The sequence below is a fragment of the Albibacterium profundi genome (assembly GCF_042159835.1).
Lineage (GTDB): Bacteria > Bacteroidota > Bacteroidia > Sphingobacteriales > Sphingobacteriaceae > Albibacterium > Albibacterium profundi.
Window position 1 is genome coordinate 230687 of record NZ_JBBVGT010000001.1, and the last position, 57671, is coordinate 288357.

Sequence of the window (57671 nt, forward strand, 5' to 3'; positions counted from 1 at the left end):
CCAATTCGGTGCACGTAGTCTTCAATTACAATCGGCACTTCAAAGTTGATCACATGACTAACGTCGCTCACATCCAAGCCTCTCGCTGCTACATCAGTCGCAACCAAAATACGAATTCCACCCTCTTTAAAGGCTCTAATTGAATTAATACGAGTATTCTGTCCTTTATTAGCGTGTATTACTCTCACATCCTCCTCATCATATTTTCGAACCAAGAAGGAATAAACATTATCGGCTATTTTTTTTGTTTTACAGAATACAATGATCCTATTAAACGTGTCTAAATCCTTAAAGAGCTCTTGAAGAAGATTGAGTTTGGTCTTTAGATTGGGAACATAATAAAGCGACTGCGCAACCGTTTCTGCTGGGGTAGCTTGGACATCTACTTCGACCTTCGTTGGGAAAGCTAGAAAATCGCCAGCAATTTTATGAACTAAATCGCTCATCGTTGCTGAAAATAGCAGATTTTGTCGCTTTCTGGGTACAATCTCCAAAATACGATGAATCTTGGAAATAAAGCCCATATCCATCATCTTATCGGCCTCGTCCAGCACCAAAAACTTTAGAAGTTTTGTGGAAATATGTTCCACTAAATATAAATCCAAGAAGCGTCCGGGTGTGGCTACAATAATATCAACTCCCTTTGCAAGCTTTTCAATCTGTGTTTTTGGGCCCAATCCCCCATAGAGCACAACCGTTCGCAAATCTGTATATTTCCCCAAAGCGACTATATCTTCTTCAATTTGCATAGCAAGCTCACGTGTCGGAGATAGTATCAGTGCGCGCGGATCATCTCCTTGTGCATACTTTAACTTCATGAGGATCGGCAAAACAAAAGCTGCTGTTTTCCCCGTACCAGTCTGGGCAACCCCCATTAGGTCCTGTCCAGCCAATATCGGAGTAATTGCTTTTTGCTGAATAGGCGTTGGTTTTGTATATCCGGCCTCTTCAATTGCATTGAGCAATTGCCTATTTAATTTAAAATCCTCAAATGAGTCCACCATAGCAGCAAAGATAGATAAAAGCATTAAATAGCTCTCGAAATCAGAAATTTTAACGATTAAATGATGAACTTTGCCCAAAACACGTCGAAATACCTATTTTTGATATAAGATTAAAATTGCACACTATGTCCAGAATACTAATTAAGAACGCCACGATTATCAATGAGGGAACACAATTTCAATCCGATCTCTTGGTTAATAAAGGGGTGATTGAGAAAATCGACCGCCAAATCGACTCCACATCTGATCGTGAAATCAATGCCGAAGGATTGCACCTACTGCCTGGATTGATAGATGATCAAGTTCATTTTCGCGAACCTGGACTCACTCATAAAGCAGATATCTGGCACGAAAGTCGAGCTGCAGTAGCAGGTGGCTGTACGAGTTTCATGGAAATGCCCAATACAATTCCCAATACGCTTACTCAAGAACTTTTAGAGGAAAAATATCAAACAGCGGCGACATCGTCACTAGCCAACTATTCCTTTTTTATGGGCGCAGCAAATGATAATATCGAAGAGGTATTACGCACCAATGCAAAAAATGTATGTGGGGTTAAAGTTTTCATGGGTTCATCAACGGGTAACATGTTGGTCGATAACCAAGAAACACTTGAAAATATTTTCTCGAAAGTTCCTTTACTGATTGCAACCCACTGCGAAGATGAAGCAACAATACGCCAGAACTTAAAGCAATATCAAGAACAGTATGAAACCTTGACGATCGACATGCACCCTAAAATACGCTCTGCTGAAGCATGTTACCTCTCGTCATCTGAAGCCGTTCGTTTAGCAAAAAAGTATGGAACCCGTTTGCATATCCTACATATCTCGACCGCAAAAGAGACCAAGCTATTTAGAAACGACATCCCGTTAAAAGAAAAAAAGATAACGGCAGAGGCTTGTATTCATCATCTGTGGTTTTCTGATCAGGATTATGCAGAAAAAGGCAACCTGATCAAATGGAACCCAGCTGTAAAGACTGCGGACGATCGTGAAGCAATTTTTAAAGCAGTGCTCGATGGCAGGATCGACGTCATCGCAACCGACCACGCCCCACATACGCTTGAAGAGAAATCAAGACCCTATGCGGAAGCTCCTTCCGGCGGGCCATTAGTACAATTTGCGCTACAGGCTTTACTCGACTTCTATCACCAAGGAAAGCTATCGCTTGAAGATCTTGTACAGAAGACAGCACATAATACCGCTACCTGTTTCCAGGTAGAAAACAGAGGGTATATACGTGAGGGTTATTGGGCTGATTTGGTCTTAGTCGACTTAAACAAAGACTACACAGTCACCAAAGATAAAATTCTCTCCAAATGTGGCTGGTCTCCTTTCGAGGGTCATACATTTAAATCAAGCATTGAATATACGCTCGTATCCGGTAATATCGTTTATGAAGATAACAGGATTGTCGAAGGTGTTAGTGGCAGAAGGCTACTCTTCGACAGAGATTAATCACCATTCATCAAAAACCAACACAAGTATAATGAAGAGCCTTTACCTTTTTATAGTAATTACCATCTTAACGACCTGTATGTCTTGCCAAAACTCTAACCCATCTAACCAAAGCAATAATCAGAACGATTCGTCGAATGCTATGCCTGCCGATACTGCGATGTTGGCAGCCGCATACGATCAGTATAAAGAAGAGTCCATCACCAAGAAGCGATTTAAACATGCCGATCTTGAGCCCCTGCTTCACAAGTTAACGGCCAACCCACAATTCAAATTACACCGATTAGGGCAATCCGTGCAAAAAAGAAACATCTATCAATTGGAATATGGTAGCGGCCCTAAGAAAGTAATGCTATGGTCGCAAATGCATGGAGATGAAAGCACAGCAACAATGGCTTTACTTGACATCTTTAACTTCTTGGCGGGTCAAGATGACGGATTTGACACGGTGCGAAACCTAATACGTGAAAACACTCATCTTTACTTTATCCCCATGCTCAATCCCGACGGTGCAGAGATCTTCAACCGTCGCAATGCGATGGCTATCGATATCAATCGCGATGCTCGCAGTGGCACTACACCAGAGGGAAAAATACTGATCGAGGCCGCAAAGACAGTTCAACCTGAATATGGATTTAATTTACACGACCAGCAGCCGTACTACTCAGCTGGGTATAGCAAAACACCGGCAACAATTTCCTTTCTGGCACCCGCTTATAATTATGAGCGTGACACCAATGAGGTTCGTGCGGACGCGATGCGATTAATCGTAGGAATGAACCAGCTATTGCAACATTACATTCCAAATGGCGTTGCGAAATACGATGACACCCATGAGCCACGTGGCTTCGGGGATAACTTCCAAAAATGGGGCGCACGAACAGTATTGATTGAATCGGGTGGATATCCGAACGATCCTGAAAAGCAATTCATCAGAAAGCTCAACTTCTTTATTATATTAAATGGCCTAATTGACATCGCAACAGATAATTATAAGAATTATTCAGCTGAGGATTACATGTCCATACCAGAAAACACGAGCAAGCACCACGACCTCTTGATCCGGAACCTGACTTATCAATCTGACACCTTACAGTATAAAACTGATTTGGGCATCAATCAAAATCAATACACCTTAGACAAAGGAAATTATTATGTACGCGGCATCGTTGCAGATGTCGGCGATCTACTGGAGAGCGCCGGTTATGAAGAGCTCGATGCAGACGGTTTGACAATGACACCAGGCAAAGTATATGAAGAAACATTTGAGACTATTCAAGATATAAGTGCAGATCATGCGTGGGATCTGATTCAGCAAGGATATTATGCCGTTCGTCTTGAAAACATGCCGGAAGAACGAGCACACAACCTGCCCTTGTTGGTATTGAACGAAGCAAACCCACCCGGCGGAGGCATGCACCTGGGGATGGCAGCAAATTTTTTCCTATCAAAAGGTAGCCGCTTGCAATACGCTGTAATCAACGGTTATTTGATCGATTTAAATAACAAAACCGAACGGGAATTTAAACAATACGTGCGCTAATATGGAAAGTAAGTTTGAAAATCCACAAATAGATCTAGCCGACGTTCCTAAACATGAAGATGTGATGTTTGAAGCTATTGCCACAAGGTATTGGAGTATCATCGTCATTCGCTTATTAATACGCTTTTTAATTTTCGGAGCAGCTATTTTCACGTTGGCTTATACCATTGAGTCGCTCAATAAGTTCTTGTGGCTTTTTGGAATTGCTTATTTACTAATTGTAGGATGTAGCCTTTACTGGCACCGAATAGCATTTCCTAAACGCGGATTTGCAATTCGGAAGCATGACATCCTCTACCGACGTGGTGTGCTGTCCACCATCAAGACCATCGTCCCATTCCAACGAGTGCAACATGTGGCTGTAAACGAAAGCTTTCTATCAAGAAAGTACGGTTTGGCACAGCTCCAGATATTCACAGCTGGCGGCTCGTCAAGCGACATTAAGATATCCGGGCTCGAAAAAGAGCAAGCTGAACAGATGAAATCACAGATTATGCTTCATATAACCGACCTTGAACATGATGATTACGGGACCTAATCCTTTTTCATTCGACGAAGCTCAGCGGCAAGCGATTTCGGGCATAATAATTGAATCCGTCTTACTCATTCGGAAGATTGTCAAAGTCTTTTGGGGCGCTGTGTTGGTATTAGCGCTTAAAGCCGACGAAATTGCCTGGCCCTACTTCGTGTTAGTATTCACAGCTGTGCTGCTGATCGTCCTGCTCGGTGGTTATCTGAATTACCGAAACACGAACTTCCGTATCGATAAACTACATCAGGAGTTTATTCTTCAAAAAGGCATCTTAAATAAAAAACAAGTGGTATTGCAGCTTGCAAAAATCCAACAAGTCAATATCAATCAGAACTTTATTCAGAAGCTAATCAATGTCTACGGAGTAGAAATCGAGACTGCAGGCACATCGAAAAGCGAAGTAAACATAGGAGCAGTCTCAAAGCCGGTAGCTATCGCGTTAAAATCGCAATTAACAAGCGACAGCTCAAATCCCGCTCCCGCTATAAATCCGGAAGAAGATCAAAATGTATCATCATACACAGCACAATCGTTCGTTAAAATCGGTCTCCCCAGTCTCGTAAAAATGGGGCTAACCTCTCGTTATATCGAAAGTTTTTTCCTCCTTCTGGCTTTTCTGAGTGCCATCTATAATAATGTCAAGGACATTTGGTGGAACGACGATGAGAGCGAGAGCCAACTTCAGCAGTTGATTGGATCTCTACTAGGCTTTCAGGCGATCATTTTCCTGATCATCACCCTTTTTGTCATCACAGTAATTTATAATTTAATACGTACTCTCCTATCCTTTTATGACCTCACCATTACGAAAAGTGGCTCGTCGCTTAACATCTCCTATGGTTTGTTTAACAGCAAAAGCACCATCATCCATCCTCAGAAAGTACAGAAGATATCTTTCTTGCAAAACTACCTTCAGAAAAAAATGGACCTATATGAACTTTGTATCCAACAACCAAGCAGCGATGTCCACACGGATAAGAAAGCGAAAATACAAATGCCGGGCTGTAATAGTCATGAACTGCAGGGCATTATCAAGTTCGTCCTAAACAAAGATATCGTCAAGGGAAAAATATTAAGGCCTAATATCCGTAAGGTCATGGGTTCTATTGCCTTTCTCGTATTGATACCACTCGCCGTTATTGCCATTATAATGATCAATACTTCGATACCCATGATGGTTTTTTACATTGCTCCCTTTTACCTTTTCTTAGTTGGCGTCATCATTTACTTCAGCTACCGTCATTACCGACTCTATATAAATGACGACTTCATAATCAAACAGAGTGGCATCTGGGATATTAAGACGGAGATCATCGAACCCTATAAAATACAGGCAGTCAGTTTAAAACAAAAAATATGGCACAAAAGAAGCAACATTGCCCATATCACCCTCCATACGGCGGGCGGCGACCTTTCTTTCCGCTTTGCTGACTATACGGAACTTAAGAAATATACAGATGTTCTGACCTATCAAATTGAAACGAGCAGAAAGAACTGGATGTAAGTCTATTCTAACTATTTCCGATCGTCACGCCAAATAAGTGTCTTCGTAAGCTGCGTCGAATCCAATGAGCTGAAGTCGACCGGACATTTTCCATCTCCCCGACCGGTAAAACCACCATCCGGATGACAGAGCAATTCACCACTAGCTGTATACAATTCATTGAACTGATCACAACAGTCTGCTGTTACATAAAAGTATGTTGAATCCTGGTATTCCCATCTCCAGATGGACGCGGGCGGATTATAGACCGCTTTCGCTTCCAATTCAGCTATCTTCTTTTTAAGAAAACCAGTTGAACTGGGCTCTACACCAGTCGTCTTACACGCTTCCGCATTCAACAGGATGCCAAACAAAACAATGAATATATATTTGATCATTTTGAACCTTTGTATTACATCGTACGCAATTCGTTATCTATTAACTCCCAATTCCTCTCGTATAATCGACTGAAAACAGAGAACCGATAGAAAATATTTTGCCAATAACCGTTAGGTCATCTAAACGATGTGTCAACTTAGTAACCTACCTTTTAATCTACGTTACGTTTGAATACGAGCTTGGTTTCCGTTGCACCCTCGTTATTAATCAACGTTAAGGTATTAATCTTACCAACGATGTTTTCTTGGATAACATAGGTAACTCCGTCGAACTCCATTTCCTTAGTTGCTATTACGCGGTAAGAAACAGAAGTTGCAGACGCGTTATCACCAGCCTCGTAGATCCAAGCTTTCCCGTCACTCTTAAACTCAAGACGGCCGCCTTCGGGGATAAGTTCCGTTGGAATCCCGTTCTCGCCATCTCCAGATATCGTTTTTGTTAACGACCGCCAATTCCCCGTACGGAGTACATTATTTACAATGTCTTTTTCGGCGCTGGTAATCGTCTCTTCACTACATGCAGTAAATCCAATCATTACAACAGCAATCAACCCAAATATTTTTAAATAATTTTTCATTTTAATATGTTTAGTTTTTTTAAATTACAAACACTAGAAGACAAGTTTAATGCCATTTTTCAATAATTTGCTTATCCAAATTCTCCATGAACATGAAATCGTTTTATATATTCATCCTCGCAACCTTCCTGTCATTTAGCGTTCAAGCACAAAGGGGCGACCGCGAAAAACTTATTAAAAAAATACAAGACAGACCATATCCACAATGGTTCAAAGATGCAAAGCTTGGCATTTTTGTCCACTGGGGGCTCTATTCCGTTCCTTCGTACGGAAGCAAGGAATCCTATTCGGAATGGTTTTTAAAAGGCCTGATGGATGGAGATAGTACACGTATTAATTTTATGCGTGACACCTACGGGCAGAATTTCACATACAACGATTTTACTAGCTATTTCAAAGCAGAGCTTTTTGATCCGCAGGAATGGGCAAGTTTATTCCATGAAGCTGGGGCGAAATATGTGGTTCTTGTTTCCAAACACCATGACGGCTATACATTATGGCCAAGCAAATTCAACAAAAACTGGAATAGTGTCGACACGGGGCCCAAAAGGGATATCGTAGGTGAATTAAGTGAGGCTGTACGAGATGAGGGTCTAAAAATGGGTCTTTACTATTCTTTAGCAGAATGGAACCATCCGCTCCATCGCTGGTACACGGATCCAAACGACAGCATCGCCCGATACGTCGATGAGTATATGATTCCACAATTCAAGGAATTAGTCAGCACCTACAAGCCGTCAGTTATTTTTGCCGATGGTGAATGGTTCAATACGGCAGGCCAATGGCATGCGGCGGAGTTAATCGACTGGTACTATACTACAGTGGGAAGTGATGCGATCGTCAACAATCGCTGGGGTCATGGTATCGACGTTGGTTTTTTGACACCTGAATATAGCTCGGGGATTGCGGTGACTGATCGGCCTTGGGCAGAGGTCCGCGGAATAGGGCGATCGTTCGGCTTAAATCGGAACGAAGATCTGGCTGCTTATGGAACTTCGAAAGAGTTGATCCAACGTTTCATTATGACCGTAGCCAACGGAGGTGGGATGATCCTGAATGTCGGACCGAAGGCCGACGGACAAATTCCTCTGATCCAACAAGAAAGACTTTTACAATTAGGTGAATGGCTGAACGTTAATGGATCAGCAATATATGGCGCCAAACCTTACACCATAACGCATGAGGAAGAACCCATATCCATCCAACGTATCGATTCAAACATCCACTTTAATTGGGTACGAAATTCTCCTGCACGAGGGATTCGTGAAGATGATTTCTCGGCAGAATGGAATGGTTATATTGTTGCACCCGAAAGCGCTGAATATGTTTTTGAAATAAAAGCAGATGATGGTGCTGCCATTTACATCGACAACGAGCTAGTCATTAATCAGAATTACACTGCCGAGAGTAACGAAGCGGAAGTTATGGGGGCCAACACCAGCGCTTCTACAACTGGAAAGGTTCGTTTGGAAAAGGGACAGGCTTACCCGATTAGAGTTCAGTATAACGAGAAAAAACAAAATGCTGAAATAACGCTATTCTGGACTGGGAAGACATTCGATAAAGAAGTGGTACCCTCAAGCGCATTGTTTACCAACAAAGCGTTGACAGAACCAGGACTTAAGGTTACTTATAAATCCATGCGTACACATATATGCTATACACGAAATCATGGTAAACTCTATGCAATAAGTTTTGATTGGCCTGAAGATGAACTCGTGCTATCAATTCCGAAGCCAGCTCCCTCTGTCAAAGTTAGCCTGCTCGGAGTTGATAGGGATCTGCCCTGGAAATACGAAAATGGTAAATTGTATATAAACACCAGTGAAGTAACTTATGAGGAACTTCCTTCACATGATGCCTGGACGTTCGAGATTTCTATGTAATTTATTTTACCTTTTTGACCTTAACCGCATTCAGGCCTTTTAGACCTTTTTCGACTTCGAAGGTAACTTTATTATTCTCTGTAACTTCTTCTTCTAAACCATTGACATGGAAGAAAATGCTTTCTTGAGTTTCTTGGTCTTTGATAAAACCATAACCTTTTGATTCATTAAAGAACGTTACGGTTCCGTTTCTAATAAGATCGTCTGCGGTTAGCTCAGGCTGCTTCGCAACGCCAATCTCAATATCCTCGCTTTTAATGACTTTTTTCTTTGTTGGATCAGGTGGTGTATCTGTGATATTCCCATTCTCATCCACATACGCAAACATTTCCTCTAGATCCTTACCTTTATCGGAATTTGCTTTGCGTTCTTCCCGCTTTTGCTCTTTGTCTTGTCTTTTTTTTCTTCTTTTCTTTTCTTTTTCTTTTTTGTTGAACGTTTCTTGTGATCTCGCCATATTATCTGTTAAAAGTTTTAAGCACGATTTAGTCAAGGAATTGACCCTGAAGGGATTAAGTGTGCTATTTTTAATCGGTATACAAAGGTACGATAAATTAATGGAAAATCATGAGAAGCACCCGCCTTCAAGTGCCCCCACTCGTTCATTTGGCAGAAATTTTGCAATATTTGTTATATGAAAAAAGTAGAATTAAGCTTAAAAGAGCTTTATCGAAGATTTGGTAAGTCTGAGACTCGTGCTTCCCAACTTGTAAAAGACAAAGAAAAGACCCAGAGAACAATTGAGAAAGCATTAATGAAAGCAAACGCCAACAGGAATGATCTTACGGGTGTTTGGGATCAGCTGCAGAGTCTTTTTTCGCTCGTTCGCGATTATACGAACGGTAGTTATAAAAGTATACCTAAAAAGTCACTGATTGCCATTTTGGCGGGAATCGTATATTTTCTCTCACCGGTTGATATGTTTCCCGATTTTGTGCTTGGTTTTGGTCTGGTCGATGATATGTTTATTATTGGACTCGTGATAAAACAGGTATCAAAAGACCTTGAAAAATACCAACTGTGGAAAGCAGAACAGGAAGTTTCTGTGGAAATCACCAATCAATATTCCCAATAAGATTGTATCTTTAAGATATGAAGAAAACGATCATATTCGGATTTGTCCTAGCCTATTGTTTTATGGTGCCGTACTCGTTGCTCATTCAACACGTCTCCGCACAAAAAAAGGACAGTAAATCAAACTACCCAACTATTGGCTCAATCAAGGTTCTGAAACCAGAACTCAACAAGGTTATAAAAGCCGATGCTAAGATTGAAGTTTTAGCTGAGGGATTTAAATGGACCGAAGGAGCGCTATGGGTTGACAAGGAGGATATGTTACTCTTCTCAGATATCCCAAACAATAAAATACACAAGTGGACCGAAAAAAGCGGCATTGAGGACTATCTGTTTCCGTCAGGTTACACAGGTAAACAAGATCGTCCGGGGGAACCGGGGTCAAATGGTCTGATCGTCAATAAACAGGGTGAATTAATCCTAACTCAACACGGCGATCGTCGAGTAGCAAAGATGGCAGCACCTATAACCAGCCCAAGTGCTGATTTTATTCCGTTGGTTGATGGATATCAGGGCAAAAAGCTAAACAGCCCGAACGATCTTGTTCAACATAGCAATGGAGACATTTACTTTACCGACCCTCCATATGGCTTAAAGGAACAGACGATCGACAAGAGGGAACTTGACTTTTGTGGCGTCTATAAAGTTGACAAAAATGGAAATGTTACGCTACTGGTTGATTCCATTTCGTATCCAAATGGAATCGGCTTAACTCCGGACCATAAACAGCTCATTGTAGGCAATTCGGATGGAGCTGCCCCCTATCTATACCTGTATAACATATTAAACGACGGCTCACTTGAGGCTGCTGGTATTGCATTCGACTTCTCTCCTTATGGCGGCGGACCGGATGGCTTCACGATTGATAAAAAAGGAAACATTTATACGAGCGGACCTGGCGGCTTATGGATTCTAAACAAGAATTTTGAAGCTATTGGTCGAATCCGAATTCCACATCCAGTTTCTAATTGTGATCTTTCTGAAGATGAGAAAACCTTGTACGTGACGGCTAATCACCAACTACTGAGAATTAGGATGCGGTAATGGTATACTGTCTCATTAATGGCCTCAAAAGATCAACATTAATTGTATATTTGCTTCCATAAGTTCTTTTATTTCTTCAATCAAACCGAATAGGTCTTGCTTAGCTGCAAATTAAAAGGGAATCGTGTGTAAATCACGAACTGTCGCGCAACTGTAAGTAACGACCAGTCTTTATCCATTGAAAATCCACTGTCTTGAGAACCAGACGGGAAGGATGATAAAGATGTTACAAGTCAGGAGACCTGCCTATATCGAATTGACGATGCTTTCGCGAATTGAAGCAGAAGTCAGGTATGATACCTCCTATTCGTCCCTCTTGGTTGGATATTTAGCAACAGTGTCTCCCCTTACTCCTCTATTTTAATTTAAAAAAAGCATTACGAAGTTTAGCAAAGAGCTTTTAACTGATCTATTTATCTTTTAAAAAGCAACGAAACATGCTAACAAACAATCTTGGCTATCCGCGTATTGGTAGCCATCGGGAACTCAAAAAAGCCTGCGAGCAATATTGGTCAGGCAAGACGACTCAGCGAGAACTATTGCAGGTTGGGAAACAAATCCGCCTGCATAACTGGCAGCTGCAAAAAAGCGCGGGTATCGATCTCATCCCGTCTAACGACTTTTCCTTTTACGATCAGGTTTTGGATATGTCCTTAACCGTGGGAGCAATTCCTTCAGTCTACAACCAAATTATTTTAGATCGGGAAAATACAGAACTCGACCTTTACTTTGGAATGGCACGTGGCTACCAGCAAAAGGGATTGGACATCACAGCCATGGAAATGACCAAATGGTTCGATACCAACTATCATTACATCGTACCAGAATTCTACAAAAACCAACAATTTACGTTTTTCTCAAGAAAAGTAGTCGATGAATTCTACGAAGCTAAACAGGCTGGAATGCTTACAAAGCCCGTCCTGATTGGACCTATCTCCTACCTTCTCTTAGGAAAGGAAAAAGAAGCAGGTTTTCATCGTATTGAATTGTTAGAAAATCTTCTCCCTGTTTATTTCGAGATTTTAAACGAATTGAAAAACAATGGCGTCGAGTGGGTGCAGTTTGATGAACCATTTCTGGCTTTGGATCTTAGTGATAAAGAAAAAAAGTACTTTAAGTCGGTATACAAACAGATACGGTCAAAATTTCCCGGCATTCAAATCTTAGTGGCCAGCTATTTTGAAGGACTCAGAGATAATATCGACTTAGCATGCTCATTACCAGTTGACGCTCTGCATATCGATTTGGTAAAAGATCCAGCACAACTTAACGATGTGCTTGTTTCCTTACCTGATACGACAAAACTTTCTTTAGGAGTTGTTGATGGACGGAATATCTGGAAAAATGATTATGCAAGCTCATTGGCACAGATTCAACAGGTTGTCGATAAAATCGGCGATGAGCGGGTTCTGGTAGCAGCATCCTGTTCGCTACTACATTCTCCTTGCGATTTAGAGCTTGAAACAAATGACAGCATACTGGTTCCGGAAATCAAACAATGGTTAGCATTCGCCAAACAGAAGGTTTATGAAATCGTCAGCTTAAAGAAGCTGGCAACCGAAACTGCTGATGAAGGTTTAAAAAAAGAATTCATGAATAACCAGCACGCGACGAATAGCAGGAAAACGTCGTCCCTGATCCACGATCGTGCTGTAAAAGAACGTGAGAAAAGAGTTGAAAGTACTGAATTCCAAAGAGCAAGTCGATTTGATATTCGAAAGGAAAAACAAAGAGAGGTATTAAATCTCCCGCTTTTTCCGACTACAACAATAGGCTCCTTTCCTCAAACACGTGATATTAGAGCACAACGGGCACTCTTCAAAAAAGGACATATTAATTTGGAAGAGTATGAGCGGGCTTTGAAACTTGAAACCGAGAAAGCAATCCGCTGGCAAGATGAAATCGACTTGGATGTTTTAGTTCACGGTGAATTTGAACGAAATGATATGGTTGAATATTTCGGTGAACAATTGAACGGTTTCGTTTTCACTAAAAACGGGTGGGTGCAAAGTTATGGTTCTCGTTGTGTTAAACCGCCTATCATATATGGTGATATATCAAGACAAAAACCCATGACCATTGCGTGGACGCAATACGCACAGAATTTAACCAATAAATTAGTTAAAGGGATGCTTACAGGACCAGTTACCATTTTACAATGGTCCTTTGTCCGCGACGATCAGCCCAGATCGGCTACCTGCAACCAGATTGCCTTAGCAATTCGCGATGAAGTTGAAGACCTTGAAGCTGCCGGAATAAAAGTCATCCAAATTGACGAGCCTGCTATTCGGGAAGGTCTTCCGCTTCGAAAAAGCAAATGGCAAGCCTACCTTCATTGGGCTATTAAAGCTTTCCGCATTGCTTCCACCGGGGTGAAAGACGAAACGCAAATTCATACGCATATGTGCTATTCGGAGTTTAACGATATTATTCAACATATCGCGGAAATGGACGCGGATGTGATTACAATTGAGTGTTCGCGTTCTAAAATGGAACTATTGGATGCCTTTATCAGTTTTGCATATCCCCAACAGATCGGGCCAGGTGTTTACGATATTCACTCACCTCGTATACCTCTTAAAGAAGAAATGGTCGGCTTGCTCACGCGAGCTAGCGAAGTTATTCCGTCAGATCAGATATGGGTAAATCCAGATTGCGGTTTAAAAACGCGCAATTGGGAAGAAACGCAAAAGGCGCTTGTTGAGATGGTGGGCGCAGCCAAAAGTATGCGACTCGCAAAGGCTGAACCAATGAGCGTCTAACATGTGAACATCGTGTCTGCTAACAGACACGATGTTTTTATTTTTGTCCGAACTTTGCCGAGCAACTTAACGGGTTTTTAAAAAATTTATATATTTTTGATATGTAAAAGCTAAGCCTTTTCCTGTTTCAAATTAAAATATAAGATGAAAAAATTATTACTATCTACATTCCTCGTATTTGCATTTTTTGTATCAGAAGCACAAATTCTTAATAGAATAAAAAATAAAGTTGAAGAAAAAGTGGCTAATAAGGCCGTAGAAGCTTTGGAAGGAAAGACTGAAAAAGAAGCAAAATCGGCCTCGACTAACGAAGATGCTACCGTAGAGCCGACTGCAGCTGCCGGAAGGGCATTGCCTGTATTTGATTTCAAAGCCGGCGCTAACGTTATCTTTGAAGATAGCTTTGTAAATGACTCCGTGGGACCCATGCCTCATTACTGGAAATCAAGCGGCAGCGGTGCAGTGGTAAATTTTCCGGGGGTGGATGGCAAGTGGTTGCTCTTAAATGAATTCACAACTTATAAATTAGATACATTAATCTCACTGCCTGAAAACTTCACGATTGAGTTTGACATTCTTACTCGTTCCGATCAAGCGAAAGACTTGCATGCTTTTGTCTTTGGATTGGCGAAGGATAATAGCGTTGCTGGTTATGAGGATAACATCTCCACAAAGACGACGATTCATTATTGGAATGAAGAAATTATTAATTACAGTACAGATACAAAAGTCTACAATACAATCGACTTCGATTTAAAAAGTCATGGGAATCGGGTCATGCATGTTTCTATCAATGTGCAGGGAAAACTAATGCAAGTCTATCTAGACAAAGTAAAAGTATTAGATACTGAAATGTTGAGCCCGTCCGCTGCTAGGTATTTTTACTTCAATCCATCAACAAGAATTGATAATGATGCGCAATTGGCAGTTGGCAACTTCCGGATAGCTCAATAGCTTTCTTCAAATCTCAAATTTATTTTCATAATACTGAGTTTTTCGTATATTTACGATAGTATCGTAAACAACATTGTACAATGGAAAAACTTACACAACAGGAAGAAGATGCCATGCTTCTGCTCTGGAGGCAGAATGGTGGCTTTGTCAAAGATATTTTAGAGCTATATCCGGAACCGAAGATCCCCTACACTACTTTAGCATCCACCTTTAAGAATCTAGAGAAGAAAAAATACGTCAGAGCGAAAAAGCTTGGGAATTCTTGGTTTTATCGCCCAATAATTCGGGAGAATGAATACAAAAAGGTCTTTATGGGCAATTTTGTAAGCGACTATTTTCGTGACTCTTATAAGGAGCTTGTAAGTTTTTTCGCCAAAGAGGAAAAAATATCGCCAGAAGAGCTTAAAGAGATCATAGAAATGATTCAACAGGGTAAATCAAAATAATATGACCGAGCTTTTTACATATCTTCTAAAGGTAAATATTGCGCTATCGCTATTTTATCTGATTTACTACTTTTGGCTCAGAAAACTGACCTTTTATACCATAAACCGTTACTTTTTAATTTTTGCTCTAACATTTTCTACGCTCTATCCCCTCATTCATATTCATGTGAATCAATCGAGTGCAGAGAAACCAACACCCGTTGCTTCGAATGTAATGCCGGTTTGGGAATATGAATACTCTGCTAATCAGCAGATGACAATTAACGAGCATATCGACACGTTATTCTATCTGACCTTGCTTGTCTTCACACTCAGATTTTGCATCAGTTTATTTGGTATTTTGAAAATCCATTTGTCGTCGACCGCTTCTATCTGGAACGCGTATCACTATCGTAAGTCAAAGGAGGACATCCTACCCTTTTCATTCTGGAAAAATGTGTATTTAAATCCCAAAAAACATAGTGATAACGAGCTTGAAGGAATCTTTAGGCACGAATACGTTCACGTTCGTCAATTGCATAGTTTGGATATATTATTAGCGGAGTTGATTTTGATTTTCTGCTGGTATAACCCATTTTCCTGGCTTTTTAGACGCGTTATCCGAGAGAACATTGAATTTATTACCGACAGTAATGTGTTGGCTAGTGGAATTAATAAAAAAGCATACCAGTATAGCCTACTTACGGTGTTAACAGCAAACAGGCAATCCACGATCGCAAATTATTTCAACATGAAAGACCTAAAAAAAAGAATTAGTATGATGAACAGAAAACAAACTGCGAACATGCATCTGTTTAAGTATGTGTTACTGATACCGCTTGTTATTGGATGTTTACCGATATTTACAATATCCGTAGCAAAACAACACACATTGACTCCAGAGTCACTCAGCCTTACCACGGTTATGGGTACGGACGACAAGCCGACTGAAAACGAAATTCCGAAAGGCAAGCCTTTTGTTCTCATTGATACGATTTCAAACATTGATACAGTTAAAGATAAAGAGGAGAATACACTAGCCAATAATCTGCAGATCCGATTTGTCAAAGCTGATTCTTTGACACCTCTTTACGTGATTGACAGCGAGCTAGTCGAGAAAACAGAACTTGCCCAGATTGACCCTAACGATATTGAATCAATCAGTGTCCTCAAGAGCAAAGGCGCAGTGGCAATGTATGGTGAACAAGCACAAGATGGAGTCATCTTGATAACCACTAAAAATAGTGCTTCGACGATAAAGGCAGATACTGTAAGAATCAATGAAAGTAAGCTCAATTCTCCTCTAATTTACATAGACGGTGACAAGAAAACGAGAAAGGACCTTGATGTATTAGATCCGGAGGACATCGATTCAGTAGAGGTGTATAAAGACAAGGCTGCTACGGATAAGTACGGCGATGACGGAAAGAATGGCGTGATTAATATCACCACAAAGCAAACGCAAAGTGATAAAAACTAACAATCCTTTTATTTTTTTTAAATATTATTTTTAAATATTAACAGTGTTAAGTAATTTTGAAAAAAATTATTTGACACATGGGGATTAAGGAAAGAAAAGAACGTCATAAAGAAGACCTCAAGCAAAAAATACTGGATGCTGCCAAAAGCTTGTTTATGAAGCACGGATATGAAGCCACGTCTATCCGGAAAATCGCAGCGGAAATTGAGTTCAGTCCCACAACCATTTACCTATATTACAAAGATAAAAACGATGTCCTCTACGCACTTCATAGAGAAGGCTTCAAGATGCTATCGGCTCGTTTTTCAGCCCTAACTACGGTGGACGATCCTTTCGAACGCTTGAAAGCTATGGGTCGAACCTACATTAAATTTGCATTAGAACATCGTGATTTCTACGAACTTATGTTTGTAATGAAGGAACCTTTACAATTTTTGAACAACCAGTGTGTGTCGGTCGACTGGGAAGAAGGCAAACAATCGTTCGAGTACCTGATGGACACCATTACCGACTGTCAAAAATACGGCTATTTTGCAGATCAAAATCCGGAACTATTCTCCATGTTCGTATGGTCGACAGTACACGGATTTTGCACGCTTTCACTTCACGGGCATTTTGATCATATAGTCGAAAACAATCATATTGAATATGAAAGCAACGATCTTTTGACCTTATCAATCAATAACTTTTTTGGCCTAATGGATAAATTAAAATAATTTTTTGCCATATTAATAACAGTGTTAATTATGAGAACACCATTAATAAAATACATTGTAAGCCTGATTTTATTTTCTTGTTTTATGCTTAACAACCACCTGTCTGCACAAGACAGGTTGAAGGCTTATGTCGACGAAGGCTTAGAGAATAACATCGTACTCAATCAAAAAAATATTTCTTGGGAAAAGGCGATGATTGGTTTGCAGTCGGCGAAAAGTTTGTACCTGCCTACAGTAGCCTTTCAGACAACCTATAGCACAGCAGATGGAGGGAGAAACATTCCCCTACCATTGGGTGATCTGCTGAATGGAGTATATGCAACATTAAATCAACTCACGGAAACACAAGCTTTTCCCCAGCTGGAAAACGAGGAGATTAATTTCTTCCCGAAAAATTATTATGATGCTAAGATCAGAACAACCGTTCCGATCATTAATTCGGATATACATTATGCTGTAAAAGTCAATGAACAGCAGATAGTATTAAAAGAGTATGAATTGGAAATATACCGGAGAGAGCTGACAAAGAACATCAAGACGGCTTATTACAATTACTTGTCAACACTGAATGCAGTTGATATTTTTAAATCTTCACAGCTCTTAGCAGAAGAAGGTAAGCGTGTCAATCAGAAGTTGTATGATGCCGGAAAAGGTTTACCTGTATACGTCATGCGTTCTGAAAGCGAAATTGCACAGGTACGGGCAGAGCTATCACAAGCCAAGCAACAAGCCGAAAACGCTCGCCTTTACTTCAATTCACTACTCAATCGTGACGCCGACTTGCCGATAGATACAAGCTTTAACACAGAAAAAAAACTGCTTGAAGCCCAACAACTTCTATCAATCGAAGTAGAAACCGGACAAAGGGAAGAACTAAAAAGCTTAAAGCAGGTCATGTCGATCAACGAATCGCTGTTAGAAAAAGATGAACGATATTTCCTGCCTAAACTCAGTGGCTTCTTGGACTTGGGATCACAAGCAGAGGGCCTGAAGTTCAATGATCAAAGTCGCTACTACATGGTGGGTCTCCAACTGGATGTCCCCATTTTTTCCGGACTGCGAAACAAATACAAAATAAAAGAAGCTAAACTAGAACTCCAAAACAGTCAGCTGCAAATGGATGACGCCAAGAGGCAGTTAGAACTTAGTGCTAATGTGGCCCAAAACAAACTTCAATCCGCTTTTGAAACCTATGAGGCTTCCCAAGAGCAATTAAAAGCTGCTAGTGCTTATCAACGATTGATCGATCGTGGTTTCAAAGCGGGTGTCAACTCATTTATCGAGAGTATAGACGCTCGAAATCAACTAACAAGTGCACAACTAGCAGTACAAATCAATCTATATAAAGTCCTATCCGCCGCCGCCGAACTGGAACGGGAACTTAACAGCCGAAAATATTAACCCATAGCCATGAAAAGTATTAGTCAAATCATCACAGCAATTTTAATTTCATCTTTCACGCTGGCTTCTTGCCAACGGTCAGAGCAGCAGAATAATCTCAATCAGGATGAGCTTATTCCGGTTCAATTAATGTCGCTTCAGGAAGATGAAAGCAGTACCCAGATCATCGCCTCAGGTGTTTTTACTACCGAAGACGAAACGATATTGTCTTTTAAGAATGGAGGGATTATTCAGAGTATTACGGTAAAGGAAGGCGACCGTGTCAAGAAGGGTCAGGTTTTGGCAAGTTTAAACATGGGTGAGATTGATGCTTCCGTGCAGCAGGCATCCCTTGCGCTAGAGAAAGCCGAACGAGATTATCAGCGTATCCGTCAATTGTATACGGATTCTGTGGCCACCAAGGAACAGCTAGAAAACATGAAAACAGCCCGAGACGTTGCCGTGCAACAGAACCGAGTTGCTCAGTTCAACAAGAATTATTCTCAAATCCGAGCGACCGATAACGGCTATGTTCTTAGAAAGTTCGTTAATGCAGGACAGACCGTCGGACCGGGCACACCGGTTATCCAACTGAATGGTGCCGGCAGTTCAGCATGGAAATTAAAAGTTGGGGTTAGCGATGAACAATGGGCAGTCTTAGCGGTCGGTGATAAGGCTGTCATTGAATCCGACCTCAGTAGCGAAGGCCTGAGAGCTTCGGTAGTCCGGAAATCAGAAGGCGTTGATCCTACATCTGGAACCTTCACCGTGGTATTAGAAGTTGACGACGGACACGCCGACCAAATAGCTAGCGGAGCCTTTGCTCGTGCGGTGATTACACCGAGTGCCAATATACAAGGATGGAATGTGCCCTACTCTGCTGTATTGGATGGTAATAAAGGTGAAGGCTATGTCTTTGTGAGCAATGATAAAGAGACGGTAAAACGCGTGCAGGTGAAAATTGGCTCCATCAATAAAGATCAAATCACCATCGTAGGCGGACTCGAATCGTATGAATATCTAGTTATCTCCGGTAGTGCGTATTTGAAAGATGGATCTGCGATACAGGAACAAACGACAGAACAATAAAATTCCCTAGTTATGAGTACTGCAAAATTCGCTATCAAAAACAGTCAGTTCACACTGATTATGGTAATTATGGTATTGGTACTAGGGGTTAGTACCGTATTGACAATGCCGCGATCAGAGGATCCCGAGATGAAAACAACGGTGTTCCCGGTTGTTGTTATCTATCCCGGAACCAGTCCTCAAGATATGGAGGAGCTTATTGTAAACCCCATAGAGAGCAAGCTCTATGACCTGAGTGATATTAAGCAAATCAAAACATCCATCGTTGACGGAGTTGCAGTTCTTTTCGTCGAATATACATTTGAATCGGATGTGGACGATAAATATCAAGAGCTTGTACGTGAGGTTTCAGCCCTGAGACCATCCTTGCCGGAGAATATTTACTCGATCGACATCAACCGTATCGACCCGTCAAATGTAAACGTCATCCAATTGGCATTAATTTCTGAGAATGCCCCGAGAGCTTTGTTAAAAAAACAAGCAGACGATTTAAAAGAGAACCTAGAAGCCATCAAAGCATTAAAAGATGTAGAGATCAGCGGACTTTCTGATCAAATCATCCGTGTCGACGTACAAACGGATGAGCTTTCCAGAATGAATATCCCCCTTACACAGGTGATGGACCTCATTCAAAGCGGCTCACAAAACATCCCCGGTGGAAATATTCTTGCTGGAGGGAAAACCTTTAGCATCAAAACAACTGGCAACTATCAAGCGATTGACGAAATCGAAAACACCATTGTTAGCAGTAGCGAAGGGAAAAATATCCTGTTAAAGGACATTGCAGACGTCTACCCCAGTTTCGCGCCCGAGACGCACATCACTAGACTCAACGGTTACCGCAGTCTGTTCATCAATGCCGCGATGAAAAAAGGGGGAAATATTACCGACGTACAAGAAGAATATCTTTCGGTGATTGATAAATTCAAAGAAAACCTACCGGCTAATATGGACTTGGTGACGAGTTTTGATCAAGCTAACAATGTTAACAAGCGGCTAAGCGGACTGGGCATCGATTTCCTAATAGCGGTCACCTTGGTGCTATTCACACTCTTACCTTTAGGTCTTCGTGCATCAGGAATTGTCATGATTGCCATACCTCTATCGCTGTCGATCGGAATCGTCTTCTTACACCTTTTTGGATACAGCCTGAACCAGCTGAGTATTGTAGGCTTTGTTGTTGCCTTAGGTCTTTTAGTCGACGATAGCATTGTGGTGGTCGAAAATATAGAACGATGGATGCGGGAAGGATATTCAAAACTGGAAGCGGCAATTAAAGGAACCGAACAAATAACCCTCGCTGTCATTGGTTGCACGGCTACACTTGTAATTGCTTTTATGCCATTGATGTTTATGCCGGAAGCTGCTGGGTCATTTATTCGGAGCTTACCCGTGGCGGTGATTTTATCCGTTTTAGCTTCTATGGTTATCGCTTTAACCGTTGTCCCATTTTTGGCTACCAAAATGCTAAAGCCACACGAGCACCCTGAAGGTAACAAGGTATTACGTGTATTCCAAAAGATTATTCATAGCACATATGCTGTAGTGCTGGACAAAGCCTTGAAAAAACCCTGGAAAGCTGTAGCGATAGCGGGTGTTATTTTTATAGGCTCTCTTTTACTTATTCCTATTATAGGCTTTAGTTTGTTTCCAGCCTCGGAGAAACCCCAGTTTTTAATTAATATTACGACACCCGATCAGTCGAATATTTATTATACGGACTCGATAACACGGAAGATTGAAGCAGAGCTAGATGAGATCTCCGAAATAAAATATTATTCCTCGAATGTCGGAAAAGGGAATCCTCAGATCTATTATAATGTAGTACAAGCAAACGAGAAAAGCGATTTCGCTGAAATCTTCGTGCAACTAGAAGCCGATATAAAAGCTAAAGATAAAGTTGCGTTAATTAATCGTTTAAGAGAAAAATGGTCTCCATATCCTGGAGCGAAAGTGGAGGTAAAAGATTTCGAGCAAGGAGTGCCGGTAATTTCGCCCGTTGAAGTCAAACTCTTAGGAAACGATCTAGACACCCTGCAAAACGTAGCTGCTAAGGTTGAGCAGCTCCTAGCTTCTACAGAGGGAGCCATCTATATAAATAATCCTGTACAAAACAAAAAAACAGATATTCGCGTTCATGTCGATAAAGCCAAGGCCTTAGCTTTGGGTGTGCCGACCGCCTATATTGACCAAACGATCCGGATGGCTTTGGCGGGAATTGATATTGCAACATACACCGATCCCACTGACACGCACAATGAATATAAGATCCGGTTAAGCGTTCCGCGTGATCCCTATCCAGACATGGGTGTATTCGATAATCTATACGTCAACAACGTCCGTGGAGGCGCCGTTCCGTTAAAGCAACTCGCAAGTCTAGAGCTTGAATCTTCTTCTTCACAAATCAACCACCTTGATAAGATCAGAACCGTGTCAGTTAACTCCTTTGTCGCAAACGGTTTCAGTAACGATGAAGTCATCCAGCAAGTCATCGACAAAATGGAAGAGATGCCTTTGCCTGAAGGCTACCGCTATATAATGGGAGGGGAAGTCGAGAGTCGACAACAATCTTTTGGTGGTTTTGGAACCGTGATTATTGTGACTGTGTTTCTCTTTATTGCTGTCCTCGTACTCGAATTCAAAACCTTGAAAAGCACGCTCATCGTCCTATCGGTTATACCTTTGGGAGTTGTCGGTGCCGTTCTCGCTTTGCTTATCACCGGAAACACGCTGTCTTTCGTCGCAACAATCGGCATGGTCGCCCTCGCAGGTATCGAAGTCAAGAACACCATTCTACTCGTGGATTTTACGAATCAATTACGACGAGAAGGCACGGAACTTAATGAGGCTATTGAGAAAGCAGGGGAACTCAGGTTCCTGCCAATCATACTGACGACCCTTACAGCTATTGGAGGTCTGCTACCAATCGCCTGGTCCAGCAACCCGCTAATTTCTCCGCTGGCGATTGTCATGATTGGTGGCCTGATCAGCTCAACCCTCCTATCTCGTATTATTACTCCAGTGATATATAAACTTATACCACCCAAGATTTAGATGGGCAGTACCAATTGCTTGTGAAGCCTCAGTAGTGTTTCACCCGGTTTTTCACAGAAACCAATATGTACTTTGGAACATTGGAGTATCGTACTGCGAGTTGCCGTCAACCATCTAAAGCGGTCCGCTATAGGTAAAGTCCCGATTGCGCCACCTTCAGGACCGCCAATACATATCTTCTCGAAAGATCGAAGATGGTTTTCGATATCTTGAATGTCAAACGAAGAAGAAAAAGCACCTAATCGCTTTTCATCTAATGTAAAAGCTGCTTCTAGAAAACGATGATCTTTGCAGTATAAAATGACGCCGATATTAAGAAACTCTTCTCGTTCAACAAGAGGAACAAAGCGAATGACTGCATATTCGTATGGATGTCTATCTTGCATTAATAGCCTCGTTTACAAAATTTTCCGAATTTGATATCCTTGTGTTTAGATACTGTACATAAACCCTTCGATGTTCTTCTACTGATTCAAAAGGACTATCCAGTAGCAACCAACTTTCGGGAATTAAGTCGACAATGGAATGGATAAAATCTTCGGTTAGAACCGACCGAAACTCTTCGTCCACTTTCTTTAAATCGCTTGCGAACGGCAGCAATACATGATCTTTTATTTTCGCAAAAGGTTTGGCAGCTTGCTCTTCCCAATTGTGCCAGGAATGATGAAAATACAGAGCAGCACCATGATCTATTAACCATAGTTCTCTTTTCCATAACAACATATTAGTATTTCGGGGCGTACGATCCACGTTGGTAATCAACGCATCTAACCAAACGATCTGCGATGCCAAAAGCGAATCTACTTTTTCTGCTAAAGGATCAAAAGTAATAGCGCCACTTAGGTAGTGAAGCGCTAAATTTAACCCTTCACTCGCACGTAGAAGATCTTGAATCTCTTCATCTGGCTCACTTCTGCCAAAAGTCTTGTCCAGATTGGCAAATACAAGTTCAGGTATTTTAAATCCTAGAGCACGTGCTAATTCCCCGCCAATCAGCTCTGCAATTAGAGCCTTCGCACCTTGTCCGGCTCCGCGAAATTTCAACACGTACAAAAAATCGTCGTCTGCTTCCACAAGAGCAGGCATGGATCCTCCTTCACGTAAGGGTGTGACGTAGCGTGTGACATTTACAGTGCGAAGTTTAATAAGTTTTTTATCCATAATCTAATGCAACATATAGAAACCTAAGCAATTAATGCAAGTGCATCTTGTACATATTTCAAACCCTGAGCGGAATATTCTAATTTGAGAGCTTCAGCCCTGCCCTTTTCATCCATTTTAAGAAGGGATTTCCTTAAAATATTCACCATCTTTTCCGCACTGTATTTTGGAAAGAAACTTTCGAATTGATAGTTCAAAAAAACTAGACAAAGAGCATTTTCTAGTGTTTGAACATCGGAATTTAATTTGATCTTTTTCTTTAAAATCAGTTTCCGAACCTCCTCTATCAGTGCAATAGTGTAACCAACTTCTTTTAAAATCGCAGATGCCTTATTCGCATGAAAATCAGCTAATGCTTTCCGCCAGGCTAAATAAGCATTTCTGCCTTCGGGATATCGATCTCTTGGAATTTCCCAGCGACCGATATGCTGGCAGCGTGAAGCGAGCAACAAGGCTTCACTGGCTTGTGGATCAAGAGAGATGACACTCTCGTGTAACTTCTGTGCTAGAAAATATTCCTGCGGATACGTCCTTCCTTCCCAAGTATATGTGTTTGGGTCTTGCTCATTATACGCATCAAATCTTTCAAATGCGATAGCCAATTTGTTCATCGTCGCAAATTAATAAAATTAGTACGAATAAAGCTTTTTTTGCTTGCCTGCCGTGACCCCTTTCCAGTGATCCGTTCTGAAAGGTGATGCAGGGAACCCTGCGCTATTGAACAAGTTGATATCTATATTATCATCATACCAACCGTATCGTACGGCTAGGGGTTCACTTACATCGCTATTAGATACTTCAATATAATTGCCAACTATCTTTGCATCGGCTGGTTTAAACACCTGATCTTCGCCGGCAATTTCAAACCCTACCAGTTCATTACCTCCGTTGACTTGAAGTCCGTTTTCCACATGATCAAAATAGATTCGAATCTTATCGTCGTCAATCTTCATCTTCTTATATAAAGGACCACTATAAGGATTTTTCATTTTATAAGTGTCATGAAGAGCAATTGCAGCTAACCGATTGCCAACATCCAGTTTGTTTCGGGGATGTATATCGTCACTATCCCCGATATCTGTCGTTACCGCCATTCCCGTATTCGGAAGAGATAGTGTCATGCTTTGCGCTTCTCTCAGCTCGGCCCAAGTACTACCTGAAGCACTCGTTCCTCCGCCAGCTTTAAAAGACGCCAATTGAACGAAATAAAAAGGAAAATCTCCCTGATCCCAACGGTTTCGCCAATCGTTGATCATCAGTGGAAAAGATTCACGATATTCATAAGCAGTACCCGCATTACTTTCTCCCTGATACCAGATAGCTCCCTGAATTGTATACGGAATCAGCGGCTCAATCATGGAGTTATACAGAAGAGTCGGTGCTGAATTGGGATTATTTTGTGAAATTAAAGAATCCGGTAGTGAACGTGGCACCGCTGTAATTCGGTCCCTAAAGGTCTCCGATCCTTCAAACGCTTCTCTGCTTATCCATGTTTCTACCATCGTACCACCCCATGACGAATTGATGAGTCCGATAGGTACCCCCAGTTCTTCGTTTAGTTTTTTTGCGAAATAGTACCCAACAGCGGTAAAAGAAGGTGAGTTTTCTGGCGTAGAAAGTTTCCATTCTGCCTCACTCATCAGGTCATCTTGCGGACGATCAGAAATTTCACGTTGAATTTTAATGTGACGGATCTGGTTATTGCCCGACGCTTTGATTGCCTCTTCTGCCCCATTGGTATTTTTCAAGGCCCATTCCATATTCGACTGTCCCGAGCAAACCCATACTTCTCCTATCAAGACATCGTTCAATACCAGTTCGTTGTTGCCCATTACCGTCAGCGTATAAGGCCCGCCTGCCTTTTCTTCTTTTAACTCTAACTCCCATTCCCCATTGGCGTTGGCTGTTGTTTTAACTTCCCGTTCATTCAGACGGACGGCAACTGCTTCACCCGGCGATGCCCAGCCCCATACTTTAATCGGTTTGTTTCTTTGCAAGACCATATGGTGACCGAATAACTTAGGTAAGCGGACATCTGCAAGTACAACTCCCAAGCTTAAAAGCAGAAGCAGGGTGAGAAGAGCATATTTTTTCATATCGATATTAAATTTAGGTTCTGAAATTAAATTTACAATTATTCTATCGTTCTCCAACAGCAGACAGCAGATAATCCGACTATTTTATATTGAAAAACAATTTTTTCTGATACCTTAGCACATCAAAAAAATGATTTCGTAGCATACTATTTTATGAAAAGTATTAAAATTGGGCTGCTTGGCAAAGTAGTTATCGCAATTATCTTAGGTATCGGTGTGGGACTAGTTGCACCCGACTGGATCTCTCGGATATCTATCACCTTTAATGGTTTATTTAGTAATTTTCTGAATTTCATTGTCCCTCTTATTATACTCGGGCTCATTGCACCGGGCATCGCCGATCTGGGGAAAGGTGCAGGCAGACTTCTATTGCTCACATCCATACTGGCTTATGCATTTACCATTTCTACGGGTCTGTTTGCCTACTTTTCCGGAAAAATCTTCTTGCCTAATCTGCTAGCAAGTGATGGAACACCGCAACTGGAAGACGTAACCAAAACACTGGAACCTTATTTTACACTTCAAATGCCGCCTATGTTTGAGGTAATGACGGCTCTCATCATAGCGTTCACATTGGGATTGGGTATTGCTTTTATAAAAGGAGACACGTTAAAAAATGGGCTGGAAGAGTTTAAAGATATTGTCATGAAGGTTATTAATCATGTGATCATCCCAATTCTCCCTTATTACATTTTCGGTATCTTTTTAAACATGACGGTTACAGGTCAAGTAGCCAGTATTTTATCAATTTTCATAAAGATCATCGTCTTTATCTTTATCCTAACCGTTATCCTGCTAATACTCCAATTTGTTGTAGCAGGTGCGATAGCTAAGGTTAACCCGTTCAAGGCATTAAAAAATATGCTGACCGCCTACCTGACAGCACTCGGAACACAGTCCTCAGCGGCTACCATCCCTGTTACCTATCAACAAACACTTAAAAACAAGGTAGATCAAGATATCGCCAGCTTCGTGATACCACTTTGTGCCACTATTCACCTATCAGGAAGTATGCTAAAAATCACACTCTGTGCCATGGCAGTCATGTTAATGAATGGAGATGTGGCAAATACAGAGATATTCATCGGATTTATTTTTCTACTAGGCATAACAATGATTGCCGCACCCGGTGTACCAGGCGGAGCGATTATGGCCGCATTGGGCGTGTTGTCCTCGGTTTTAGGTTTCAGTGAAGACTCATTAGGGCTGATGATTGCGCTTTATATCGGTATGGATAGCTTTGGTACAGCATGTAATGTGACTGGTGATGGAGCCATCGCATTGATCATCAACAAGATTTACAAAAAGGATGTTGATGAAACAATAAGGTTACAGGAAGAAGCGAACATGTAGCGCATAAAACTGTTTTAACGTACTATATATAGTAAAACAGTAAAACAGAATTATGAAACAGTATCTTGTAATTTTAACATGCGTAATAGTAGCGGCCTTCACTTCATGCGAAAAGGATGAAGTTGATGGCGTCCGTGAACGTGACGAGCAAAGACTAGAGGCCTTATACGCAGAAATTAAAGAAATGGCGGAAAGTGTAAGCTGTGAAGACGCCGAAGAGTGGGAATTTACCGCATTGGGTTCAAAGGCCTGCGGCGGACCAGTGGAGTACATCGCTTATTCAAGCACGATTGACACAGAAACTTTTTTAGAAAAAGTAAAGCTGTATACCGAACTTCAGCATCAATTTAATGTCGATTGGAAAATCACGTCTGATTGCAGCGTGGTCGCCAAGCCCATAGATGTGCAATGTGTTGATGGCAAACCCGAATTTATTTACGAAAATACAATGGAACCTAACTAACAGTTAGCCCAAAACAAGATATTTAAACAAACTATGAAGAGGCGTAGTCAGGCAACTGATTGCGCCTCTTATCGTTACTCTCCAGTATAAAAGTCTCTTAACGAACCAAAGTAATCCTCATTCCAACCACCCACGATATCGTCATAATCGCCATCAGGAATATTCGTGTGGATTAGCTCGACCGACGTACCAAGCTTATGAGGGTGCAGCTTAATGGTCACGATGGAGTCTTCTTCCTGATCGCCAAAATACCATTTTTGTACAATTTTCTTGTTCGTTTCAAACTCCAGGTTTACACCCACGATACTATCGTCCCACAACGAAAATTCCGTTCCTTCTTCAGCTTGCATTTTCGCACGATCACCCGTCCAAAGTTCAATTGTCGGTTCCCGGGTTAAAGCCAGATATACTTCCTGTGGTTTCGCCGTTATTGTAAAGTATTTTTTATAATCTTTCATAATATCATTTATTTTATTTTCGTTGCCATGTAATTACTTCCAACCCATCAGGTCCATTACTCTTGCAAACTCATCTGACACAGGAGCGGTGATGTGCGTCGTAGCACCCGTAACCGGATGAGTAAAGCTGAGTTCAGAAGCATGGAGCATCATCGTTGTCATATCCCATTGTTCTTTGAAAAAGCGATTCTGTTTGTTACAGCCATGCTTTCGATCCCCGATAATCGGATAAAAAATATGAGCAAAATGCTTTCTTAATTGATGCATCCTGCCAGTCTCCGGTATTGCTTCCACTAGCGAGTATCTCGAAGTTGGGTGTTTGCCCAGTGCATAGGGAATCTCGGCATATTGGAGGGTTCTAAAGTGAGTCACGGCCTCCTGCATCATCCCATTCTCTTTCATAAGGGGATAATCAATCTCCATTTCAGCAGGGGCATAACCTCGTAAAATGGCCAAGTATTTCTTAACCATATCACCCATCATAAACTGCTTGTGCATAGCCACCTCAGTTTCCTTATCCAAAGCAAACAATAAGACGCCACTTGTTTTTCTATCGAGACGATGAACCGGACTAACGTGCTGGCCGATCTGCTGTTTTAATTTTTGCAAAGCAAATTCAGTAGCATCTTTGGCAATAGATGACCGATGGACCAATAAGCCATGTGGTTTGTTGATGGCAACCAAATATTCATCCCGATATACAAGCTCTAGCATCGTTTTGTTTTGTGCGAAGGTAAACATATCACAAACATTTATAAACAATTACGAAAACAAGCTGTTCTCTAATTAAGAAACGCATTAACTATCAACACTTTTGGATAAAAACCAAGAATATTAAACATAAATATAGAAATCATGAAAAAGTTATTATTCAGCTTAATCGCTACCATGTTTCTTACGCTGACCATCCACCAGGTCTACGCGCAAGAGGAGAAACCAACGGTACCTGATACAACAAAGAAGGAACCGGGAGAAAAATTACCAACGGTGCCGGCACCGGAACCCGAGCTTCCAATGCCTGTACCTGAGGCCCCAGAAACACCTGAGGTACCAGAGCCAGAAACACCAACACCAGAAGTGCCTACTCCGAAAACGCCTAAAGCGCCAGAAATACCGAGCGAGGAACCACTACCTCCTCCTCCACCACCAGCACCTCCTCTTCAGGAATAAAACTAGAAATTAAAATATGAAGAGACGGCCTACGTCTTATAAAAAACTAAAAATCCTCAACGTGCATGTTGAGGATTTTTTCTATCGATAGAACTTTTTACTCTTGACCAGCATCCGGTAACCACTTCGCTTCAAGCTAATTGACCGCTGAAGCTGCTGATCTGCATAACGTGCTTTGCGGTAAGCCGCAAAAACCAAGGTAGGTGTCAGTAAGCCGATCGACTGCGTTTTTTCTGTACGCTGCACAACGGGTATTAGATCCGTATGGTAGCGATCCATCATTTCTACGGCAAAACTCAATTGACTTTCCGGATAAATATAGATGATCTTTTTGTCAACCAAACTATCAATGCTTTGATCTTCGTCCAAATCGGTATTATGCAAATCCTTTAATTTAAGTGTACCTGCTAAGTTCCCAACTTCATCTTTTACAATTAACATGTGCCGATCCGGTCGATGCATCTTCACCCAGTCCTTAACCTCTTTAATAGTCTGATTTATCGCTATTTGAGGTTTAATGTATTCCATTACTTCACCCACGTTCATTTGTTGTAATACATCTGGTTCATACGCATCGGGCGTAAAAATCCCCCGTCGTTTTATTTTTTCAGTCATAATTGTACCTTTCATCAAAAAGAACGAAACGAAGTAAGCCGAGGTACATGCACCCAATAAAGGTAAAAGTCCATGAGGTTGCATGGTGGTCTCTAATGCAAAAACAATAGAAGTTAGCAAAGCTCGAGCGGATCCTGCAAACATACTAGCCATACCGATCAGTGCACATGTCGGCAGATTAATATCACTTTGGGGAAAGAAATGAACGATAAGCATCCCCATTCCTAAGCCTAAGGCACCTCCAATGGTGAACAAAGGAGCTAGTGTACCTCCTGAAGTTCCGCTACCCAGAGAGACCGACCAAGATATGAACTTTAATATCGATAAGCCTAAAATCAACTGTAAAGGAAGATTACCGGTTAATAAATCAGTTATGTTTGAATAACCGACCCCCATTGTATAAGGTGCAAAATAACCGACGACACCAACGGCAATCGCACCGATTGCTGGCCACCACATCCAATGGATAGGAAGCTTTTCAAATAGATCTTCTATCAGGTATATACTTTTAGAAATATATGCCGCTAACACGCCCATGACCGCTCCCATTACAACGTAAATAATCAAAGACTGGTAACTAGGCAGCGGGATATCCGGCATCCCAAACATCGGCTCTTGACCAAAAAACACGAGATGCATCGCCGCACCTGTCGCACATGCAAGAGCTACGGGAATGATAGACCGTGGAGAAAACTCAAAAAGCAAAAGTTCGATCGCCAAGAGCACGGCGGCAACGGGTGTCCCAAAAATAGCGGCCATACCAGCCGTGGCACCCGCCGTCAGCATAATTTTCCGCTCATTCGGCGTAATTTTCATGATCTGCCCGGCAAAGGAACCTAAAGCCCCCCCGGTAGAGATAATTGGCCCCTCAGAACCGAACGGTCCCCCACTACCTATTGAGATCGCCGCAGACAAAGGCTTTAAGATGGTAATGATCGGTTTGATCTTACTTTCATTTGTAAGCACTTGTTCCATAGCCTCGGGTATTCCGTGACCACGGATCGCAGCAGAACCCAATCGAGCCATGACACCTACAATTAAAGATCCAATAATCGGAATAAAGATAACATACCAACCCAATTGGTGACCTTCGGGCGTATTCTCTACAAAAGAAAATTCACCGTAAAAGAAAAGATTAGTTATCAAGTGAATAAGTTCGACCAGAACTTTAGCAATAACACCGATAATTAAAGCATTGATAACCGCCTGGATGCTTAAGTACAATACCCTTTGGGAAACGGATGGTCCCGCTGGCTCTAATTCCTGATTGTCAACATCAAGAGAAGGGGCAATTGGGATTGATGCTCCTTTTTCTTTTTTTCTAAACATGAACAAATTTTTTGCAAAAGTATGACCTTAATCATAAAAAGAAGCATATTCTATAAAAATATTTTACATTTTTTATTACCCAGACAATATTGTCTAATAACCACACATTGCAAATAATTTGTTTATTTTAGCATATGAATAAACACCCACATTGTTTTTTGTGTAAATACTGTCTACCTGAGTGGCAAACACTCATTGAGACTAAGGCCACTATTCAGCAGTTCAAAAAAGGAGAGTCTATATTTAAGGCAGGCGATTCCCTCCACGGTTTCTATTTTATCCATGAAGGCAATGTTAAAATCCATAAAAAATGGAAGAACAATAAAGATCTCATTATCAAATTTGCCACCGCCGGAGATATCTTAGGTCATCGTGGACTTTCCGATCAGAAGCATCCTGTATCAGCGACCGCACTTAATCGAGTTAAGCTCTGTTTTGTCGATACCGAGTTCTTCGAAACCACCTTACTTGTCAATCACAAACTTTCTTATCAGATGGTTCTATTCTTTGCTTCCGAACTTCAAAAGACCGAACAGAGCATGTACAACATGGTGCAAATGGACGTAAAAAGTAGAATTGCACTCGCTCTATTAGAAATAACAAACACATTTGGTCTCGATCAAGATGGATTTATCAATTCCTTATTAAGCAGACAGGATATTGCTTCGTATGCAGGTACAACCTATGAGTCGCTCTTCAAGACATTAAACGACTGGAAGAATAAACGTATAATTGAATTATTAGATAAACGAATTAAAATAATCGATACAGAAACCTTAAAAAAACTAACGATAGAGTAACTTTCCATCTTTTACCGTAGCTGCTGAAGTATAGGGATGCTCTTCAACTTTCTTATCCGATAAAATATGTAAAACAGTCCAACCTTCTAATTTCATTATATCTGCTATCATGCTTCGGTGACACCGCCACCAGACTGCTTCCGCGCACATAATACATACATTATGATTAGCTGTCTTCTGCTCTAAGGCCTCCAGACCATCTCTAAATTCTGATGTCTCCATATAGTCCGCATAACCCCTAAACGAATCGTTGCGCCATGCCGTATTCACAGAATCTTTCCGAACCTTCCGTCGTCCTCCTAATATCAACCAATGCTCATAATGGATCCCCTCAGTTTCCAGGTCACTCTCAAAATGCTCTTTATTAAATTGTGGAAACTTATTTGAACCCGGCAGACTTCTAACATCAATCAAAAGGTCGATTGAATTTAATTTTAGAAGTTTTACAAACTCATCCCAAGATCGAGTTGAGTGCCCTATGGTCCATATCTTTTTTTCTTTCGCCACATTAATGATTTCTTATGTTCTATAGATTGCGACTTTAACATCACCCTCACCTCGATTCGATATATATACTTGATAATCGCTGTCCGCAATCTCTTCTAATAAATACAAAGGAACGCGCTTATGGTTTACATAAAGAAGTTCATCCTCCTCCAAATCGGGCAAAATACCTAAAATAGCTTCCATAGGTCCAGGAGCTTGGAGGTCACGAACATCAATCTCCTTCACTTTTTCAAATCTAGTACAAACCTCTTCAAACTCCCTTTCATCAACCATCCTTATCTTTTCCGAGTCAGTTTTTTCACCTTCAGTTGCTCTATTTCTATCAGCAGGATCAGCATTTGGGATTTCATCTTTCGCTTCCGAGGCACCGTTTACCGATTTATAGAAATAAGTATGATACTCATCAGCGGATACAGTTTTCGTAAATGTACGAACACCGTCCTTTTCCAGTAAGCGAATTAGCGGGACGGGTATGAACTTGTTAATAATACAAAGCGCCTCATCAGGTGAAACAACTTTAAATTTCTTTAAGATCTCCTTTAAAGGATCCTCTCCACTCGCCAGTATTCCTCGAACATCGAAAACATGGATTGAAGTCCCGGGTAGATCGTTGAGCCAAGTCGGTGTATTTTCCTCGATCGTATCTTCTTGCCCGTCACTAGTCATTATAAAACCTAGCGGCTTCAACACCCTCGCAAAGTCTGCAACATCGCATCCGCCCATTTTCGCAGCTTCGGCGATTGTTACACGCGAAGCCATTAACTTCCTCAGTATGGGGTTTCGCAACTTCTCAAATGGCTTAGAGAGCTTAGCAATTGCTTCAACACTATTTTTATTCCATTTTATTAATTCTGAAATTTTGGTCTTAGCACTAATCTCTAATGTTTCCATTTCTATTTAATTTAATTGGCAACGATGTCAAAATAGGTTATTAAATAATATAGTGCCCAACCAATAAAACCAATGAGAATAATCCAAACCCAAGCGGGAATACTTTGAGGTGTTTCACTCCCTTCAATATAAAACTCGCTTGAATTACCTTTCCCATAGGCATTGATCATCAAAGGCAAAACACCATCCACAACTGCATTCTCTTTCAAACCTTCAATTGATATAGCCGGACCATTTCTAACTTCAAAAGGGACAATTCTGATGCCCTCTTTCCCATTTGGGTCTTTGCTGACTATTTTCAGCGTATGTTTACCATCTACCAGTCTAGTCGTATCCAATTCAAATTTAACCGGTGCAAGAAAGGACGCAATTGGTGTTGGTTCGTCATCAATAAACAGCAATACACTACTCTTATTTTTCATTCTATTCGCTGATTTGTTCATTTGAAAGTATAAAACGTTTGATATGAGTCTTGGATTTCTCTCCTGGTTTTACCAAAAATTTAATTGAAAAAACCAAGGTAAGCACCACGATAATCCCAATAAACCAGACGATAACCATATCCCAATCACTCTCGGGTCCCGCGCCGTGAGATATCCCCCTTAATAACTTTGGCTGCTGTTTCTCACAGGCAGGACAGGCCCAACTGGCTAGCGCCGGCAACATCAGCATTACTACTAAAAAAATCTTTTTCATATCCTAAATATTAACTAGTATACACTTATTGTGTTACCATTTCCATAATTTTTGCTACCTCTTCCGCACTCACCTCCGAAGCATCATTCCCCCAATTAGTCCTTTCATGCGTCATAATAGCCGCAATTTCTTCTGCAGTTAAATTAGCCGTTTTCCCTACCGCAGGCATCGGCCCATACCCTTCGTTAGCCCTTGCGTTGTAACCATTCATAATAATGTCCACAAAAATCTCAATATCATCATCTAAAACCACCGAGCTACCCGCCAAAGCAGGGAATGCACCGGGAAGTCCTTTACCATTGGGTTGGTGACAAGTCTGGCAATGGGTTGCATAAAGCGCGGCACCGTCAATTTTCGGCGCAGCCGCATCTGCGCCAGCTGCTTCTCCTCCTCCACTAGCCTGTGCCGTTTCTGCATTCCGTTTATAGATAAATTCTGGCATAATCTCGCCCGTTGGCAATTCAGTTTGTTTAAGCGATTGTAAATAAGCAACCAGATTCAGCGCATCTTCAGTAGCCACCACCTTTCCTTTCTTACCGCCCATAAACTCTTCGGGCACCGCCACGACTACATCATCAAGTCCTACATTTTCGCGAATTTCAAATAACCATGGATATGCTGGCATGATCGACTCGCTCACCACAGCTCTTGGATTATACAAATGCACTAGATTCCACTCCAAACTTGGCTGACGATTCCCCACGTTGATTAAATCGGGGCCCGTACGTTCAGTTCCCATAAGGGTAGCCGTATTTCGCCATAGGTCCTGGCGTTTTATACCAGCATAATCAGCTGATATACTTGGTCTGGTTCCCCACATTTTATCCATTTCCACATTCCGAACCTGTTGCGTATGACAAGCAACACAACCATTAGCAATATAAAGTGCCTTCCCTTTCCTAGCTGCTTCGCTTAACGGCTCAGCATTGGGGAGCGGAGCGTTACGAGCCTGGTTATCCAATGCCGGCATAATCGCCACAAATAAAGTGAGCAAAAGGAACAAGACAGCTGTCGCTGTAAAAAGACTCTTATGATTATTAAAAAACTCCATCGTATTATTTCATTCTAATTGTAATACCTCTAAATTCTATTCGTTCTCGTTTCCTAGCTCTTTCTCTAGTTCCGCCAAGGCAAGATCTTTCACATCAGTCGCCGGACGGTTTACCCACATCCTGTATAGGTTATAAGCAAACACCAAATGAGAGAACCACATTAAGCTACCACCTATCGCTCTCCACAACCAGTGAGGAGCCATCATAACCACACTATCTATAAACGGTTTACCTTCCATCCATGACAGGCCACGCATTGTGCCTCCAATCATTAAGGGAACCGAATAAAACATCAAGCCTATTAATGCCAACCAGAAATGTGCTCCTACTAAAATCTGAGGAGGTTCTTTTCCCGTCAACCTTGGTATAATTGCATACATCCCAGCCCATAAAAAGAAGGTAATAATTCCGTACATGGTTAAATGAGAGTGAGCAACTGTGAAGTCAGTAAAATGCCAAATAAGATTTGTTTCTCTAAACGCTTCTGCAGTCCCTTGCATCGAACCCGTAAAATAAAACACTATACCCACGATAAAAAATGGCAAGGTATAGCTATCAGAAACCTTATACCAAGCCCCTTTAAATGTCATAATAAAGTTCGTCGTACCTGCTACTACCGGTATAACCATGCCGACACTACCCACGATAGCGACGGTCTGCAACCACCAAGGAATCGAACTAAAGATAAAGTGGTGAGTACCTATCAAAGTGTAAAACAGAATCTGTGTCCAATAGGCTAGAATACCCAGGCTGTAAGAGTAGATAGGCCGATTGAGTTGCTGAGGGAGATAGTAATAGACAATCCCCAGCGTAAACATCATAAACCACATGCCCACCCCTTGGTGCATGTAATAGCCCTGAACAATGGTTTCCCCGAGACCATCTTGCCAAAATGGCAAATAAGCCACGAGGGTGATGACAATAGCAAACATCAACCCTGCTACCATATACCAGTTTGATATGTAAATTTCCTTGGTTTTCCGCTTAGCGATCGTTTTAATAAAATTAATCAAAGTCAGAATCAGTGCCACCGCAAAAGGCAACATCACCGGCCAGATGTATTCACGGAATTCCCCGCCACCATTATTAATACCGGCCATTAATGAAATAGTACCCGCCAAAACCGTGATGTTGATGAGTATAAGTGCAATCCAACCCAGCTTGATACTGTAAAGCTTATTATTGCCGACTCGCGGAACAGCGTAATAACCCAAGGCTAACATACCCAATGATGCCCAGCCCCAGAATACCGAATTCGTATGCACCGGACGCAAACGTCCGAAACTCAACCAACTGGCTTGATCAATATCCGGTGCCACGAACTTAATTCCAACATACTCACCTACCGTAGTACCAAAAATCAACCAGAAGGTGGCGGTCAATGAGAACCAGAGCACAAGTTTCGTAAGCTTCGGATCTACCGGAGGTCTTTTAGTTGCTCTCTTTTTCGGCGCGACAACCGGCAGCGAAGGGTCAGGATTCTCTCTGATCAAACCTCGATCATCTCTAATTTCGCGATCACCCGAAAGCTCTTTATGTGACAACTGATACTCTATCGCCGACTTCCGATCTAGAATATTCTTCTCCACCTCATCATCAGGCAAGGATTTAAGATATTCAGCAAGCTGCTTGGCCTCCACCCTTTGCGAATGATTATAAATTTTCCGAACCGAACGCCTAATACGAAAAGCCAACAGCAATAGTGCAACAATTACCGGAATCGCAATCAAGATAACTGTAATAATAACACCCCCATTTGCTGCCAAACTGCTGCTGTCAGTCGGCGCTTGTCCGATAATCAAAAAGCCCATGACTTTTTTACTATTATTCAAAACGCCGCGTTTCTTCAAATCCACCAAGGACGAAAGCTGTTTTGCATCGAAGGTTTTTAAGTAATGTTCAAACTTACTTCCCAAAGCAGGTGTCTCCTGAGAAGATTGCTCTTTTATCTTCCGGATCTTAGCCATAATAGAAAAGGAAAACACTAACAGAATAAGGACAATCAGGGTTAAAAGCACAACGACTCCCGATAGCCAAATATTCAAGGATAAAATAATTAAAGACATGATGTTGGGTTTTGGGCAAAGTTATGAATTATAGATAAAAGAGTAGAAAGTATTTTAATATTTTATCGCAATTGATGTACGAATGCGAACACCAGCTGTTCATTATCGTACAGTTCATATAAAGTACGGATATCCATCAGAATGATCCTTAACTAATTACTAAGAATGGTATATTTGTGGTAAACATAGATTTCATGATCCAGGCACGCATACTTATTATTGATGACGACCCCGATGTTCTCACAGCTGTACGTTTATTATTAAAGAAAACAGTATCAGAGATCCTTATTGAGAAGAACCCTGAAAAGCTCCCATCAATTCTTCACGATCAACAAATTGACCTCATCATGCTAGATATGAACTTTAAAAGTGCTATCCATAGTGGGAACGAAGGTCTGTACTGGCTAAGTCGCATTAAAGAAATCAAACGCGATATCCCTGTCATCATGATTACTGCCTATGGAGCGATCGATCTGGCTGTGCAAAGTTTGAAACAAGGGGCGTCCGACTTCGTCGTAAAACCTTGGCATAACGACCATTTGCTAGAGGTCGTAAAAGATCTCATTTCAAATAAGAACAAGTCGAATAAAAAGACGAACAATCAATTAGTCCTGAATGATATTATCGGTGAATCAGATATTATGAAATCCTTATTTCACAAACTCACTAAAATAGCACCAACCGACGCCAATATTCTAATACTAGGGGAAAACGGAACAGGAAAGGATCTAATTGCCTCGGCTATACATAAACAATCCAATCGCTCTAAGCATCCCTTCGTCAAAGTCGACGTCGGCGCACTCACCGATAGCCTTTTCGAGAGTGAACTATTCGGACATAAAAAAGGCGCCTTTACGGATGCACGCGAAGATCGTGTCGGTCGTTTTGAAATGGCCGACAAAGGCACGCTCTTTCTCGATGAGATCGGGAATATCTCCCTATTACAGCAGTCTAAATTATTAACGGCTTTGCAAAATAGGCAGATTAGTCGATTAGGCAGTAATCAGTCAGTAGATGTGAATATTCGTCTCGTCTGTGCCACCAATGTGCCGTTGAGGGACTTAGCAGACGAGAATCGTTTTCGCAAAGACTTAATTTATCGCATCAATACCGTTGAACTTCAAGTACCTCCTCTCCGAGAACGCGGAAATGACATCCTCCTGCTTGCCAAGCATTTTATCCAGCGATATGCAGACAAGTACAACAAACCTGCTCCCGAGTTGGACTCAAGCGCAGAAAGAAAATTACTGAGCTATCATTACCCGGGAAACGTTCGAGAATTGCAGTACAGCATTGAGCGCGCCGTCATCATGGCTGAGTCTGAACTACTCACCAATGAAGACTTGATTTTTTCACCCCTTGAAAACCCACAAACACAAGCTTCATCCAAAACAGACGAACACAATCTGTTGGAACTAGAAAAAATCACCATTCTTAAAGTGATTGAAAAGCATAGCGGGAATATTTCGAAAGCGGCTAAGGAATTAGGTATCACAAGAACCGCATTATACAGAAGATTAAGCAAATACAATATCTAATCTTATGAAGAAGTTTCGCAGACTTATTCTACTGAGAGCCTTTTTACTATTCGTGGCACTCACATTTTTTGCTTGGCTTCTGCTTAAAGGCGAGTATCTCTATGCCGTCTTGTTTTTCCCATTCTGCCTTTGGTTGCTATGGTTTACCATCCGGTCACAAATTCGCACCTACCGTGAACTTCAGGACTTCGCTGAAGCCGCCAAATACCGTGACTTCACGCGACACTTTTCTCTTACCCATGCTAGCGTTGAGGTAAAACCATTACGTTCCGCATTCAACGATATCAATGACGTCTTTAAAAGCATCAGCAGCGATCGCGAAACGCAACATCAATATCTGCAAAAGATCATGGAACTTGTTGACACCGCAATCGTGTCCTACGAAGAAAAGACAGGCAAAATGATGTGGATGAATGATTACTTTAAAAAACTATTTAATATACCTTATATATCAACTATATATGCGCTAAACAAAAAGAATAAAACTCTGTATGAAAAAATTGTAGAAACAGAACCTGGAGACAATAAATTACATACATTGGATACTGCTGAGGGGCCAATCAAGTTGCAGCTGTATGTAAGTAGTTTTCAGACTGCACAAGGGAATTTTCGTCTCATTACCCTACAGAACATCAACGAGGCCTTGGATGAAACAGAAGCCAAGGCCTGGCAAAAGCTTCTCAGTGTTCTTACGCATGAAATCATGAACTCCATTGCGCCAATTTCCTCCTTGGCTGATACGCTGAAAAATCGACTCGATTCATTACCCTATACAGAAGAACTAGAAGATATCAGAACAGGCACAGAAACCATTAAAAGTCGAAGTGAGGGTCTATTAAAGTTTGCGAGAACCTATCGTACCTTGAATAAAATCACCCAACCCGACCTGGACAGTATTAAGGCCGCAGATCTGTTCGAGAACCTCTACGTTCTTTTAGAACCTTCAATAATCAAGAAGGATATTGAACTGAATATCATCTTAAAAAACCCATCACTTGAATTAAAAATTGACATCAATCTCATCGAACAAGCCCTCATTAATCTGCTATTAAACGCAATCGAAGCAGTCAAAGATGTTGCCAATCCCACAATCAATCTCCAAGCGATCGACGACAACGGCAAAATTCAAATCAAGGTCACAGACAATGGAATAGGAATGAGTCAGGAAATTCTTGACAATATCTTCACTCCCTTTTTCACGACTAAAAAGAGTGGTAGCGGAATCGGCTTATCCCTCAGCAAACAGATCATGCTCATGCACCGCGGCAACTTGTTCGTCAGCTCCGAACTTGGCAAAGGGAGCACCTTTACGCTGCAATTCTGACCGTTAATTAATGGATCCTTCTAGGATCCAGCTTGAATCACCTGCCCATCCAGTAACTCAATAATTCTGCTGCCGTATTCAGCGTTCTTCTCGGAGTGAGTCACCTGAATAATCGTAACACCATCTTCCTGATTTAATTTTTTAAAAAGCTCCATGATCTCTTCGCCTTGCTTAGAATTCAAATTACCGGTCGGCTCATCCGCTAAAAGAACCTTCGGTTTTCCAGCTAAAGCACGAGCAATCCCTACAATCTGTTGCTGTCCTCCCGATAGCTGATTCGGGAATAGATCCTTCTTCCCTACAATACCAAATCGGTCCAACATATCCGCTACAATAGCTTTACGTTCAGACGACTTTAATCCTTTATATATCAGCGGCGTATCAATGTTTTCTGCAACTGTTAATTCATCTATTAAATGATAGGCTTGAAATACAAATCCCATATGTTGCTTATAGATCTCAGCGCGTCTCTTTTCTTTTAATTTGAGAACATCCTCATTCCGACATAAATAAGCTCCTTCATTCGGCTCATCCAGTAAACCGATGATATGCAAGAGGGTCGACTTCCCCGAACCTGAAGGTCCCATAACCGACACGAACTCACCTTCCTGAATCTGCAAATTAACGTCCTTTAAAACAAAGGCTCGGTTTCCACCGACATTGTACCATTTAAAAATATTCTTTAGTTCTATCATCTCTATATTTTAATATCTGTGTTTTTACTTTATGCTGCTTGCTCCCCGAAGTGACTATTCCGTCCGTAAAGACTTAACCGGATTCACCATCGCCGCACGTAACGACTGGGTCACAACAATCAACATTGCTACAAAAAGAACAATAATCCCTCCCACGATCATAAGCCAAACCGATACATCAATCCGATAAGCAAAATTATCAAGCCATTGGTTCATGATCCACCAAGCTAAAGGAGCTGCAAGGATAAAAGCAATACCGATTAGCCGTACAAAATCGCCTGACAACAAATATACGATCGTCGAAACCTTCGCTCCTAATACTTTCCGCACACCGATTTCCTTTACCCGTTGATTCATCATCAATAAGGCTAGCGCAAATAAACCCAAGCAAGAGATAAAGATGGCAAAAACAGCTCCATTTACAATGATTTTTGAAAGGCGTTGCTCCTTCTCGTACATACGTTGGGTATTTTCGTCCAAAAACGACGGATTGCTTTCATATTTCGGGTTGACCGACTTCCACACATTTTCAATGCTGGCCATTGAATGCGACAAAGCGTCCGAATTCAGTCGCACGAAAATATAAGAAACAGGCCAATTCGAAGGTTGCAGACACATGGTCAGCGGCTCAACTTCCGAATGGAGCGTTTTAAAATTAAAATCGTTTACGACACCGATAATCGTCAGATCTTCACCGCTGATGTCTAGGGTTTTCCCAATAGGATTCTCTTCGCCTAATAAAGCTGCCATTTGCTCGTTGATCAAGACCGATGTAGTGTCAGTTGAAAAACTTCTTGAAAAATCCCGGCCTTCCAGCAAATCGATCTCCATCGTCTTCAAGTAATCATAATCCACTCGTAACCAGTTTGTTGTAATGTGTCGCGATTGGTAATCAAAGCCCATCTTAGAAGTCATCGACGCACCATCTAATCCCATTCCCATATTGACATCAGTGCCCGTCACGCTCGTCACTTCGGGCAAAGCCGCTAGTTCTGTTCGCATTCGCTGCAAGGCCACTTCCGGATCTATATGATTCCCAATCGGAATACTGACTACTCCTGATTTATTATATCCCAGTGGTTTTGTATTCATGAAATTAATCTGCTGAACAACAACCAAGGTTGATATCACCAGAATAATCGCAATGGCAAATTGTCCAACCGATAGTGCTTTACGTAAATTCTTTCCCGAATCAAGTCGGATACCCGTCCCCCGCAACACATTCATCAGATTAAATCGCGTCATAACAAATCCCGGATAGGCGCCCGCTGCCAGGGTCACAACAAAGAAGAAGATTAGGAGCAGCAGGCTATTCTGTAAGGTAATTAGCTCGCCAAACTGCAGATTATAAGCCATCAATGCGTTAAATTGAGGTAATATAGCCCAAGCCAGTGCCGCGCCAACCAGAAAAGAAAACAGACAGATCAAGAAAGCCTCCATCCAAAACTGAACAACCAATTGAAAAGGTCGCGCTCCCAAAGTTTTCCGCATACCAATTTCCTTGGTTCGTGTGAAAGAGCTGGCAAGCGATAAGTTGATAAAGTTGGTGCAAGCGATAAACAGAATCAAGGCGCTTATGATCAATAACATCCATGGGAAAAAACTGGCAACATGGCTGCCACCCGGACTCATGGAATTAAAATGCATTTCAGAAAGAGGTAAGAGCTTTAACGATTTGTAGGCTCCATCGCCATTCACTTGTGCACCGTCACGTTTCAGATTGTCAATTTCACTTTTAAAATACTTCCCTATGAAAGCTTTACTATCCTCCTGAAATTGCGCTGCAGAGACCTGATCAAGCAACTCCACATACACCGTATGGTTGCGCCAATCCCATTTATCCATACCCGCTAGGTAACCTGGATAGTTCTCAAATCGCACAAAAGCATCAAATTGAAATGTTGAATTAGAAGGAAAATCAGCTAGCAGCCCGGAGACGGTATATGGTTCCCAAGTTCCCTGCATGTTTAACTCAACTTGCTTTCCGACGATATCCAGCGTACCGAAAAGTTTCTCCGCTGCATATTCCGTCAGGGCAATATTCTTCAGATCACTTAGAACTGAGGACTTTTCACCTTCAATTAGCGGAAAAGAAAACATATCCAAAAAAGAAGGGTCAACAAACCGCGTCGTCATGCCAATTTCCTTATCACCATGCCGTACCAGAACACCACCTGCATCGCCGTAGCGGGCAATATTCGCTAAGCCTTTTAACTCGTCTTCCGCTGTCGGAGCAAAAGGCACTGGCATTGTTGCGCTCTCATCCTTACCGGTGACCGGGTTCGTTTCAAAGTAGACCTGATAAAGCTTATCTTTTTTTACATGAAATCCATCGAAAGACAGATCAAACACAGCGGCTAAAAACAACACGACCGCCATGGCGAAGGCTATCGTTAACCCGATGACATGCACTGCGGTGAACAACCTGTGCTTCAACAAGTTCCTAAATGCAATGGTAAAATAATTCTTAATCATCTTCTAAAATCTTATTTCATTACCTAAGTAATAATCAATCACCTTCGTCCGATACAATAGATTGTATTTACTATTAATAAAATCAAATTCAGCTTTATTCATATTGGTCTGAGCCGTATTTAACTCGATCGACGTAGCCAGACCTACATCATAACGTTCCTGAAATACCTTATACGTTTCCCGTGAAGAAGTAAAAACCTCTTCTGAAGACTCGTACCGTTGCTTCGCTGCATTCAGGTCCAATACCGCCTGGTTCACAATCTTATTTAGGTTATTTTTACTTTGCTTCTCTGCAACCTTTGTATTTTCATATATAATTTTAGCCTTCCGGACTCCAATCCGCGAGCTTAGATTATTAAAAATAGGAATACTCAGCGAAAGACCAATATAGCGACTGTAGTTATCACGCAATTGCTGTCTAAAGGGGAAAATCGCACCATTCTGATCAAGGTATGAACTTGTATAGCCGGTGCTTAGACCAGATGATAAGGACAAGGTCGGAAAATACCGGCCTCTTGCGATGTCCACATCTTTCTCCGCTGCCAAGGTATTATACTCGGCCATTCGTATCTCCGGAAAGAAATTTAACGCTTTGTCATATACGCCAACAGCGGAATAATTAGCTACCAAAGCTTCTACATCTTCAACATTCGGACTTTCCAACACAATTTCTTTTTCCGAATCAATCTCCATCAATTGTTTCAAATTCAGTATCGATAACTCATAATCGTTACGTGAAGTCGTTATATTCAGTTGGTCGCTTGCTACCTGGCTTCGCGCTTGCGATACGTCGGCTAAGGTTCTGTTTCCCACCTCCATATTAATTTCTTCAACCCGCAATTGCTCTTCAGACAAGGCAAGTTGCTGACGACTAGCCGACCAAAGCTCCTTATGGGTCAGCGCCTCAATGTAGGTTGTAAACACCTGTAGAACCAGGTCATATTCCATTTGATCCACATAGCTCTGATCCGACTGCAACAGCAATTTATTGGCGCGAATTTGATTGATACGTTGAAAGCCCTGAAACAGGGTAACGGATAAGCTCAAGCTCCCGTCAACCGATTTATTCGTCGTATTCCCCACCTTTCCGGTCTTTTCATCAAAATAATTACCACCGCTTAGACGGCCTCCTGCTGAAGCACCAAGGCTCGGTAATAAGTTCATTTTTGATTGGAGCACATCCTGATCGGTTAAAGCCGCTCGGAACCGTGCTTCCTTAATCTGCAGGTTATTTTCCAGTGTGCTGTCGATTGCCGATTGCAAGGTAATCAACTCTTGTCCGCTCACCGGCATGATAAAAACCGTGAGAATAAATAGAATCGCTAAAAGTCGGATATTCATTTTGTACATTTCAGACTATCCTATTACAGGCTATATGCCACAACATTAATATGCTGATAAACAGAGCACTGCGCATAAAGCATTGAAACAAACTGTTCATTTCCGAACAAAAGCTGTTCATTAACGAACAATCAAGACCAATTCATTAGATTTGTATACACATTATATGAAACAGCCATATGGAATTAGGATTATGCACATTTGCTGACATGTTACCCGATAAACCGGGCAGCGGGGCGAATGCCCATCAACGTATCAGTGACTTATTAGAGGAGATCAAATTAGCCGATGAGCTTGGTTTAGACGTCTTTGGCGTCGGTGAACACCATCGTCCTGATTATTCAGTATCCGCCCCTGCTATTATTCTGGCAGCAGCAGCTTCCGTCACCAAGAACATCAAGCTAAGTAGTGCTGTAACTGTGTTAAGCTCTGATGATCCTGTCCGAGTATTTCAAGACTTTTCCACCGTGGATCACCTTTCCGGCGGACGTGCGGAAATCATGGTCGGGCGCGGTTCCTTTATCGAATCATTTCCTCTTTTTGGATATGATCTAAACGACTATAATGAGCTGTTTACAGAAAAACTTGCGCTGCTTTTACAGATCAACCAAGACAACGAACAAGTGAGTTGGAAGGGGAATCTAACTCCGTCGATCGATAACCGCGGTGTCTACCCACATCCTTATCAAGACAAACTGCCGATATGGATTGCAGCCGGCGGCACACCCGCATCAGCCGTCAGGGCTGCAACATTGGGTTTACCATTAACATTGGCCATTATTGGTGGTATGCCGGAGCAATTTGTACCCTTTGCAAAACTATACCGCGACACTGCCCGAAAGAAAGGTGATGACCCCGCAAAGTTACAATTTGCCGTTAATTCACATGCTTACGTAACCGAAAACTCCCAAGCTGCCAATACCGAATTTTACCCATATTACGCCGCTATGATGAACGCAGTGGGAAAAGATCGTGGTTGGTCTGCTTTCACGGAAGAGCAATTTAACTTCGCACGTTCACCCAAAGGAGCGTTAGTTGTTGGAAGTCCCGAAGAAGTCATTGACAAGATTCTTTACGAGCACGAGCTATTTGGCAATACCCGCTTTATCGCTCAGAGTAGCTTAGGTACCTTGCCTCATAAACAGGTCATGAAGTCGATTGAGCTATTCGGCACGAAAGTCGCCCCCGCCGTTCGCAAAGCTCTTCTATAAAAGAAAAGCTTTCGTCGCATCCTCTGAAGATGTTCCCCACATGTCTAGGTTTTCCTCTAAATAGGCCTCTAGGCCTTCCCGGTTCACCTGTTCTGCTCGGCGGGGCTCTTCTGGTGCTTTAATCGGGCCTGGCTGATCTATTTCTACTTTTGTAGCAAACCAAGTGACATTATCATGTGGTAGAGCCACCCCTAAGATCATTCCTGGCAGACCGGAAAAAGATTCAGGACCGCCCGAAGGCAAAATCTCGTCGGTATAGAAGGCTACAACGTAAATCGAATCCATAATCAGGCCGTTAGCACGTTTGCACTCATAGCCTGCAATTTCGCGAACCTCGTTAGTATACTTCCACAGGATCTCCGGTTGCTTATCTTTCATCACAAAGTCTTCCTCATAAATCTTCTTCACCACCGTCATGTCGCCCGTATCAAAATTAGTTAAAACCGTATTCTTTACCATCACCCACGGTTCGCTTGCATACCATCCCCGAGTAGACTCAGCCTCTTCGGTAACCTGATACAGGCTCTGGTTTTTATTAAATGAAAGGGAAGTCTTAACCGTTTGAAACTGTGGCTGATTCTTACGATAATCTTCATAAATCTTTTTCATAAAGACATTATCTTCGGTTACCCTAGCCTTCATCTTGGCAAACATATTCACTTTCTTCTCGTACTCAATCTTTCCGCTTTCTACAAAATAAGCGTATTGTCCGTAACTCAATTGCGTTCCGATTAACACCAAGCTCACTATGAGCAAGCCATTTAAAGTTTTTCTCATCAATGTATTCATCGTGTTTATTTTATTTTGTATTATTACCCATTTTATTAAAATCCCATATAATTGAGAACATGAAATACCGACTAATCGTGGTGTAGTCTGTTTGCGTAAAGCCGGTAGCATGAGCATTCCGACTGAAACCTGTGTTCTGATCCAATATGTCATTTGCCTGGATTTTCAAAATCAGTTCATCCGTTTTCAAGAATTTCTTTTGTATACTCGCATTCCAGATCAAGCGTTCAAAGTCTTCGGCGAACACTTGGGTTGCCTCCGAATAGGAATATCGGGCATCTGATGCAAGCTCAAATTTCCCCGGAAGAAACAACCTGAAATCAGCGCTGGAATTAAAACCCCAACCTTTACTTGACGAACCCTGAAGAGAAGCTACGTTCGAGCTATACGAAGGGCCGGCATATACTCTAAATGAATATTTATCCTTTTCATTCTTGCTGATGTTTAATGCAACTGATACGTTATTACTACTCGTTTTATTCAACTCCGAGTTGATAATATTATAATATGAATTTGTATTGTAGCTTAAATTTCCGCCCCAATCAAGTCCTAAACTCTTCAGCTTACTACCAAAATACATATAGGTCGAAAAGTTCATCGGTCGTTCGCCTTTTAAATTCTCATAGCTATAGATACTCTTGCCTACTTCATCAGTTGTCGTATTGTTAATAATCGCATTGCTGGTCATCGAACCATTAAAGAACCAACTGAAGTACTGACCACTCAATACTTTATAGGAATTATATCCACCGTTAATACTGTGTCTGAACGAAGGATCCAGATCAGGGTTACCCACTGAAATATTGAGTGGGTCGGTATTACTTCGTACCGGCTGAATCTGATGGACAGAAGGTTGAGAGGTACTTCCATAATAACTCAAGCGGAACGACTTCTGGTTAGAAAACGCGTAAGTCCAGTTGGCTCTCGGATTCAGGTTAATAAAGTCACGATTTAAAATATCATCGCTGAACTGATCGATCTGCTTAAAGTTTACGTTCGCTGCTGACATGGTAATATTCAGCGTATTCTTATCTTTTTTATAATTCAAGGTGGCGCCCACCTCGTTTAACATCTGGTCTAGTTTAAAATCATTACTGAAGGTACTATCCAAGTCGTTATAGCCTCCCCCGTTCTGATTAAAGGATAAAAGGCTTGATTTACTGTTGTTCAGATTGAAACGATAATTAATGGCCAGTTTTAGGGCATCAGACAAGGGTTCCGTATATGCTATGTTAGAATTAAAGACATTGCTTTCAGTCCGGTTGTTCTTTTGTTGATCAACGATCTGTGTGCTGTCGATCGACCCATTCTCCCCATAATAATCGTTGGTTGATTTCAAGAACCCGATGACATTGTCCCGATTAACGCTCTGGTTCAGACCAATGGAGATCGTACGTCCTTCTTTCGCCAGTTTTTTATTCCACAAGGCTCCGGCATTGAACGATTTGGTGTCACCTTCGTTTGAAATTTGCCGACTGCTGCTATTGAGCGGATCAAAGGCCTCGTTGAAAGTGGCCGACTGATTATCACTTTGAGAACGGCTGTCTTTAAGCGTTCCGTCGATTGTCACGCGCAACATCGATGTACTATCAAAATTGACCTCATAACGCGCATCAGCTTTGTGCCTAAACATATAATTGTTAAAGAGTTCATTTGAATTTCGGTTCATCACACCCGTCGGCAGCTCATTCTGACTGATCGTATTGCGGTCGCCATCCACTTCTAAATCACCTATCTTGTAATTCGCGTTAATACTCTCCTTTTTATCATTCCATTTATTATCATAATGCGCACCACCCGATCGCGCCAAAGGAATACCCTGACCATTGTAGTCGCCACTAAACGACTCAAGTTCATCCGATCCGGAGCTCGAAATAGAAATCATCCCGTCGGATACGTTCATATTGGTAGACCCATAGCGTTCACTATCCTGCCAATTCAAACCAATCTTACCCGTGTTCGCCAAGGTTCCATAAGCAGCAATTTTCTCGCTCCCCTTAAAGGAGTTCACCATGACCTGTCCCTCATATAAATCTTCGGTACCTATACCTGCATCTACTTTACCAAACATTCCGTTCTTGCTATCCTCTTTCAACTGAATATTCAAGGTCTTTGTTTTTTCTCCGTCATCAATACCAGTAAAGGTTGCCTGGTCGCTCTTCTTATCGTAAAGCTGAACCTTATCAACCATATCACCACGTATGTTTTTTGTAACCAAAGTAGGGTCATCGCCGAAAAACTCTTCCCCATCCACCAAAACCTTGCTTACCGTTTCGCCTTGCGCTGTTATATTGCCGTCTTTGTCTACTTGGATTCCGGGAAGTTGAGCTAATAAATCCTCCACTTTATCATTCGGTTGGATAGTGTATTTACTTGCGTCAAATTCAATCGTATCCCCTTTAATCGTAATCGCATTTCTTCCTGTAATCACCACCTCATTCAACAATTCGGACATGAGAAGCATGTTTACTTTTCCCAAATCCACCTCCTTGCTAGCCGAGTCCAAGGTAAATCTTTCCACAAAATCAGTGTACTTAGGATACGAAGCCGTTAAAATATACGATCCGGTATCTAAATCATTAAAAGCGAAACTCCCATCTTCGGCAGCCCGCGTGTAGTCAACAAAAATCGAGTCTTGTGCTCTGAGCACAGAAATTACAGCATTTTTCAATGTCAATCCCGAGGTGGTGTCCACAATGGAGCCTTGTACCTTGTAAGGGCTCTGAGCGTAGGTGGTTGATAAAACTGAAAGTAACAGCACCAGCAATAAAATAGGCTTACGCATAAAAGGTTTATTTAGTAATTTGAGTTTATTTTAAGTCTCTGTAAAAAATCTATTTGCAATAATACGATAAAAACATAAAAATACGAATTAATCGTAATAACTTTCTACTTCCTCTCCTGATCACATCTCTTAGACACAGAAGGCTGCATTTGTTACAAGGTTAAATTGTTTTGTTTATGTGAAATTAACTCCTTTACTGTATTATTCTTAAATTTTAACTATTTTTAACAAAACCTTAATTATATATGGAAAACATAAATTCACCTTTGTCTCGCAGAAAGGCACTTAAATTTGCAACAGTAACTTCCGCCACAATCCTTAGTAGCAGTTTGCTCGGCAGAGTATCAGCAGCTGAACATATATTGCCAACTGAATTACGAGGTCGAGTTAACCATTCTGCCTGCCGTTGGTGTTATGACTCTATCCCTTTTGAAGACCTCTGTATCGCCGCGAAAAAAATAGGGTTAAAATCCATCGAACTGGTTGACCCTGAAGGCTGGCCCATCTTGAAAAAACACGGCCTCACCTGTGCACTTCCTCAAGGTGCAGGATTGGGTATCGAACGGGGATTTAACAATCCCACACTTCACGACGAGCTCATCGAGAGTTACGAAACCATAATTCCTCAAGTTGCTACGGCAGGATACAATCAAATTATCTGCTTTTCAGGTAATAGGAATGGTCTTGATGATGATCAAGGATTGGAAAACTGCGCCCTAGGCTTAAAGCGCCTCATGCCTACCGCTGAAAAATATGGAGTTACCATGGTAATGGAACTACTCAACAGCAAAGTTAATCACCCCGATTATCAATGTGACCATACTGCATGGGGAGCGGCACTTTGTGAGAAAGTCGGATCCGAACGATTCAAATTACTCTACGATATCTACCACATGCAGATTATGGAAGGCGATGTCATCGCCACCATAAAAAAATACCACCCTTATATATCGCATTATCATACAGGCGGTGTTCCTGGAAGAAATGAAATTGATGAAACGCAAGAACTCTACTACCCTGCTATTATAAAAGCCATTCTCGACACAGGCTTCAAAGGCTTTGTTGCGCAAGAGTTTGTTCCGTCTCGACCCGACAAGCTAGCTTCACTAAGACAAGGTGTGGGAATCTGTGACGTATAAAAACTAACTAAACATTTAGTTTGATATTCAGAACTAAATGTTTAGTTTTACTCGCATAATCAAATACTCTTGAATATGCACCTTCGAATCATCACCCTTCTTACCGTTATACTCTCCGCTTATGAGCTTGTTTCTGCTCAGGACTCGCTGAATAACGACTATCTTTTAAATTTATATCAAGCCGGAGATTATGCCCGTGCCGCAGAGTATATCAAAAGTACGGCAACTGATTCCATGGACATATCCACTCTCAAGAGCCTAGGTTATGCGTATCGGATGGGAGGAAATCTCGCCGCAGCAGAAGAAACCTATTATGCGCTTTACCAACAGGACACCTCATCGTTCACTACAATTATGAACCTCGCCAGTATCTATTTCAATCGTGGAAATATCCGCGAAGCCTCTTCACTATATCAAAGAGCCATGCTCATTGACAGCACAAATATCAAAGTTTACCAACGGTTATCGGAAGTTGCCGTCAAGCGCAATGAAACCCTAACGGCTCACGGGTATCTCCACAAAGCTAACAGTCTTGACCCCACCAACGCTTCCGTAGCCTATAATCTCAGCATGCTGTCCATCAGTCTGCAAGCCTATGCATTCGCAGATTCCGTTGTCCACACCGCTTTGGATGCTGACCCGGAAAACATCAATCTTCTTTATGCAAAAGCCGTCACCAAAGACTATTTGAAAGACTACCCGGAAGCTCTTGCGACCTGCGAACAGTTGATGGAACTCGGCAGTGATTCATTAATGATTATGTCCATGATGGGCGCTATGTATTATTATAACAAGGATTATGAAGATTGTATCCAGACGCTTACTTGGCTTGAGAACCAAATCACCGATTTAAAAGAAGGCGACAAATACTATCTGGCCATGAGCTACTTAAGGACCAAGGAATACGAAAAAGGTTTCACCTACCTAGATGCAGCCATCGAGCAGTCTATTTCTCCGAATACCGCACGTTACTACCGGGAGAAAGGAGAAATCCAACACCTGATCGGTCACCATAAGTCGGCCGTAGCCTCCTACCGACGCAGCCTTGATTTCAGTTCCAGTGCTGTAGCCTACTATCAGTTGGCGCTAATTAACGACTACTATCTTAAAAGTGAAGACGAAGCGCTCGTTTATTACAGGCAATTTGTCAAAATGCAAGAAGTTGGTCCAGCTCAGCCCGATATCCTAGAATTTGTCCAAAGTCGCATTCAAGATATCGTAAAACCATCTGCCGGCCGCGCCCTTACTGATTCTTTAGCTCCTCCGCAGTAAATGACTTCTGTCGGTCGCCGTATTTATTTCGGATTTTGATGATATCCGGCCGGCTCACTGTCGACGCATCATTGTTCCAGCTCTGTCTGATAAAGGAAAGAAGCTCTGCTATCTCAGCATCAACGATGTCCCGATTAGAACCAATGCCTGGCATTTGACCAACAATATCTTCATATTTCTGACCATTAACCTCTATCGGGCCACTTAACCCATATAACACCAATGTAATGAGCCGGTCTTTATCGCCCGTCACCCATTCTGAATTATTCAATGGCGGGGCTAACAGATCGATTCCTTCCCCGTCTTCACCATGGCAGGTCTGACAGGTATTTTTAAATAAGGCAGCCCCTCGTGGATAACGGCTCACCAGCGGATTTACAGCAGGTCTATTCTTATTCTTCTCTATATCTCTTAAAACACTTGCCAGTCGTTTTTGAATATGCCGACTCGTGTCTACCTGATTATCTATTAATTTTGTCTGAAACTCCTGCTCAACACCTTCAAGGTTACTGATTACTGCATCTGAAACATAGTTGTTTCCTGGGAAAGCCTTTACCAGATCCACTCGTAATTGCTCTGTAGCCGACTGATCCAAATCGTCGAAGAGGTAGCTTTGGAAGGCGATATAAGGCGCAGCCAATGAATCCCTATTTTCAATCATTTCTTGTTGGATAGACAAGAACTCCTGATAGTTATCCCTATTCACTACCGCACGCATAACTACCAAAGCCTGCTCCCGTAGATTCCAGTCGTCCGATTCCAACAGCGTCATTACATCTTCTGGCTCTAAAGCCCCCAAGCCCTCCAGCGTCCATAACGAATGAATTCGGAGGAGCGGATCACTAGCCTCCTTTACATTTTCTTTCAGATCGGGCACCAATTGCATCAATCGTCTATCCACAATCAATTGCTGGGCACGATCACGCGCCCAACCGTTCGCATGCCCCAGTAACTTCAGCAGATCCTTCGGTTTATGAGAAATCTTCACCGGACTTGGTTTGCTTCCCTCCGGTATAATCTTGTAAATGCGACCGTAGGTTATAGGCGCATCCAAATCACGCTGATTAATTTCCTTTCTTAAATACTCAGTTATATAAAGCTTATGTTGAAGAATTCCACGATACATATCTACCACATACAGTGCGCCGTCCGGTCCATTATAAAGCGTAACCGGGCGGAAGCGTTCGTCATAACTTGCTAAAAACTCTCTTCCTTCATAGGCTTGTTCCCCTACAACCTTATTTCCTTCGCGCGATAGAGTATTTCGTTTGATCAAATTAGCTGACGGCTCTCCAACAAAGGCATTGTTTTTAAAGTCTTCACCCAATAGATCACCCCGATAAATCACCGGCCCACTTGCCGCTGTAAAGTTCACTAAGCGCAAGTTAGAGTCTAACATTCCCGTTTGATAACCCCTATTTATTCCGGTTGTCTGTCGTATCGGAAAAACGCGATTATTTCTCACGATTCGCTCGTTATAACCTGCAACACGATGTAGATTATTGTTATTGCTACCTAAAGACGGAAAGAAATAATCTCCCAATAGATTCTGCGAATTATTATTGTAGTAAAGGTGTCCATAATTGTCTTTTGTAACGCCCCACTGCCCTCTTAGGTGTGTTTTTTCTACACGCCACTCGCCATCTACGAGCCGATAGCGTTTATCATGATTGCTGTTGTAAATCCAATTATCCAATCCTCTCAGCAAGCCATTACTCTGATGCTCCACATTTTCCCCCGATGCATAGGCTGAGTCGACTAATTGCTTATTAATCGGCTGATCATCCTCAATATCGTAGTACCATAGATAAGGAGGTTCAGCCACCAATATCCCATCCCCTACAAAGCTCATAGCCCGCGGAAGAACCAAAGAATCCAAAAAAACCTTACGCTCATCATAGTCGCCGTCTGAATCCCTATCCTCCAAAATCACAATTTTACTAGTAGGCGCTTTCTCTCCTTCACCTTCAACATCGGGCATAAAACTTGTCATTTCCAGCACCCATAATCTTCCATCGTTATCGAAGCTCATCGCAATCGGCGAGTTTACCAGTGGTTCAGATGCCACAAGCATCACGTCGAAACCTTCCTCCACCACCATGGTTCTCAAGGCATCGCCCGGACTTAAAGGTGGCGCGTATTTTACCAAACTATCAATAAAAGCGCTGTCGATTGGGACGGTTTGAGAACTCTTTTGTACATCCGTTCCGCAAGAACTGAAGTATATTAAAAACGTAACAAATGATGCTAACGCTAGATGTTTTTTCATTTTTTAGGATATATTTTTCTGAGTTTTTCAGTTTAGGATGCTAAATATAGAAACATCAATCCTAATTTCAATACGCCATCAGGGAAATTGTGTTTTATTTTCTATTTTTAGGAATGAAGAAAGCAGACCTATATGAAATCGTCATCAAAATACTTGGCCTATATTTAATCGTAACCTTACTCAATCAAATTCGTGAGCTCGCTCTGTATTCAACCTTATTTCTCCAGTCGCAAAGTCAAATCGGACAGTTTGGTCAAAACGGACAGATGTCGATGTTCTTGGTGGCATTATTAGGAACCCTAATCGTTGCTATCTTTGTTTTCGTCCTAATTTTTAGAACAAAACAAGTAACCAAAGTAATCAGTCGCCCTAGCGACTATGCAGAAGATCTAAAACTATTTGCAGAAAAGAAAACAATCTACGAAATCAGCCTGGTTATTATCGGCTTAGTAACCCTTGTGCTCACCGTACCTGATTTCATTTTCAGATTGAAAGGTTATGTACAGCTCGTCCAAAACGATTTTCCGAAGCCGAAAAATGAAATTGCTTTTCTGATTATAGACGGCATAAAGCTTGCGATCGGGATTCTAGCATTAGTCTACTCGAAATCCTTAGCAAGTTTATTAGCGAATGAAAGAAAAACTACAAACCTAAAGCCTTAAACGTAAAGCCGCCTTTCTCGGCCGTTATTTTAATCATATTCTCACCTTGCTTTAAATCAGCTATTGGCACTGAAACATGAGTCCAGTCGGTTTCATCCGTGGTCTGCGGAACATAAACAATTCCATCTACCTCGACATCATTAATAGAAACGCGAATTCGGCCACTTCCCTTCGGATCGGCAACATGAAGTAACAGCCGGTCGATATCATCGGATACGATGTCGACTGTGTATTGCAACCACTCGCCATCTTCAATATGGAACACATAATAACCGGCTGTGTCTTCTTTGATATCCACTCCGTCGTTCCGGTAGCTCCAGCCTCGGTTACCTTGAGTATCCATTCCCGGTGTAAAATGATAGCTTGCCGTGTCTTTATCGAAATAAGCAAAGCCCTGTTTTCCTAAATCGAAGTCGACCGCCTGAATCACATCACCCTTGCTATATTTCCGGTTCTTAAAGGGTCGCGTATCATTTGATTCTACCTGCCTAAACATCGCGTCAACAACATCGGCTCGAAAGTTATTATTTTCCAATTTTAAATTATCGAGCCAAGCATTAAGTGTATGTAAAGTCTCTTCCTTACTTGGTTTCTCACCCTCACCTTTCCAGTAGCTTAGCAAGCGATCGTAACCCTCTGGTTTCTCAATTTCCCAAGGTTGATTAATCCCCATTTTTTTATTCTGCCACCAAGCCCAGCCAATCCCATGTGCTTCGCATAGGACAATCGCCTCCGTAAACCACGTGTTTGAGTTTTCACCAGACTCACCGAGCCAGAGAGGTATATTATACTTTTCGCGAAGATCCAGGAACTGTTGAATAGAAGCCTTGGTGTTCGGGTTACCGTATTTATGAAAACTTAACACCATATTATCGTCCCAGTCGGGCACAATACCCCGATAGTTATTCGCAAAACCATTGCCTTCCAAAAAGACGATGTGGTTGGTATCTACCTCTCGAATCGCTTGTGTGACCTGAACAAGAAATTCCTTGAGCGGAACGTTCTTTGTTTCATGAACACCTAGCCTATCTTCCGGATCTTCAAACCCCCAATTGGTCTCATTCAACACGTCATATCCCCCAATCCATTCTTCATCCGCATAGCGCTCTGCGAGTTTCCGCCATAAGGCGATGGTCTTTTGCCGATTGGCTTCACTTTCCCAGAAAGAAGGTTTATCCAGATTTCGATCGGAAATATTCAGATCGTGTCCTTGCCCTCCGGGTGCAGCATGCAAATCCAAAATCAGGTATATTTCATTCACTTTGCACCAAGCCAAGAGGCTGTCCGTCCTCGCGAAACCCTGCTCCAGCCAAGTCTGCTCGCCGGCCACCGGTTCATCTTCGACCGCCAAGGTGTACAAGTTATAGTGCATAGGTAGGCGAATCGAATTAAAGCCTAAAGCTGCCATGGAATCAATATCCGCCTTCCGCGTATGAAGATCCAACCAGGCATCGTAAAACTTTTCAGTTTCCTCAGCGCCCACCAGATTCTCAATATGCTCACGAATCCGGTATTGCTGACCGATAAAGCCTAGCTTAAACATGTAGCCCTCCTGAAGCATCCATCCTCCCAGTCCCATTCCTCTTAAAAGAATGGTATCACCATAGCCGTTTACAATATGGTGGTTCTGCGTTTTAAGCAAATGCTTACCAATTGCAGGCTGCTTTTGCAGTCCACAACCGGTAAACATCGCTGCTATCACAACGAGCAAGAAAAACGTTTTATTCATTCCTAATCCCGCAAGTCGTAAACGCGTACATAGTCCACTTCCATCTTTGCTGGGAAGGCCTCTTCATCAACTCCCTGCTGTCCGCCCCAGTTGCCACCCACTGCCAGGTTCAGCAACCAGTGGAACCTCTTATCAAATGGCCAGACCTCAAAACCTTTCCCCTCATTCGTTAGATGAAAAATCTCACTATCATCCACATAGCCTTTAATATAGTCAGGTGTCCAATCTACTCGGTAGGTATGAAATTCAGTCGTCGCGTTCTCAATTTTCTTCGTCGCCGTCTTCTGCGTACCAATGACATGATTGTACGCTTCGGTATGCATACTGATATGAACAACATCTTGGTCGTAACCAACATGCTCCAAAATATCGATCTCTCCCGAAGCAGGCCAGTCGCCATAAGCCCAGTCGGTCGGCAACATCCAGGCTGCAGCCCAGGTTCCTACACCCGGCGGCACCTTCGCCCGGACTTCAAAACGACCGTACAGAAAGTCACCCTTACCCTTACTTACCAGTCGCGCGGAAGTATACTCCATACCTTCCATGTCTTCTCGGATCGCCGTAATGGTCAGGATCCCGTCTGCCACACTCGCATTGTCGAGATCAGCTTCCGTATAGTATTGCAACTCGTTGTTTCCCCAACCATTATTCTGCGAACCTACATCATAGCTCCATTTTTCAGGATCGGGTAGCCCCTCATAGTCAAATTCATCAGCCCATGAAGGTGTAGCTTCAAAGCTATACTCTTTTGGCTTGATAGGTTCCGGTTCAGGAATATTCGGTTTCGGATTCTCGCCTTCTGAACAGGCAAAAGACAAAAATATAATCGGAATCAGTTTGATCATTGAATTTGTTTTTTTCATAAAATTAGCATAATTCACAAGCTTAACCATCTTAATTCGAACGTAGTGTAAATGTCCACC

51 protein-coding genes and 1 riboswitch (2 of these 52 running past the window's edge) are annotated in these 57671 nt (G+C 41.9%); of the genes, 25 read left to right on the forward strand and 26 right to left on the reverse strand.

The annotated features are described in order from the left end of the window. Positions 1-1004 carry the 5' portion of a DEAD/DEAH box helicase gene (locus WKR92_RS01055; protein WP_375556061.1) on the reverse strand. It extends 355 nt beyond the left edge of the window, so only the first 1004 of its 1359 coding nucleotides appear in the window; its start codon is at positions 1002-1004; its stop codon lies beyond the left edge, outside the window. A 125-nt stretch (positions 1005-1129) separates the two neighbouring features. Here WKR92_RS01055 and WKR92_RS01060 point away from each other — a divergent pair, with 125 nt between their 5' ends. The 4 genes from WKR92_RS01060 to WKR92_RS01075 are packed head-to-tail and all read left to right on the forward strand — an operon-like array spanning position 1130 to position 6043. Beyond that, positions 1130-2464, forward strand: a complete 1335-nt coding sequence (locus tag WKR92_RS01060; RefSeq protein ID WP_375555991.1) for a dihydroorotase — start codon at positions 1130-1132, stop codon at positions 2462-2464. Next, on the forward strand, positions 2403-4007 hold the full coding sequence (locus WKR92_RS01065; RefSeq protein WP_375555992.1) for a M14 family zinc carboxypeptidase: 1605 nt from the start codon (positions 2403-2405) through the stop codon (positions 4005-4007). The genes WKR92_RS01060 and WKR92_RS01065 overlap by 62 nt, the downstream gene beginning before the upstream one ends. 1 nt (position 4008) lies before the next feature. Next, a complete protein-coding gene (locus WKR92_RS01070) occupies positions 4009-4545 on the forward strand; it encodes a PH domain-containing protein (protein WP_375555993.1) in 537 nt (178 codons plus the stop codon). Further along, positions 4526-6043: a PH domain-containing protein gene (locus WKR92_RS01075; RefSeq protein WP_375555994.1), complete on the forward strand. Its 1518-nt coding sequence runs from the start codon at positions 4526-4528 to the stop codon at positions 6041-6043. The genes WKR92_RS01070 and WKR92_RS01075 overlap by 20 nt, the downstream gene beginning before the upstream one ends. Before the next feature lie 11 nt (positions 6044-6054). Here the strand turns inward: WKR92_RS01075 and WKR92_RS01080 are convergent, their stop codons facing one another. Further along, positions 6055-6420 (reverse strand): DUF6970 domain-containing protein, encoded by a 366-nt coding sequence (locus WKR92_RS01080; RefSeq protein ID WP_375555995.1) that lies wholly within the window; start codon positions 6418-6420, stop codon positions 6055-6057. 152 nt (positions 6421-6572) lie between these two features. Beyond that, the gene (locus WKR92_RS01085; RefSeq protein ID WP_375555996.1) at positions 6573-6998 is read right to left on the reverse strand and encodes a hypothetical protein; all 426 of its coding nucleotides are present in this window, start codon (positions 6996-6998) and stop codon (positions 6573-6575) included. Positions 6999-7090: 92 nt separating this feature from the next. On the opposite strand from WKR92_RS01085, the gene WKR92_RS01090 reads away from it, so the two are divergent. Further along, positions 7091-8884, forward strand: coding sequence for an alpha-L-fucosidase (locus tag WKR92_RS01090; RefSeq protein ID WP_375555997.1), 1794 nt, complete (start codon positions 7091-7093; stop codon positions 8882-8884). A gap of 1 nt (position 8885) precedes the next feature. Here WKR92_RS01090 and WKR92_RS01095 read toward each other — a convergent pair whose 3' ends face one another. Continuing rightward, the gene (locus WKR92_RS01095) at positions 8886-9341 is read right to left on the reverse strand and encodes a cold-shock protein (protein WP_375555998.1); all 456 of its coding nucleotides are present in this window, start codon (positions 9339-9341) and stop codon (positions 8886-8888) included. Between the two features lie 177 nt (positions 9342-9518). Between WKR92_RS01095 and WKR92_RS01100 the strand changes: the two genes are divergently transcribed. From WKR92_RS01100 to WKR92_RS01145, 10 genes are all read left to right on the forward strand, one after another. After that, a complete protein-coding gene (locus tag WKR92_RS01100; RefSeq protein ID WP_375555999.1) occupies positions 9519-9959 on the forward strand; it encodes a YkvA family protein in 441 nt (146 codons plus the stop codon). A gap of 17 nt (positions 9960-9976) precedes the next feature. Further along, positions 9977-11002, forward strand: coding sequence for an SMP-30/gluconolactonase/LRE family protein (locus tag WKR92_RS01105; protein ID WP_375556000.1), 1026 nt, complete (start codon positions 9977-9979; stop codon positions 11000-11002). 74 nt (positions 11003-11076) lie between these two features. Further along, positions 11077-11266, forward strand: a riboswitch (cobalamin riboswitch). Between the two features lie 173 nt (positions 11267-11439). Continuing rightward, on the forward strand, positions 11440-13764 hold the full coding sequence (gene metE, locus WKR92_RS01110; RefSeq protein ID WP_375556001.1) for a 5-methyltetrahydropteroyltriglutamate--homocysteine S-methyltransferase: 2325 nt from the start codon (positions 11440-11442) through the stop codon (positions 13762-13764). A 144-nt stretch (positions 13765-13908) separates the two neighbouring features. Next, a complete protein-coding gene (locus WKR92_RS01115; RefSeq protein WP_375556002.1) occupies positions 13909-14718 on the forward strand; it encodes a hypothetical protein in 810 nt (269 codons plus the stop codon). Positions 14719-14798: 80 nt separating this feature from the next. Continuing rightward, positions 14799-15164 (forward strand): BlaI/MecI/CopY family transcriptional regulator, encoded by a 366-nt coding sequence (locus tag WKR92_RS01120; protein ID WP_375556003.1) that lies wholly within the window; start codon positions 14799-14801, stop codon positions 15162-15164. 166 nt (positions 15165-15330) lie between these two features. Further along, positions 15331-16623: a M56 family metallopeptidase gene (locus WKR92_RS01125; RefSeq protein WP_375556004.1), complete on the forward strand. Its 1293-nt coding sequence runs from the start codon at positions 15331-15333 to the stop codon at positions 16621-16623. Between the two features lie 77 nt (positions 16624-16700). Continuing rightward, positions 16701-17339, forward strand: a complete 639-nt coding sequence (locus WKR92_RS01130; RefSeq protein ID WP_375556005.1) for a TetR/AcrR family transcriptional regulator — start codon at positions 16701-16703, stop codon at positions 17337-17339. A 30-nt stretch (positions 17340-17369) separates the two neighbouring features. Further along, positions 17370-18740 carry a TolC family protein gene (locus WKR92_RS01135; RefSeq protein ID WP_375556006.1) on the forward strand — a complete coding sequence of 457 codons (1371 nt, stop codon included), beginning with the start codon at positions 17370-17372 and terminating at the stop codon, positions 18738-18740. Positions 18741-18749: 9 nt separating this feature from the next. Then, on the forward strand, positions 18750-19808 hold the full coding sequence (locus tag WKR92_RS01140) for an efflux RND transporter periplasmic adaptor subunit (protein ID WP_375556007.1): 1059 nt from the start codon (positions 18750-18752) through the stop codon (positions 19806-19808). A gap of 12 nt (positions 19809-19820) precedes the next feature. Next, positions 19821-22862: an efflux RND transporter permease subunit gene (locus WKR92_RS01145; protein WP_375556008.1), complete on the forward strand. Its 3042-nt coding sequence runs from the start codon at positions 19821-19823 to the stop codon at positions 22860-22862. Here WKR92_RS01145 and WKR92_RS01150 read toward each other — a convergent pair. Genes WKR92_RS01150 through WKR92_RS01165 form a run of 4 tightly spaced genes read right to left on the reverse strand, consistent with a single transcriptional unit; the run spans position 22859 to position 26119 of the window. Further along, the gene (locus WKR92_RS01150) at positions 22859-23248 is read right to left on the reverse strand and encodes a DUF3037 domain-containing protein (RefSeq protein WP_375556009.1); all 390 of its coding nucleotides are present in this window, start codon (positions 23246-23248) and stop codon (positions 22859-22861) included. The genes WKR92_RS01145 and WKR92_RS01150 overlap by 4 nt on opposite strands. Beyond that, on the reverse strand, positions 23238-24023 hold the full coding sequence (locus WKR92_RS01155; RefSeq protein WP_375556010.1) for a HipA family kinase: 786 nt from the start codon (positions 24021-24023) through the stop codon (positions 23238-23240). Before WKR92_RS01155 ends, WKR92_RS01150 begins: the two co-directional genes overlap by 11 nt. 23 nt (positions 24024-24046) lie before the next feature. After that, the gene (locus WKR92_RS01160) at positions 24047-24634 is read right to left on the reverse strand and encodes a DUF4202 domain-containing protein (protein ID WP_375556011.1); all 588 of its coding nucleotides are present in this window, start codon (positions 24632-24634) and stop codon (positions 24047-24049) included. A gap of 18 nt (positions 24635-24652) precedes the next feature. After that, entirely contained in the window at positions 24653-26119 is a 1467-nt protein-coding gene (locus tag WKR92_RS01165; protein WP_375556012.1) for a sialate O-acetylesterase, read from the reverse strand. 153 nt (positions 26120-26272) lie between these two features. Here WKR92_RS01165 and WKR92_RS01170 point away from each other — a divergent pair, with 153 nt between their 5' ends. Together WKR92_RS01170 and WKR92_RS01175 are read left to right on the forward strand one after the other, a co-directional pair. Continuing rightward, positions 26273-27472: a dicarboxylate/amino acid:cation symporter gene (locus tag WKR92_RS01170; RefSeq protein ID WP_375556013.1), complete on the forward strand. Its 1200-nt coding sequence runs from the start codon at positions 26273-26275 to the stop codon at positions 27470-27472. Between the two features lie 52 nt (positions 27473-27524). After that, positions 27525-27935: a hypothetical protein gene (locus WKR92_RS01175; protein WP_375556014.1), complete on the forward strand. Its 411-nt coding sequence runs from the start codon at positions 27525-27527 to the stop codon at positions 27933-27935. 74 nt (positions 27936-28009) lie between these two features. On the opposite strand, the gene WKR92_RS01180 is transcribed toward WKR92_RS01175, so the two are convergent. Together WKR92_RS01180 and WKR92_RS01185 are read right to left on the reverse strand one after the other, a co-directional pair. Beyond that, positions 28010-28393, reverse strand: coding sequence for an SRPBCC domain-containing protein (locus WKR92_RS01180; protein WP_375556015.1), 384 nt, complete (start codon positions 28391-28393; stop codon positions 28010-28012). A 33-nt stretch (positions 28394-28426) separates the two neighbouring features. Beyond that, entirely contained in the window at positions 28427-29107 is a 681-nt protein-coding gene (locus WKR92_RS01185; protein WP_375556062.1) for a pseudouridine synthase, read from the reverse strand. 141 nt (positions 29108-29248) lie between these two features. Between WKR92_RS01185 and WKR92_RS01190 the strand changes: the two genes are divergently transcribed. Further along, on the forward strand, positions 29249-29563 hold the full coding sequence (locus tag WKR92_RS01190; protein ID WP_375556016.1) for a hypothetical protein: 315 nt from the start codon (positions 29249-29251) through the stop codon (positions 29561-29563). 81 nt (positions 29564-29644) lie between these two features. Here WKR92_RS01190 and WKR92_RS01195 read toward each other — a convergent pair whose 3' ends face one another. Next, positions 29645-31507, reverse strand: coding sequence for a chloride channel protein (locus WKR92_RS01195; protein WP_375556017.1), 1863 nt, complete (start codon positions 31505-31507; stop codon positions 29645-29647). Between the two features lie 134 nt (positions 31508-31641). Between WKR92_RS01195 and WKR92_RS01200 the strand changes: the two genes are divergently transcribed. After that, the gene (locus tag WKR92_RS01200) at positions 31642-32307 is read left to right on the forward strand and encodes a Crp/Fnr family transcriptional regulator (RefSeq protein ID WP_375556018.1); all 666 of its coding nucleotides are present in this window, start codon (positions 31642-31644) and stop codon (positions 32305-32307) included. On the opposite strand, the gene WKR92_RS01205 is transcribed toward WKR92_RS01200, so the two are convergent. From WKR92_RS01205 to WKR92_RS01235, 6 genes are read right to left on the reverse strand one after another with little or no spacing between them, the layout of a single operon-like run. Further along, entirely contained in the window at positions 32293-32814 is a 522-nt protein-coding gene (locus tag WKR92_RS01205) for a DUF488 domain-containing protein (RefSeq protein ID WP_375556019.1), read from the reverse strand. The genes WKR92_RS01200 and WKR92_RS01205 overlap by 15 nt on opposite strands. Before the next feature lie 12 nt (positions 32815-32826). Then, on the reverse strand, positions 32827-33705 hold the full coding sequence (locus WKR92_RS01210) for a DUF2249 domain-containing protein (protein ID WP_375556020.1): 879 nt from the start codon (positions 33703-33705) through the stop codon (positions 32827-32829). A gap of 11 nt (positions 33706-33716) precedes the next feature. Next, entirely contained in the window at positions 33717-34127 is a 411-nt protein-coding gene (locus WKR92_RS01215) for a cytochrome C (protein WP_375556021.1), read from the reverse strand. 1 nt (position 34128) lies between these two features. Continuing rightward, positions 34129-34401, reverse strand: a complete 273-nt coding sequence (locus WKR92_RS01220; RefSeq protein ID WP_375556022.1) for a hypothetical protein — start codon at positions 34399-34401, stop codon at positions 34129-34131. A gap of 25 nt (positions 34402-34426) precedes the next feature. Continuing rightward, positions 34427-35452 (reverse strand): cytochrome c, encoded by a 1026-nt coding sequence (locus WKR92_RS14595; RefSeq protein ID WP_446014088.1) that lies wholly within the window; start codon positions 35450-35452, stop codon positions 34427-34429. 36 nt (positions 35453-35488) lie between these two features. After that, on the reverse strand, positions 35489-37519 hold the full coding sequence (locus tag WKR92_RS01235) for a cbb3-type cytochrome c oxidase subunit I (protein ID WP_375556023.1): 2031 nt from the start codon (positions 37517-37519) through the stop codon (positions 35489-35491). A gap of 194 nt (positions 37520-37713) precedes the next feature. Here WKR92_RS01235 and WKR92_RS01240 point away from each other — a divergent pair, with 194 nt between their 5' ends. Further along, positions 37714-39057, forward strand: a complete 1344-nt coding sequence (locus WKR92_RS01240; RefSeq protein ID WP_375556024.1) for a sigma-54-dependent transcriptional regulator — start codon at positions 37714-37716, stop codon at positions 39055-39057. A 4-nt stretch (positions 39058-39061) separates the two neighbouring features. After that, on the forward strand, positions 39062-40381 hold the full coding sequence (locus WKR92_RS01245; RefSeq protein ID WP_375556025.1) for a sensor histidine kinase: 1320 nt from the start codon (positions 39062-39064) through the stop codon (positions 40379-40381). A gap of 20 nt (positions 40382-40401) precedes the next feature. Here WKR92_RS01245 and WKR92_RS01250 read toward each other — a convergent pair whose 3' ends face one another. Genes WKR92_RS01250 through WKR92_RS01260 form a run of 3 tightly spaced genes read right to left on the reverse strand, consistent with a single transcriptional unit; the run spans position 40402 to position 44892 of the window. After that, entirely contained in the window at positions 40402-41076 is a 675-nt protein-coding gene (locus tag WKR92_RS01250) for an ABC transporter ATP-binding protein (RefSeq protein WP_375556026.1), read from the reverse strand. Between the two features lie 54 nt (positions 41077-41130). Next, on the reverse strand, positions 41131-43551 hold the full coding sequence (locus WKR92_RS01255) for an ABC transporter permease (RefSeq protein ID WP_375556027.1): 2421 nt from the start codon (positions 43549-43551) through the stop codon (positions 41131-41133). A gap of 3 nt (positions 43552-43554) precedes the next feature. Then, entirely contained in the window at positions 43555-44892 is a 1338-nt protein-coding gene (locus WKR92_RS01260) for a TolC family protein (protein WP_375556028.1), read from the reverse strand. Between the two features lie 179 nt (positions 44893-45071). Here WKR92_RS01260 and WKR92_RS01265 point away from each other — a divergent pair, with 179 nt between their 5' ends. Beyond that, positions 45072-46103: an LLM class flavin-dependent oxidoreductase gene (locus tag WKR92_RS01265; protein WP_375556029.1), complete on the forward strand. Its 1032-nt coding sequence runs from the start codon at positions 45072-45074 to the stop codon at positions 46101-46103. Here the strand turns inward: WKR92_RS01265 and WKR92_RS01270 are convergent. Beyond that, complete coding sequence (locus WKR92_RS01270) at positions 46098-46880, reverse strand: GLPGLI family protein (RefSeq protein ID WP_375556030.1); 783 nt, start codon at positions 46878-46880, stop codon at positions 46098-46100. The two genes, WKR92_RS01265 and WKR92_RS01270, sit on opposite strands and share 6 nt — an antisense overlap. Positions 46881-46902: 22 nt before the next feature. Beyond that, a complete protein-coding gene (locus WKR92_RS01275; protein WP_375556031.1) occupies positions 46903-49677 on the reverse strand; it encodes a TonB-dependent receptor in 2775 nt (924 codons plus the stop codon). A 245-nt stretch (positions 49678-49922) separates the two neighbouring features. On the opposite strand from WKR92_RS01275, the gene WKR92_RS01280 reads away from it, so the two are divergent. Beyond that, positions 49923-50816, forward strand: coding sequence for a hydroxypyruvate isomerase family protein (locus tag WKR92_RS01280; protein WP_375556032.1), 894 nt, complete (start codon positions 49923-49925; stop codon positions 50814-50816). Between the two features lie 75 nt (positions 50817-50891). Further along, the gene (locus WKR92_RS01285) at positions 50892-52088 is read left to right on the forward strand and encodes a tetratricopeptide repeat protein (RefSeq protein WP_375556033.1); all 1197 of its coding nucleotides are present in this window, start codon (positions 50892-50894) and stop codon (positions 52086-52088) included. On the opposite strand, the gene WKR92_RS01290 is transcribed toward WKR92_RS01285, so the two are convergent. Then, positions 52060-54357 (reverse strand): PVC-type heme-binding CxxCH protein, encoded by a 2298-nt coding sequence (locus WKR92_RS01290; RefSeq protein ID WP_375556034.1) that lies wholly within the window; start codon positions 54355-54357, stop codon positions 52060-52062. The two genes, WKR92_RS01285 and WKR92_RS01290, sit on opposite strands and share 29 nt — an antisense overlap. A gap of 113 nt (positions 54358-54470) precedes the next feature. Between WKR92_RS01290 and WKR92_RS01295 the strand changes: the two genes are divergently transcribed. Next, entirely contained in the window at positions 54471-55019 is a 549-nt protein-coding gene (locus WKR92_RS01295; RefSeq protein ID WP_375556035.1) for a hypothetical protein, read from the forward strand. Here WKR92_RS01295 and WKR92_RS01300 read toward each other — a convergent pair. The 3 genes in view from WKR92_RS01300 to WKR92_RS01310 are tightly spaced (at most 49 nt apart) and all read right to left on the reverse strand, a layout consistent with a single transcriptional unit that may run on beyond the window. Beyond that, positions 55000-56748, reverse strand: a complete 1749-nt coding sequence (locus tag WKR92_RS01300; protein WP_375556036.1) for a cellulase family glycosylhydrolase — start codon at positions 56746-56748, stop codon at positions 55000-55002. The two genes, WKR92_RS01295 and WKR92_RS01300, sit on opposite strands and share 20 nt — an antisense overlap. Positions 56749-56750: 2 nt before the next feature. Next, positions 56751-57593: a glycoside hydrolase family 16 protein gene (locus WKR92_RS01305; protein ID WP_375556037.1), complete on the reverse strand. Its 843-nt coding sequence runs from the start codon at positions 57591-57593 to the stop codon at positions 56751-56753. A gap of 49 nt (positions 57594-57642) precedes the next feature. Then, positions 57643-57671 carry the 3' portion of a hypothetical protein gene (locus WKR92_RS01310; RefSeq protein WP_375556038.1) on the reverse strand. 892 nt of this gene lie beyond the right edge of the window, so 29 of the gene's 921 nt are visible here — the last part of the coding sequence; its start codon lies beyond the right edge, outside the window; its stop codon occupies positions 57643-57645.

Coding starts and splice junctions, on each gene's coding strand:
- WKR92_RS01060 (WP_375555991.1), top strand. CDS start 1,130: ATGTCCAGAATACTAATTAAGAACGCCACGATTATCAATGAGGGAACA.
- WKR92_RS01065 (WP_375555992.1), top strand. CDS start 2,403: ATGAAGATAACAGGATTGTCGAAGGTGTTAGTGGCAGAAGGCTACTCT.
- WKR92_RS01070 (WP_375555993.1), top strand. CDS start 4,009: ATGGAAAGTAAGTTTGAAAATCCACAAATAGATCTAGCCGACGTTCCT.
- WKR92_RS01075 (WP_375555994.1), top strand. CDS start 4,526: ATGATGATTACGGGACCTAATCCTTTTTCATTCGACGAAGCTCAGCGG.
- WKR92_RS01080 (WP_375555995.1), bottom strand. CDS start 6,420: ATGATCAAATATATATTCATTGTTTTGTTTGGCATCCTGTTGAATGCG.
- WKR92_RS01085 (WP_375555996.1), bottom strand. CDS start 6,998: ATGAAAAATTATTTAAAAATATTTGGGTTGATTGCTGTTGTAATGATT.
- WKR92_RS01090 (WP_375555997.1), top strand. CDS start 7,091: ATGAAATCGTTTTATATATTCATCCTCGCAACCTTCCTGTCATTTAGC.
- WKR92_RS01095 (WP_375555998.1), bottom strand. CDS start 9,341: ATGGCGAGATCACAAGAAACGTTCAACAAAAAAGAAAAAGAAAAGAAA.
- WKR92_RS01100 (WP_375555999.1), top strand. CDS start 9,519: ATGAAAAAAGTAGAATTAAGCTTAAAAGAGCTTTATCGAAGATTTGGT.
- WKR92_RS01105 (WP_375556000.1), top strand. CDS start 9,977: ATGAAGAAAACGATCATATTCGGATTTGTCCTAGCCTATTGTTTTATG.
- metE (WP_375556001.1), top strand. CDS start 11,440: ATGCTAACAAACAATCTTGGCTATCCGCGTATTGGTAGCCATCGGGAA.
- WKR92_RS01115 (WP_375556002.1), top strand. CDS start 13,909: ATGAAAAAATTATTACTATCTACATTCCTCGTATTTGCATTTTTTGTA.
- WKR92_RS01120 (WP_375556003.1), top strand. CDS start 14,799: ATGGAAAAACTTACACAACAGGAAGAAGATGCCATGCTTCTGCTCTGG.
- WKR92_RS01130 (WP_375556005.1), top strand. CDS start 16,701: ATGGGGATTAAGGAAAGAAAAGAACGTCATAAAGAAGACCTCAAGCAA.
- WKR92_RS01135 (WP_375556006.1), top strand. CDS start 17,370: ATGAGAACACCATTAATAAAATACATTGTAAGCCTGATTTTATTTTCT.
- WKR92_RS01140 (WP_375556007.1), top strand. CDS start 18,750: ATGAAAAGTATTAGTCAAATCATCACAGCAATTTTAATTTCATCTTTC.
- WKR92_RS01145 (WP_375556008.1), top strand. CDS start 19,821: ATGAGTACTGCAAAATTCGCTATCAAAAACAGTCAGTTCACACTGATT.
- WKR92_RS01150 (WP_375556009.1), bottom strand. CDS start 23,248: ATGCAAGATAGACATCCATACGAATATGCAGTCATTCGCTTTGTTCCT.
- WKR92_RS01155 (WP_375556010.1), bottom strand. CDS start 24,023: ATGGATAAAAAACTTATTAAACTTCGCACTGTAAATGTCACACGCTAC.
- WKR92_RS01160 (WP_375556011.1), bottom strand. CDS start 24,634: ATGAACAAATTGGCTATCGCATTTGAAAGATTTGATGCGTATAATGAG.
- WKR92_RS01165 (WP_375556012.1), bottom strand. CDS start 26,119: ATGAAAAAATATGCTCTTCTCACCCTGCTTCTGCTTTTAAGCTTGGGA.
- WKR92_RS01170 (WP_375556013.1), top strand. CDS start 26,273: ATGAAAAGTATTAAAATTGGGCTGCTTGGCAAAGTAGTTATCGCAATT.
- WKR92_RS01175 (WP_375556014.1), top strand. CDS start 27,525: ATGAAACAGTATCTTGTAATTTTAACATGCGTAATAGTAGCGGCCTTC.
- WKR92_RS01180 (WP_375556015.1), bottom strand. CDS start 28,393: ATGAAAGATTATAAAAAATACTTTACAATAACGGCGAAACCACAGGAA.
- WKR92_RS01185 (WP_375556062.1), bottom strand. CDS start 29,107: ATGCTAGAGCTTGTATATCGGGATGAATATTTGGTTGCCATCAACAAA.
- WKR92_RS01190 (WP_375556016.1), top strand. CDS start 29,249: ATGAAAAAGTTATTATTCAGCTTAATCGCTACCATGTTTCTTACGCTG.
- WKR92_RS01195 (WP_375556017.1), bottom strand. CDS start 31,507: ATGTTTAGAAAAAAAGAAAAAGGAGCATCAATCCCAATTGCCCCTTCT.
- WKR92_RS01200 (WP_375556018.1), top strand. CDS start 31,642: ATGAATAAACACCCACATTGTTTTTTGTGTAAATACTGTCTACCTGAG.
- WKR92_RS01210 (WP_375556020.1), bottom strand. CDS start 33,705: ATGGAAACATTAGAGATTAGTGCTAAGACCAAAATTTCAGAATTAATA.
- WKR92_RS01215 (WP_375556021.1), bottom strand. CDS start 34,127: ATGAAAAATAAGAGTAGTGTATTGCTGTTTATTGATGACGAACCAACA.
- WKR92_RS01220 (WP_375556022.1), bottom strand. CDS start 34,401: ATGAAAAAGATTTTTTTAGTAGTAATGCTGATGTTGCCGGCGCTAGCC.
- WKR92_RS14595 (WP_446014088.1), bottom strand. CDS start 35,452: ATGGAGTTTTTTAATAATCATAAGAGTCTTTTTACAGCGACAGCTGTC.
- WKR92_RS01235 (WP_375556023.1), bottom strand. CDS start 37,519: ATGTCTTTAATTATTTTATCCTTGAATATTTGGCTATCGGGAGTCGTT.
- WKR92_RS01240 (WP_375556024.1), top strand. CDS start 37,714: ATGATCCAGGCACGCATACTTATTATTGATGACGACCCCGATGTTCTC.
- WKR92_RS01245 (WP_375556025.1), top strand. CDS start 39,062: ATGAAGAAGTTTCGCAGACTTATTCTACTGAGAGCCTTTTTACTATTC.
- WKR92_RS01250 (WP_375556026.1), bottom strand. CDS start 41,076: ATGATAGAACTAAAGAATATTTTTAAATGGTACAATGTCGGTGGAAAC.
- WKR92_RS01255 (WP_375556027.1), bottom strand. CDS start 43,551: ATGATTAAGAATTATTTTACCATTGCATTTAGGAACTTGTTGAAGCAC.
- WKR92_RS01260 (WP_375556028.1), bottom strand. CDS start 44,892: ATGAATATCCGACTTTTAGCGATTCTATTTATTCTCACGGTTTTTATC.
- WKR92_RS01265 (WP_375556029.1), top strand. CDS start 45,072: ATGGAATTAGGATTATGCACATTTGCTGACATGTTACCCGATAAACCG.
- WKR92_RS01270 (WP_375556030.1), bottom strand. CDS start 46,880: ATGAGAAAAACTTTAAATGGCTTGCTCATAGTGAGCTTGGTGTTAATC.
- WKR92_RS01275 (WP_375556031.1), bottom strand. CDS start 49,677: ATGCGTAAGCCTATTTTATTGCTGGTGCTGTTACTTTCAGTTTTATCA.
- WKR92_RS01280 (WP_375556032.1), top strand. CDS start 49,923: ATGGAAAACATAAATTCACCTTTGTCTCGCAGAAAGGCACTTAAATTT.
- WKR92_RS01285 (WP_375556033.1), top strand. CDS start 50,892: ATGCACCTTCGAATCATCACCCTTCTTACCGTTATACTCTCCGCTTAT.
- WKR92_RS01290 (WP_375556034.1), bottom strand. CDS start 54,357: ATGAAAAAACATCTAGCGTTAGCATCATTTGTTACGTTTTTAATATAC.
- WKR92_RS01295 (WP_375556035.1), top strand. CDS start 54,471: ATGAAGAAAGCAGACCTATATGAAATCGTCATCAAAATACTTGGCCTA.
- WKR92_RS01300 (WP_375556036.1), bottom strand. CDS start 56,748: ATGAATAAAACGTTTTTCTTGCTCGTTGTGATAGCAGCGATGTTTACC.
- WKR92_RS01305 (WP_375556037.1), bottom strand. CDS start 57,593: ATGATCAAACTGATTCCGATTATATTTTTGTCTTTTGCCTGTTCAGAA.